This window comes from Enterobacter sp. IF2SW-B1 (genome assembly GCF_001743375.1).
Taxonomy (GTDB): Bacteria; Pseudomonadota; Gammaproteobacteria; order Enterobacterales; family Enterobacteriaceae; genus Enterobacter; species Enterobacter bugandensis.
Window position 1 is genome coordinate 57672 of record NZ_MJAA01000009.1, and the last position, 57671, is coordinate 115342.

The 57671-nt window shown below is 54.3% G+C and carries 49 protein-coding genes (2 of these 49 cut by a window edge); 28 read left to right on the forward strand and 21 right to left on the reverse strand.

Annotation, left to right across the window (positions count from 1 at the left end):
• From A6013_RS18205 to hrpB, 6 genes are all read right to left on the reverse strand, one after another.
• On the reverse strand, positions 1 to 660 hold the 5' portion of the coding sequence (locus A6013_RS18205; protein WP_083264101.1) for a fimbrial protein. It extends 345 nt beyond the left edge of the window; 660 of the gene's 1005 nt are visible here — the first part of the coding sequence; its start codon is at positions 658 to 660; the stop codon falls past the left edge of the window.
• An 8-nt stretch (positions 661 to 668) separates the two neighbouring features.
• Positions 669 to 3149: a fimbria/pilus outer membrane usher protein gene (locus A6013_RS18210; protein ID WP_069733533.1), complete on the reverse strand. Its 2481-nt coding sequence runs from the start codon at positions 3147 to 3149 to the stop codon at positions 669 to 671.
• A 19-nt stretch (positions 3150 to 3168) separates the two neighbouring features.
• The gene (locus A6013_RS18215) at positions 3169 to 3882 is read right to left on the reverse strand and encodes a molecular chaperone (protein ID WP_041911205.1); all 714 of its coding nucleotides are present in this window, start codon (positions 3880 to 3882) and stop codon (positions 3169 to 3171) included.
• A gap of 43 nt (positions 3883 to 3925) precedes the next feature.
• Entirely contained in the window at positions 3926 to 4498 is a 573-nt protein-coding gene (locus tag A6013_RS18220; RefSeq protein WP_063154787.1) for a fimbrial protein, read from the reverse strand.
• Positions 4499 to 4831: 333 nt separating this feature from the next.
• A complete protein-coding gene (mrcB, locus tag A6013_RS18225) occupies positions 4832 to 7357 on the reverse strand; it encodes a bifunctional glycosyl transferase/transpeptidase (protein WP_063943790.1) in 2526 nt (841 codons plus the stop codon).
• A gap of 145 nt (positions 7358 to 7502) precedes the next feature.
• Entirely contained in the window at positions 7503 to 9932 is a 2430-nt protein-coding gene (gene hrpB / locus A6013_RS18230; protein ID WP_069733534.1) for an ATP-dependent helicase HrpB, read from the reverse strand.
• Between the two features lie 73 nt (positions 9933 to 10005).
• Here hrpB and thpR point away from each other — a divergent pair, with 73 nt between their 5' ends.
• The 16 genes from thpR (at position 10006) to A6013_RS18310 (ending at position 24297) form a co-directional block, all read left to right on the forward strand.
• Complete coding sequence (gene thpR, locus A6013_RS18235) at positions 10006 to 10560, forward strand: RNA 2',3'-cyclic phosphodiesterase (protein ID WP_069733535.1); 555 nt, start codon at positions 10006 to 10008, stop codon at positions 10558 to 10560.
• A complete protein-coding gene (gene sfsA / locus A6013_RS18240; RefSeq protein WP_041911210.1) occupies positions 10550 to 11254 on the forward strand; it encodes a DNA/RNA nuclease SfsA in 705 nt (234 codons plus the stop codon). The genes thpR and sfsA overlap by 11 nt, the downstream gene beginning before the upstream one ends.
• 176 nt (positions 11255 to 11430) lie before the next feature.
• Positions 11431 to 11886 carry an RNA polymerase-binding protein DksA gene (gene dksA, locus A6013_RS18245; RefSeq protein ID WP_013095632.1) on the forward strand — a complete coding sequence of 152 codons (456 nt, stop codon included), beginning with the start codon at positions 11431 to 11433 and terminating at the stop codon, positions 11884 to 11886.
• 59 nt (positions 11887 to 11945) lie between these two features.
• A complete protein-coding gene (gluQRS, locus tag A6013_RS18250; protein ID WP_069733536.1) occupies positions 11946 to 12836 on the forward strand; it encodes a tRNA glutamyl-Q(34) synthetase GluQRS in 891 nt (296 codons plus the stop codon).
• A 42-nt stretch (positions 12837 to 12878) separates the two neighbouring features.
• The gene (gene pcnB, locus A6013_RS18255; protein WP_028015552.1) at positions 12879 to 14276 is read left to right on the forward strand and encodes a polynucleotide adenylyltransferase PcnB; all 1398 of its coding nucleotides are present in this window, start codon (positions 12879 to 12881) and stop codon (positions 14274 to 14276) included.
• On the forward strand, positions 14273 to 14752 hold the full coding sequence (gene folK, locus A6013_RS18260; RefSeq protein WP_047367349.1) for a 2-amino-4-hydroxy-6-hydroxymethyldihydropteridine diphosphokinase: 480 nt from the start codon (positions 14273 to 14275) through the stop codon (positions 14750 to 14752). The genes pcnB and folK overlap by 4 nt, the downstream gene beginning before the upstream one ends.
• Positions 14753 to 14875: 123 nt before the next feature.
• Entirely contained in the window at positions 14876 to 15667 is a 792-nt protein-coding gene (gene panB / locus A6013_RS18265) for a 3-methyl-2-oxobutanoate hydroxymethyltransferase (protein WP_069733537.1), read from the forward strand.
• Positions 15668 to 15678: 11 nt separating this feature from the next.
• Positions 15679 to 16530, forward strand: coding sequence for a pantoate--beta-alanine ligase (panC, locus tag A6013_RS18270; RefSeq protein ID WP_008501942.1), 852 nt, complete (start codon positions 15679 to 15681; stop codon positions 16528 to 16530).
• 32 nt (positions 16531 to 16562) lie between these two features.
• Positions 16563 to 16943 (forward strand): aspartate 1-decarboxylase, encoded by a 381-nt coding sequence (gene panD, locus A6013_RS18275; RefSeq protein WP_003856284.1) that lies wholly within the window; start codon positions 16563 to 16565, stop codon positions 16941 to 16943.
• 399 nt (positions 16944 to 17342) lie between these two features.
• A complete protein-coding gene (locus A6013_RS18280; protein WP_063450621.1) occupies positions 17343 to 17930 on the forward strand; it encodes a fimbrial protein in 588 nt (195 codons plus the stop codon).
• A 62-nt stretch (positions 17931 to 17992) separates the two neighbouring features.
• Positions 17993 to 18730 carry a fimbrial chaperone gene (locus A6013_RS18285; protein ID WP_069733538.1) on the forward strand — a complete coding sequence of 246 codons (738 nt, stop codon included), beginning with the start codon at positions 17993 to 17995 and terminating at the stop codon, positions 18728 to 18730.
• 65 nt (positions 18731 to 18795) lie between these two features.
• Positions 18796 to 21375 (forward strand): outer membrane usher protein, encoded by a 2580-nt coding sequence (locus A6013_RS18290; protein ID WP_048961414.1) that lies wholly within the window; start codon positions 18796 to 18798, stop codon positions 21373 to 21375.
• A gap of 13 nt (positions 21376 to 21388) precedes the next feature.
• Complete coding sequence (locus A6013_RS18295; RefSeq protein ID WP_047367345.1) at positions 21389 to 21967, forward strand: fimbrial protein; 579 nt, start codon at positions 21389 to 21391, stop codon at positions 21965 to 21967.
• 23 nt (positions 21968 to 21990) lie between these two features.
• Entirely contained in the window at positions 21991 to 22548 is a 558-nt protein-coding gene (locus A6013_RS18300; protein WP_047367344.1) for a fimbrial protein, read from the forward strand.
• A gap of 29 nt (positions 22549 to 22577) precedes the next feature.
• Positions 22578 to 23180 (forward strand): fimbrial-like protein, encoded by a 603-nt coding sequence (locus tag A6013_RS18305; RefSeq protein ID WP_083264104.1) that lies wholly within the window; start codon positions 22578 to 22580, stop codon positions 23178 to 23180.
• A gap of 34 nt (positions 23181 to 23214) precedes the next feature.
• The gene (locus A6013_RS18310) at positions 23215 to 24297 is read left to right on the forward strand and encodes a fimbrial protein StkG (protein WP_053086545.1); all 1083 of its coding nucleotides are present in this window, start codon (positions 23215 to 23217) and stop codon (positions 24295 to 24297) included.
• Position 24298: 1 nt separating this feature from the next.
• Here A6013_RS18310 and A6013_RS18315 read toward each other — a convergent pair whose 3' ends face one another.
• The 4 genes from A6013_RS18315 to A6013_RS18330 all read right to left on the reverse strand — a co-directional run bounded on the left by A6013_RS18315 (position 24299) and on the right by A6013_RS18330 (position 27848).
• Positions 24299 to 25546, reverse strand: coding sequence for a polysaccharide deacetylase family protein (locus tag A6013_RS18315; RefSeq protein WP_069733540.1), 1248 nt, complete (start codon positions 25544 to 25546; stop codon positions 24299 to 24301).
• 63 nt (positions 25547 to 25609) lie between these two features.
• On the reverse strand, positions 25610 to 26050 hold the full coding sequence (locus tag A6013_RS18320; RefSeq protein ID WP_028015541.1) for a PTS sugar transporter subunit IIA: 441 nt from the start codon (positions 26048 to 26050) through the stop codon (positions 25610 to 25612).
• A gap of 104 nt (positions 26051 to 26154) precedes the next feature.
• Positions 26155 to 26925 (reverse strand): ABC transporter permease, encoded by a 771-nt coding sequence (locus tag A6013_RS18325; RefSeq protein WP_023334536.1) that lies wholly within the window; start codon positions 26923 to 26925, stop codon positions 26155 to 26157.
• Positions 26922 to 27848: an ABC transporter ATP-binding protein gene (locus tag A6013_RS18330; RefSeq protein WP_028015540.1), complete on the reverse strand. Its 927-nt coding sequence runs from the start codon at positions 27846 to 27848 to the stop codon at positions 26922 to 26924. The genes A6013_RS18325 and A6013_RS18330 overlap by 4 nt, the downstream gene beginning before the upstream one ends.
• Before the next feature lie 107 nt (positions 27849 to 27955).
• On the opposite strand from A6013_RS18330, the gene can reads away from it, so the two are divergent.
• Positions 27956 to 28618, forward strand: coding sequence for a carbonate dehydratase (gene can / locus A6013_RS18335; protein WP_014882586.1), 663 nt, complete (start codon positions 27956 to 27958; stop codon positions 28616 to 28618).
• Positions 28619 to 28679: 61 nt separating this feature from the next.
• Here the strand turns inward: can and hpt are convergent, their stop codons facing one another.
• A complete protein-coding gene (gene hpt / locus A6013_RS18340; protein WP_032644976.1) occupies positions 28680 to 29216 on the reverse strand; it encodes a hypoxanthine phosphoribosyltransferase in 537 nt (178 codons plus the stop codon).
• Positions 29217 to 29424: 208 nt separating this feature from the next.
• Between hpt and A6013_RS18345 the strand changes: the two genes are divergently transcribed.
• Entirely contained in the window at positions 29425 to 31815 is a 2391-nt protein-coding gene (locus tag A6013_RS18345; RefSeq protein WP_049000524.1) for a glucose/quinate/shikimate family membrane-bound PQQ-dependent dehydrogenase, read from the forward strand.
• A 75-nt stretch (positions 31816 to 31890) separates the two neighbouring features.
• Here A6013_RS18345 and cueO read toward each other — a convergent pair whose 3' ends face one another.
• Positions 31891 to 33450 carry a multicopper oxidase CueO gene (cueO, locus tag A6013_RS18350; RefSeq protein ID WP_069733541.1) on the reverse strand — a complete coding sequence of 520 codons (1560 nt, stop codon included), beginning with the start codon at positions 33448 to 33450 and terminating at the stop codon, positions 31891 to 31893.
• Positions 33451 to 33595: 145 nt separating this feature from the next.
• On the opposite strand from cueO, the gene A6013_RS18355 reads away from it, so the two are divergent.
• The 3 genes from A6013_RS18355 (at position 33596) to speD (ending at position 35723) form a co-directional block, all read left to right on the forward strand.
• Positions 33596 to 33943: a YacC family pilotin-like protein gene (locus A6013_RS18355; RefSeq protein WP_014882582.1), complete on the forward strand. Its 348-nt coding sequence runs from the start codon at positions 33596 to 33598 to the stop codon at positions 33941 to 33943.
• A gap of 115 nt (positions 33944 to 34058) precedes the next feature.
• Complete coding sequence (gene speE / locus A6013_RS18360; protein WP_028015536.1) at positions 34059 to 34928, forward strand: polyamine aminopropyltransferase; 870 nt, start codon at positions 34059 to 34061, stop codon at positions 34926 to 34928.
• Entirely contained in the window at positions 34929 to 35723 is a 795-nt protein-coding gene (gene speD, locus A6013_RS18365; protein ID WP_028015535.1) for an adenosylmethionine decarboxylase, read from the forward strand. It abuts the gene before it with no gap.
• A 31-nt stretch (positions 35724 to 35754) separates the two neighbouring features.
• Here speD and yacL read toward each other — a convergent pair whose 3' ends face one another.
• Together yacL and acnB are read right to left on the reverse strand one after the other, a co-directional pair.
• Positions 35755 to 36117: a protein YacL gene (gene yacL, locus A6013_RS18370; protein ID WP_041911228.1), complete on the reverse strand. Its 363-nt coding sequence runs from the start codon at positions 36115 to 36117 to the stop codon at positions 35755 to 35757.
• 190 nt (positions 36118 to 36307) lie between these two features.
• Positions 36308 to 38905: a bifunctional aconitate hydratase 2/2-methylisocitrate dehydratase gene (gene acnB, locus A6013_RS18375; RefSeq protein WP_069733542.1), complete on the reverse strand. Its 2598-nt coding sequence runs from the start codon at positions 38903 to 38905 to the stop codon at positions 36308 to 36310.
• Between the two features lie 893 nt (positions 38906 to 39798).
• Between acnB and A6013_RS18385 the strand changes: the two genes are divergently transcribed.
• Both A6013_RS18385 and A6013_RS18390 read left to right on the forward strand, forming a co-directional pair.
• Positions 39799 to 41346 (forward strand): DUF3300 domain-containing protein, encoded by a 1548-nt coding sequence (locus tag A6013_RS18385; protein WP_069733544.1) that lies wholly within the window; start codon positions 39799 to 39801, stop codon positions 41344 to 41346.
• A 10-nt stretch (positions 41347 to 41356) separates the two neighbouring features.
• Positions 41357 to 42148, forward strand: a complete 792-nt coding sequence (locus tag A6013_RS18390; RefSeq protein ID WP_069733545.1) for a DUF2950 family protein — start codon at positions 41357 to 41359, stop codon at positions 42146 to 42148.
• Positions 42149 to 42196: 48 nt separating this feature from the next.
• On the opposite strand, the gene A6013_RS18395 is transcribed toward A6013_RS18390, so the two are convergent.
• From A6013_RS18395 to pdhR, 5 genes are all read right to left on the reverse strand, one after another.
• Positions 42197 to 43591: a hypothetical protein gene (locus A6013_RS18395; RefSeq protein ID WP_248035833.1), complete on the reverse strand. Its 1395-nt coding sequence runs from the start codon at positions 43589 to 43591 to the stop codon at positions 42197 to 42199.
• 265 nt (positions 43592 to 43856) lie between these two features.
• Positions 43857 to 45281, reverse strand: a complete 1425-nt coding sequence (gene lpdA / locus A6013_RS18400; protein ID WP_023332094.1) for a dihydrolipoyl dehydrogenase — start codon at positions 45279 to 45281, stop codon at positions 43857 to 43859.
• A gap of 175 nt (positions 45282 to 45456) precedes the next feature.
• Complete coding sequence (gene aceF, locus A6013_RS18405; RefSeq protein ID WP_045259471.1) at positions 45457 to 47355, reverse strand: pyruvate dehydrogenase complex dihydrolipoyllysine-residue acetyltransferase; 1899 nt, start codon at positions 47353 to 47355, stop codon at positions 45457 to 45459.
• Positions 47356 to 47369: 14 nt separating this feature from the next.
• Positions 47370 to 50033: a pyruvate dehydrogenase (acetyl-transferring), homodimeric type gene (gene aceE / locus A6013_RS18410; protein WP_013095597.1), complete on the reverse strand. Its 2664-nt coding sequence runs from the start codon at positions 50031 to 50033 to the stop codon at positions 47370 to 47372.
• Between the two features lie 123 nt (positions 50034 to 50156).
• Complete coding sequence (pdhR, locus tag A6013_RS18415) at positions 50157 to 50921, reverse strand: pyruvate dehydrogenase complex transcriptional repressor PdhR (protein WP_006173806.1); 765 nt, start codon at positions 50919 to 50921, stop codon at positions 50157 to 50159.
• Positions 50922 to 51184: 263 nt separating this feature from the next.
• Here pdhR and A6013_RS18420 point away from each other — a divergent pair, with 263 nt between their 5' ends.
• The 4 genes from A6013_RS18420 to A6013_RS18435 all read left to right on the forward strand — a co-directional run bounded on the left by A6013_RS18420 (position 51185) and on the right by A6013_RS18435 (position 55352).
• Positions 51185 to 51412, forward strand: coding sequence for a hypothetical protein (locus tag A6013_RS18420; RefSeq protein WP_082827687.1), 228 nt, complete (start codon positions 51185 to 51187; stop codon positions 51410 to 51412).
• 46 nt (positions 51413 to 51458) lie between these two features.
• A complete protein-coding gene (gene aroP / locus A6013_RS18425) occupies positions 51459 to 52829 on the forward strand; it encodes an aromatic amino acid transporter AroP (protein WP_028015528.1) in 1371 nt (456 codons plus the stop codon).
• A gap of 164 nt (positions 52830 to 52993) precedes the next feature.
• Positions 52994 to 54391, forward strand: coding sequence for a glycoside-pentoside-hexuronide (GPH):cation symporter (locus A6013_RS18430; RefSeq protein WP_045259469.1), 1398 nt, complete (start codon positions 52994 to 52996; stop codon positions 54389 to 54391).
• A 10-nt stretch (positions 54392 to 54401) separates the two neighbouring features.
• Positions 54402 to 55352, forward strand: a complete 951-nt coding sequence (locus A6013_RS18435) for a family 43 glycosylhydrolase (RefSeq protein ID WP_045259468.1) — start codon at positions 54402 to 54404, stop codon at positions 55350 to 55352.
• An 18-nt stretch (positions 55353 to 55370) separates the two neighbouring features.
• On the opposite strand, the gene ampE is transcribed toward A6013_RS18435, so the two are convergent.
• Together ampE and ampD are read right to left on the reverse strand one after the other, a co-directional pair.
• Positions 55371 to 56225 (reverse strand): beta-lactamase regulator AmpE, encoded by an 855-nt coding sequence (gene ampE / locus A6013_RS18440; protein ID WP_041911235.1) that lies wholly within the window; start codon positions 56223 to 56225, stop codon positions 55371 to 55373.
• Between the two features lie 9 nt (positions 56226 to 56234).
• A complete protein-coding gene (gene ampD, locus A6013_RS18445; protein ID WP_069733546.1) occupies positions 56235 to 56786 on the reverse strand; it encodes a 1,6-anhydro-N-acetylmuramyl-L-alanine amidase AmpD in 552 nt (183 codons plus the stop codon).
• Positions 56787 to 56873: 87 nt separating this feature from the next.
• Between ampD and nadC the strand changes: the two genes are divergently transcribed.
• Positions 56874 to 57671, forward strand: partial view of a carboxylating nicotinate-nucleotide diphosphorylase gene (nadC, locus tag A6013_RS18450; RefSeq protein ID WP_045259465.1) — the 5' portion only. 96 nt of this gene lie beyond the right edge of the window; only the first 798 of its 894 coding nucleotides appear in the window; the start codon lies at positions 56874 to 56876; its stop codon lies beyond the right edge, outside the window.

A 57671-nucleotide genomic window follows, 5' to 3' on the forward strand; every position in this document is an offset into this window, starting at 1 on the left:
GCCGCTAAAGTCCAGGGTATTGACCGTTTTCAGCGGCACATAGATGTTGCGATCGACCAGGTTACAGGTGTTTGTGGTGATGCGAATAGTGGTGGGAGAGAAGCGCATTTCACCGATCGGCGCGTTGCCCAGGATATCCATTGAGGTTAACCGTGAGGTATCAAGATCGCCCTCCTGGATAGCGCCCGTGACGACCAGCTGGGCAGCGGCGCGAAATACAGATGTACTTGTCGAAGAGCCGTGGATCGATCCCAGAAATTGCATGGGCCGGACTAAATCCTGTTCAGTGTAACCGGGAAGCCGTTCGGTCGACGACGCCGCGCGGATGCCAATACCAGGCACGTTGGTCTGATAAACCCCGCTCATCACACCTTCGCGCGCATCCGCATCCGTGAGGTACAAATACCCGCGTCGAATTTGCGCGTCACCGCTACAATCCACCGTTACCGCTTTACTCTCGACGCTGGCGTCATAAAGCACGGTGCCGACGGGCGTGTCGGGGGCGACAATAATGACCGGGGGAAGCTGAAACGTCACCACGGCATCCGCGTCAGCGCTGCCGTTGAAGGTACAATCTGCCCGGGCTGAATGGCAAAATGCCCCCGCCAGCACAAGCAGTACCGGTGGCAGAAATGTGTTAACGATACGTCGTAGGTTCATGAGATACCTCAGTTAAGGCAGTTGACCGTGGCTTTCACGATCCCTGCCGCGCTGTGCGAGGGAAGATCCAGTGCCCCGTGACACTGCCGATCGCGCTCTTCTCCCCACTGCACGCTAAACGTTGTTTTGCCGGACAGCCCTGTCAGGTAAACCTCCCCATCATCGCCCACGATGGCCGTGGTGTTGTCCAGCGCCACCAGGGCACCAAACGGCACGGGCTTACCCGCGTAGAGCAAGGTCACCAGCGCGCGTCGTCCCACGCGCGCGTCGAACGTGGCCGGCACTGCCGCCCCTTTCGTCGGCACGAGATCCAGCGTTGCCGCGTCGATATCAATATCTTCCCGATCCTGCGTATTCACGGTGATGATGTTGTGCCGATAGGCCGTCAGAGAAGGAACAATCGCGTTACCAAAACGGTCCGTCGTGATGCCGCGCCCGTTTTGCACTTTGACGTTATCACCATCTTTAATGTGCACAATGGCGAAGGCGTCGCGTACGGGTTGCCCCAGCGTCACGCCATGCTCGTGAGCAACGATTGACCCCTGAGCGCTGTAGTTCCACTGCCGATTGTTACCACCGTAGCTGTACCCCATCCCTACCTCACCGGAAGCCTCGCGATAACGCCCGGACAGGCTGCCGCCGTAACTCGTATCCTGGTTGGCATAGGTCTGCTGGAGGTTGTAGCTCAGCTTATTGTCCTCCAGCGCGGTACCGCCAAGCCCAACCTGATGCGAGACAAATCCGCCACTGGAGGTATTGGCACTGTAGGTTGCCCAGGAATTCGGCAGCCACTTTGATAACGGAATGTTGACCGTCAACGCCATTTGCCGGTCGGTATCGGCATCTGGCGTGCGGGTCAGGTTGTAACTTATCGACCAGGTGATGTCGCGCCAGCTGGAGCTGAACCCCGCGCTGACGCTACGCTCATGGCCGTCCATATCCCAGTAGTCCTGCTGATAGCCGTTGAGATAGGCCGAGCCCCAGTCAGAAACCCGCTGGGAAAGGTTGAGCTGCATGCGGCTACGGCGGTTATTAGTTCTGCGGTAGGTATAAATGCCGTCATCGATTTCGCTGTCACGCTGATCGATAGCTTCCTGAAAGGTATAGAACCCCGATGTGGAGTAGCGATAGCTGGCAAGCGTGATGGTGGTATCCGTATCGGGAATATCTTTTGAATACTGCGCCCGCCAGGATAAACCACTGGCATCGTCACGCCCGTCATCAAACGCGGTACGCGCGGCCGTGAGGTCGACAGAAGCGGAGCCGAAATGCCCCAGATCGGCACCGAGCCCCAGCAGCAGCGCGTGATACAGTGATGAACCCAGCGCGCCGGTATACGCCGTGACGCCGTAAGGCAGACCATAGATGGCTGTGCCTTGCGCAAAGGTGGGTTCGTCTTCACCTTCATTACCGCGATAGCGCCCTGCGGCCAGCGAATACTTAAAGCCGCCTTCCCGCTGTAACACCGGCACCGACGCGCTGGCCTGGATGAAGCTATGCTCGCTGCCGTCCGCCTCTTCGACAGTCACTTCCAGATCGGCTCCGGATGTTACCTGGCTTAAATCGCGGATCTCGAACGGCCCGGATGAGACGTTTGTCTGATAGATGGTGTAGCCGTTTTGCTTGATAGTGACTTTCGCATCGCTATTGGCAATACCGCGCACGACGGGCGCAAAGCCCTGCTGACTAACAGGCAGCATAGAAGTATCCGTTTCCAGCTTCACGCCGGTCATCTGGACGCTGTCAAAAAGTTCACCATTGGTATATGTCTGACCAATCTCAAGCTGGCTTTTCAGCGTTTTGATGTCGCGTTGTAACGTGCTGGCAATGCCCTCCCAGCCGGAAGCGTCGCTCCAGGTGCTGTTATTCCGCAGCCGCCACGCCCCAAGGTTAATCCCCGACTCCAGGCCAAGCCAGGTCGAAGAGGTTTTGCCCGAACTGTAGTGCTGCTGAGAACCGCTGAGTTGATAGCTTGTCCAGGCGGCAGGCGCGCCGTCATCCCAGAATTTTGGATGTATCGCGCCAGCGGCAGCATGGACACGATACGCCTGCGGGATGACCAGCTTCAGGGTCTGGTCATCCTGATTGTATTCGTAACGGGCATTTTCAATGAAATGGGAGATATCGCGGACGTAAGCGCCGTCATCCAGATCTTTTAAGTCCGGGATCGTGTCGACTTTCACGCCGTAATCGCGCAGATCCGCTTTCGTCAGCTCCGGCAGCAGGCGCTGTTTATCGTCAGACAGCACGAAAGCGATGGGACGTTTATCCACAACGTCCCGATCCCACATAACAGTCGTAAGGTAGCTTCCGGCAAGTAGCCCGTTATCGTTAATGAAGTTTTTTAATGTAGAGGTATTTTCGAGGGGCGTATCCAGCTCAAGGATCCGCAGGTTAAATTCGTCATCAGCACTTGCAGGCTGGATCGCGGCGAGCAGCGTCAGCGCGATCCCGTACAGTACCTGTTTGTGAAGCAGAGATGACGACATAAAATACCAACATGATAATTTAAAGAGCCTGCTTGCGCTGTGGGGTTTGCCCACCGAAATCATTGATTGCCGTCCAGGTCACCGCGCCCTTTGCTGAATTCGGTAACGCGAAACGCTGCTCGCTGAACGGAGCCACCATCATTGAAATGGCGCCTGGCGTGGTTTTGGTCTCTTTCACCGGAACACTTTTCCCACCAACGGCCAGCTCGCCAAACGAGACGTAAAACGGGGTCGGGTTGTTTGCAATTAGCGTGTCGCCCTGACGCTGGAATGTGATTTTTGCGTAGGCTTCCAGGGCATCGCTTTCCTTCAGCTGAGCCGGACGCCAGAAAAGCTTCAGGCGCGTTTTCATCGCAAATTGCAGCGTGTTTTTCTCTTTCAGCTCCGGCGAGAGTGCCGATACGGATTTAACGTTTGCCAGAAACAGAGATTCCCGGTCTGCGGGCAGGCTTTTTTTATCGCCGGTAAAAATAACGTGCAAAAGGGTTTGACGATTTTCCTGCAATTTGTAAACAGGAGGAGTAATAATAAATGGCGCTTTCGCATCATTGGGGTAACTGACCCAGCTTTGCACCAGATAACGTGTATGCGGATCTTTATTTTTAAGTGCTATCTGAACTTCTGATTTATTCGATGGATAAATAATTCGCGTACCACCGAGAACAACACTTGCCTGTACTGAACAGCAGGAAATAATTAAACAACCACATAACAATTTAAATAAAGTCTTCATACAATGTTCCAAAAAGGCAGCCGTTCAGGCTGCCCGTCATTGCTTAGCGATAGACAACCTCGAATGTTGCAGAGGAGGAGTAATGGCCCGCGGTTGGCGCGGTATCCCCCACCTGAATCACTTTCGCGGTGTAGTTAAAGACAGAAGCCGTTGCCCCGGTCGCGTCGTTATTCACATCGGTACCCGTATCCGGTACTGAACCGTCGAAAACAACATCGCCTTTAGCGCCGTTCTCATTGCTGACGATGATGCCAACGTTGGTCGCATTGCCTGCGCCAGACAGATCGTTCTTCAAGCGCTTGTTAGCGGCGTCTGTTGTCGTGCCGCTAAACTTGAGGTTCAGTTTAGCGACCAGCGGGTCACATTTTTTCACTTCAATCTTAAAGGCTTTTGAGGTGCCAACCGTACCGTCAGCACCAAAATCCGAAGGATAGGTATCTGCGAAAGTGACGGTGGAAGCGTTAGTCCCTGTGCCATCAACGTTAATTTCACAGGTATCGGCAACAATTTTTCCGGCGAAGTTCACCGTACCGGAATCGTTTGATGCAAATACAGGCAGAGACAGCGCGGCCATAACGCTTCCGGCTAAAAATGTAGAGACAATTTTTTTGTTCATGAAAAATATCCTTATATTTGACAATTGTGGCATCCATTCGCACTACAAATACTTTGAGTCGAAATGTTATCCAGCATGTTACACATGACTGACTAAATAGGAATATCCTATGAGCCAGTGAATTTCTTATGGCAATTACATCAGATTATTCTTCATTGTGTCCAGAGAGGATAAAGTTACGCAACATGTAGAAGATTTCAAATGCATGTTTTAGATGAAAAAAATGAGAACTTAAAAATTCTAAATTAGATATTTAATATTTTTAAAAATTGCAGAATGTAAAAAACAAAAAAGCCGCTTTATATTAAAGCGGCTTTTTATTCAGGGAATTAATTAATTCCCACCAAACATATCCTTGATCCAGCCGGCCACGCCATCACTGTCTTTCTTCTCGTTCTGCTGCTGGGCCGGTTGTTGCTGCGGCTGCTGCGGCTGAGAAGATTGATCGAACGGGTTGCCCGTTGGCTGTTCAGGCTGGCTCTGCTGGCACAGTGAGTCCGGGTTGGTCGTCCAGACCGGGAGGGTTCGCATCCCGCCGCCGCAGATAAAGTTCCCGGAACCATCCACGCCCATATCGACGATATCTTCCGGCGCGACCAGGTTCAGCGGCACAGGTGACTGGTTCGCCAAGTAGCGCTGGTAAATCGACATCGCCCCGCTCGCCCCGTAAAGTTTGGTCGGCTGGTTGTTGTCACGACCTACCCAGGTGATCACCACTTCACGGCCATCAATACCGGCAAACCAGGTATCGACGTTGTTGTTGGTGGTCCCGGTTTTACCCGCCAGATGCAGACCAGGATACTTCGCCCCCAACTGACGACCGGTACCGCGCTGCACAACCTGCTGCATCGTCCACAGCGTCATGTAGGCCGCCTGCGCAGGAACGGCACGTTCAGCCTGCGGGAAGCTCTGATACAGCACGGAGCCATCTTCGGCAATCACCGAACGCAGGGCAGAGAGCGGTGCGCGGTTACCCCCGCTGGCAATGGTCTGGAACGCCTGCGCCACTTCGATCGGCGTCAGGTTAAGCGCCCCCAGAATCATCGCCGGAACAGGGTGCAGCTGATCTTTCGGTACGCCCAGCTTCTGCCAGGTGTCGACAATGGCCGGCAGGCCCAGCGCCATACCGAGGTTAACCGTAGGTACGTTCATGGAGCGGGTTAACGCGTCCACCAGCATCACCTGGCCGCTGAACTGTTTATCATCGTTCTGCGGTGACCAGACCTGGCCGTTAGGCTGACGCAGGGAGATTGGCGCATCGGCGATCCAGGTGTTCAGGCGATACAAATTCGGCTGGCTCAGCGCGGTGAGATAGGTCGCTGGTTTAGCCAGAGAGCCAATCGAACGACGCGCCTGCATGGCACGGTTGTAGCCCGCATACTGCGGCTCTGCGCCGCCCACCATCGCGCGCACTTCGCCGGTGTTACGGTCAACCACCACCATCGCGGTTTCCAGATCGGAGAGCTTGCGCTGCTTCTTCAGCACCGGGATCCCTTCCACCGCCGCTTTTTCTGCCGCGTCCTGGGCCACGGAGTCAAAGGTGGTAAAGATCTTCACGCCGGAGAGATCTTTGACCTTATCACCGAGCTTGCTTTGCAGCTCCTGGCGCACCATCTGCATGAAAGCAGGCTGCGGAGAGATCACCCCACCGCGCGGCTGCACGCCCAGCGGACGTGCGCTAAGCATGTCGTATAATTCCTGGTCAATCACCTGCTGCTGTTGCAGCAGACGCAGTACCAGGTTACGACGCTCCAGCGCCAGTTTCGGGTTGCGCCACGGGTTATAAATGGACGCCCCTTTCACCATGCCCACCAGCAGCGCCTGCTGGTCAAGGCTGAGCTCTTCCACCGGACGGCCAAAGTAGTACAGGCTCGCCAGCGGGAAGCCGCGGATCTCGTTATCGCCGCTCTGGCCGAGGTACACCTCGTTCATGTACAGCTCAAGGATACGATCCTTGCTGTAGCGCGCATCCATCAGCACGGCCATGTAGGCTTCGTTGGCTTTACGCCAGTAAGAACGCTCGCTGGAGAGGAACAGGTTCTTCACCAGCTGCTGGGTAAGCGTACTCGCCCCCTGCACGGTACGACCCGCAGTCAGGTTCGCCAGCACCGCACGGCCGATGGAGTAGAGACTGATACCGTCGTGCTCGTAGAAATGGCGGTCTTCGGTTGCCAGCAGGGTATCCACCAGCAGATCCGGGAAGCCGTTACGCGCCACGAACAGGCGCTGTTCGCCATTGGCGGACGAGAGCATGGTGATCAGACGCGGATCAAGACGGAAGAAACCGAACTGGCGGTTATTGTCCATGTTCTCAATGGTTTCCAGCCGATCGCCGTCAAAAGTCAGACGCGCGCGCACCTGCCCCTCTTTGCTGTCCGGGAAGTCGAACGGGCGGCGGATCATCTCAATGCTTTTCGCCTGGACGGTAAATTCGCCCGGGCGGGTCATTTTCGTAACCTGACGATACTGCGTAGCTTGCAGCAGTTTCACCATCTCGTTCTTGCTGATGGACATGTCCGGCTCAAGGTTCACCATGCGACCATACACTGCCGCCGGCAATTGCCAGACTTTCCCGTCGATACGGCTGCGGATCTTCTGATCCAGATAAACGCCGTAAATCGCGATCAGCACAACAAAAACAATGAACAGCTTCAGCAGCAGCCAGAACCAGCCGCGCTTCCCACGAGGCTTACGCCCTTTGCCTTTTCCTTTACGCGGCATGGGTTCTTCATCCTCATAATCGTCTTCATAGTCATCGTCATACTCCTCATCTCTGAGGCGACGACGGCTTACCTTTTCTTTCGCCGGACGCGCGGGTTTTCCCTTACGTCCTATTGGCTCGCGGTCATTCCCCGCCATGCTTTTTCTCCGCAACTTTCAGGCGCAAAGGCCAGATTTTCTTTTCTTCCACAGGCCTGTGAAAGAAGAAATCTCTCAAAATTGGTTTTCTCCCTCTCTCCGTGGGAGAGGGCCGGGGTGAGGGCATCAGGCCGCACTTTCCCTACTACGAATATTTCTTCGTCCGCCGCGTCGGCGCCGTATTCGCCGGATCGTCCGGCCATACGTGTTTGGGGTAGCGCCCTTTCATCTCTTTCTGCACTTCACGGTAGCTTCCCGCCCAGAACGCCCCCAGATCGCGGGTGATCTGCAACGGACGATGCGCAGGCGAGAGCAGCTCAAGCACCAACGGCACCCGCCCTTCCGCAATAGACGGCGTGGTTGCCTCACCAAACATCTCCTGCATCCGAACCGCCAGCGCCGGAGGATTATCCTCATGATAACGAATGGCAATCCGGCTCCCGGTGGGCACAGTGTAATGCCCAGGAAGCTCACTATCCAGACGTTGACGTAATGACCAGTCCAGTAAATTCTGTAACGCGGTCTTAACATCAAGCGCCTTAAGGGCGCGCAGAGAGTGCACGCCGCTCATTTGCGGCAGCAGCCACTGCTCAAGCGTCGCGAGCAGCGTCTCATCATCCACCGCGGGCCAGCCGTATTCCGGTAGCCACTTCGCGGCGCAGTGCAGACGAATGCGATACTGTTCAGCTTCCGGCGTCCAGTTCAGGACGTTAAGGCCCTTTTCCCGAATACCGTTCAGCATTGCCTGGTGTAACTCTTCTTCCGACGGCTTCGCCAGCGGTTTCGTCCCGAGGATCAGTTTGCCAATCTGACTACGCCGAAACGCCTTTAGCGTCCCCTGAGCGTCATCCCATTCCACGATGTCCGATTGCTGGAGCAGCTGCGGGCAGGTACGCGTCAGGGCATCTATGTCCACGGCAATCGCCTGTAAAATACGGGCATCAGGAGACTGGCTGCCCTGAAGCAGGAGCGGCGCGATCAGCCATTCATGTCGCGTCAGGGCATCATCGCTGTCCAGCATCGCCCCCATGCCGTTTGCCAGCTGGTAGCGTCCATCCAGCCCGCGGCGGCGCGCAATCCGGTCCGGGAAGGCCAGCGCCAGAAGGGAGGCAATCTTATCGCCGTCAGGTGAACCGCCCCGGCAGTTCAGGCGTTTGCACAGCTGCTGCGTCCGCTGCTGCCAGTTTCCCTGATTGCGCGAAAACGCCTGCCCCAGATCGCTGCTGCCTCCGCGCGGCGGCTCCTCAAGAATAGCCGCCAGTTTCGCCGCTGTGGCAATTTCATCTTCGCCCTGCGCGGCCACCAGCATCGCCGCCAGACGCGGATCGTTGCCCAGCGCCGCCATTTTCTGACCGCGCGCCGTCAGACGTTCACCTTCCAGCGCGCCAAGCTGGGTGAGCAGGCTGCGCGCGGCGGCGAGATTCACGACAGGCGGCGGATTAAGCCAGGTGAGCTGTTCAGGATCCGGGCAGCCCCAAAGCAGGAGATCCATCACCAGCCCGGAGAGATCGCTTTGTAAAATCTCCGGCGTGCTTTGCTGTGCCGCGCGTTCAGCCTGCTCCGCGCTGGTCAAATGCAGGCTAATACCCGGCTCAAGACGCCCCGCACGGCCCGCGCGCTGCACCATTGACGCCTGGCTGATGCGTTGTGTCAGCAATTTAGTCAGCCCGGTGCGCGGATCAAAGCTCGCCACCCTCTCCTGCGCGCTATCCACCACCAGGCGAATGCCTTCGATGGTTAAACTGGTTTCGGCAATGTTGGTTGCCAGCACGACTTTACGCTGCCCCGCCGGGGCGGGAAGGATGGCTTTACGCTGCTCGGTCAACGACAGGGCGCCATAGAGCGGGCAAAGCAGTACGTCACTGCCCACCCTGGAGGCCAGCCGCTCCTGCACGCGCTGAATCTCCCCCACGCCGGGCAAAAACAGCAGCAGCGAGCCGGGCGCCTGGCGAAGCAGGTCAGCAGTGGCAATAGCTACCGCTTCGTCAAAGCGCTGATGGGCAGGAAGCGGCTGATAGCGACGCTCAACAGGAAATGCCCGTCCTTCTGAGCTGATGACCGGCGCATCGGGTAATGCCTGTCGTAGCCGCTCGTTATCCAGCGTCGCCGACATAATCAGCAGCCGCAGATCGTCGCGCAGCCCCTGCTGAACATCGAGCAACAGCGCGAGGGCCAGATCGGCCTGCAGGCTGCGCTCGTGGAATTCATCCAGGATCACCAGCCCGACGCCGTTCAACTCCGGGTCGTTTTGCAGCATGCGGGTAAGAATGCCCTCGGTGACCACCTCAAGCTGCGTGGACGGGCCGACGCAGGTTTCGGCGCGCATCCGGTAGCCTACCGTTTCACCCGGTTTTTCATTCAGCAGTTCCGCCAGGCGCTGCGCCACGTTGCGCGCGGCCAGCCTGCGCGGCTCCAGCAGGATAATTTTCCCGGCAATCTTCCCCTCTTTAAGGATCTGCAGCGGCAGCCAGGTAGATTTACCCGCCCCCGTAGGCGCGTTAAGCAAAACCTGCGGGGCATGTTGTAAGGCAGCGAGAAGCTCAGGAAGAACGACGGCGACCGGCAATGAGGACACTAACAGCTCCAGAGGGTTAACATTAGTCGGCGTACATTGTAGCATCGGCGCATATCATTACCGAGTCCCCCGTATGTCTGAGTCGAAACGGCTGTTTTTTGCCATTGAATTGCCCACCCCCCTTCAGCGGCAAATCGTTCGCTGGCGCGCGGAACATTTTCCACCGGAAGCGGGCCGACCCGTTGCGGCGGCAAACCTGCACCTGACGCTGGCCTTTTTGGGTGACGTGAGCGCCGAAAAACAGCGGGCATTAGCCGCCATGGCCGGGCGTATTGTCCAGCCGGCGTTTACGCTGCACCTTGACGATGCGGGTCAGTGGCTGCGTTCGCGCGTGGTCTGGCTGGGTACGCGCCAGCCGCCGCGCGGGTTGTTACAGCTCGCCAATATGTTGCGCGCGCAGGCAGCGCGCAGCGGCTGTTACCAGAGCCCGCAGCCGTTTCATCCGCACGTCACGCTGCTGCGCGATGCCGGTCAGGCCGTTGCCATTCCGCCGCCGGGTTTTCACTGGGCTTTTCCGGTTAATGAATTCGCGCTTTATGAATCCGTCTTTGCACGGGGACGCACCCGCTACAGGCCGCTACAGCGCTGGACGTTGGGCGACACCACAAGGAATTCCGATGAAGTTTAGTCCTGCACTCCAGTCCGCCACGCTGATCCAACGCTACAAACGCTTCCTCGCCGACGTGGTGACGCCAGAAGGCGAAGAGCTCACCCTGCACTGCCCCAACACCGGCGCCATGACCGGTTGCGCCGCACCGGGTGACACGGTCTGGTATTCCACTTCAGAAAATACTAAACGCAAATATCCCCATACCTGGGAAATAACCGAAACGCAAAACGGGGCGTTTATTTGTGTTAATACTCTGCGTGCAAATCAGCTGGTTAAGGAAGCGCTGACGAATGGAGCCATTCCCGAACTGGTGGGTTACGGTACGCATAAAACAGAAGTGAAATACGGCGATGAAGGCAGCAGAATTGACTTCATGTTACAGGCGGAAGGCCGTCCTGAGTGCTATATTGAAGTAAAATCAGTGACGTTAGCGGAACAGGAAAACGGCTTCTTTCCGGATGCGGTAACGCTACGCGGGCAGAAGCATCTGCGAGAGCTAATGAGTGTTGCGGCGGCGGGCAAACGCGCCGTATTGCTGTTTGCGGTGTTGCATACAGCGATTGAACGGTTTTCCCCTGCCCGCCATATCGATCCTAAATACGCACAACTGTTGAATGAGGCACAAAAGCAGGGGGTAGAGGTTTTAGCTTATAAAGCGGAACTTTCTGCCGATAATATGACTCTGAGATCGTCTCTTCCCATTGTCTTATAAGGGATTAGACGATTGATGAATAAGTGTTCTGGCCGCGTGCGCAAATACGCTTTTCCTCACAGGCTTGTCAAGTGTTACGTTTAGATAATTGCCATACGGAAAAGCATCTGCTATTTATAGCGACCTGATTTTTCCCCCAACACGGGGATCGATAGTGCGTGTTAAGGAGAAGCAACATGCAAGAAGGGCAAAACCGTAAAACATCGTCCCTGAGTATTCTCGCCATCGCTGGGGTGGAGCCGTATCAAGAGAAGCCGGGCGAAGAGTATATGAACGAAGCCCAGCTGTCGCACTTCAAGCGTATTCTTGAAGCATGGCGTAATCAACTCAGGGATGAAGTGGATCGCACCGTTTCGCATATGCAGGATGAAGCTGCTAACTTCCCGGATCCGGTAGACCGTGCCGCTCAGGAAGAAGAGTTCAGCCTCGAACTGCGTAACCGTGACCGCGAACGCAAGCTGATCAAAAAGATCGAGAAAACGCTGAAAAAAGTCGAAGACGAAGATTTTGGCTACTGCGAATCCTGCGGTGTTGAAATCGGTATTCGTCGCCTGGAAGCGCGTCCAACCGCCGATCTGTGCATCGACTGTAAAACGCTGGCCGAAATCCGCGAAAAACAGATGGCCGGCTAACGCCAGCGCTGTTTATACACTTCAAAGGCGGGAGTCTCTCCCGCCTTGTTACTGTTGATATGTCTGAATCACACTATATCGGGCGCTTTGCGCCATCTCCTTCCGGTGAATTACACTTCGGCTCATTAATTGCCGCGCTTGGCAGCTACCTGCAGGCTCGCGCCAGTCAGGGTAAATGGCTCGTCCGCATCGAAGATATTGACCCTCCGCGTGAAGTTCCCGGTGCTGCAGACACCATTCTGCGTCAGCTGGAACATTACGGTCTTCACTGGGACGGCGACGTTCTGTGGCAGTCACAACGTCATGAGGCTTATCGGGAACGTCTGGCCTGGCTCAGCGCTCAGGGGCTCTCCTATAACTGCACCTGCACCCGCGCGCGTATCCAGAGCGTGGGAGGTGTGTATGACGGCCACTGCCGCACGCTGAATCTTCCCGCGGAAAATGCCGCCGTACGCTTGCTACAGCGCGCGCCCGTCACCCGCTTCCACGATCGGCTCTCCGGTGAGATTAGGGCGGATGAACGTCTGGCATGTGAAGATTTTATTATTCACCGTCGTGATGGTCTGTTTGCGTATAACCTGGCGGTGGTCGTCGACGATCATTTCCAGGGCGTGACGGAAATTGTGCGCGGGGCGGACCTGGTCGAACCGACCGTACGGCAAATCTCGCTTTATCATCAGTTTGGCTGGACGGCGCCGGATTACATTCATCTGCCGCTGGCGGTCAATGCGCAGGGCGTTAAGCTCTCCAAGCAGAACCACGCCCCGGCCCTGCCAGACGGCGATCCGCGTCCTGTTTTGATCGACGCGCTGCGATTTCTCAACCAGAATGTAACCAACGAATGGCAGGATCTGCGCATTGACGAATTGCTGAAAATAGCCATTGCCAACTGGACGCTCGCGGCAGTGCCAAAAATCCAGCATTCTCAAATGCGTTGCGCTGAGCTATGATTAGCCGCTTTTTTCATAACAAAACACACTACGAGGTGTACCATTTTTACCCGAGTCGCTAATTTTTGCCGTAAAGTGCTAAGCCGCGAAGAGAGCATGGCGAACGACGCTATTGCACAGCCACACATGTCGGTTATTCCGCGTGAGCAGCACAATATTTCCCGCAAAGATATCAGTGAAAATGCCCTCAAGGTACTCTATCGTCTGAATAAAGCGGGCTACGAGGCCTATCTCGTTGGCGGTGGGGTGCGTGATTTACTGCTGGGCAAAAAACCGAAAGATTTCGACGTGACGACCAGCGCCACGCCCGAGCAGGTGCGTAAATTATTCCGCAACTGCCGTCTCGTTGGCCGCCGTTTCCGTCTGGCTCACGTGATGTTTGGGCCGGAAATCATCGAAGTGGCGACCTTCCGCGGCCACCACGAAGCGGGTGCATCCGACCGCACCACGTCACAGCGCGGCCAGAACGGTATGCTGCTGCGCGACAATATCTTCGGCTCTATCGAAGAAGATGCCCAGCGTCGCGACTTCACCATCAACAGCCTTTATTACAGCGTGGCGGATTTCACCGTGCGTGATTACGTCGGCGGCATGCAGGACCTGAAAGAGGGTCTGATCCGCCTGATCGGCACGCCGGAAACCCGCTATCGCGAAGATCCGGTTCGCATGCTGCGCGCCGTGCGTTTTGCCGCCAAGCTGAACATGCGCATCAGCCCGGAAACCGCAGAGCCGATCCCGCGTCTGGCGACGCTGATTAACGACGTGCCGCCTGCCCGCCTGTTTGAAGAGGCGCTGAAGCTGCTGCAGGCCGGCTACGGGTTCGAAACCTACAATCTGCTGCGCGAATACAACCTGTTCCAGCCACTGTTCCCGACCATTACCCGTTACTTCACCGAGAACGGCGACAGCCCAATGGAGCGGATGATTGCGCAGGTACTGAAAAATACCGACACCCGCATCCATAACGATATGCGCGTGAACCCGGCATTCCTGTTTGCGGCAATGTTCTGGTACCCGCTGCTGGAAACGGCTCAAAGAATCACCCAGGAGAGCGGCCTCGCCTATTACGATGCCTTCGCGCTGGCCGCGAACGATGTATTGGACGAAGGGTGCCGCACGCTGGCTATCCCAAAACGTATTACCACGCTGGTGCGCGACATCTGGCAGCTTCAGCTGCGCATGTCCCGCCGTCAGGGCAAACGTGCCTGGAAGCTGATGGAGCATCCAAAGTTCCGCGCCGCCTTCGACCTGCTGTCGCTGCGTGCGGAAACTGAACGCAATCAGGAGCTACAGCGCCTGGCGCAGTGGTGGGCCGAATTCCAGGTTTCCGCCCCGCCGGAGCAGAAAGATATGCTGACCGGGCTGGATGAAGAACCTGCCCCGCGTCGCCGTCATCGTCGTCCGCGCAAACGCGCACCGCGTCGTGAAGGGACAGCATGACCCTTGCGTATATCGCCATCGGCAGCAATTTAGCCTCTCCGCTGGAGCAGGTGAATGCTGCCGTACAGGCGCTGGGTGAGATCCCGCAAAGCCGTATCGTGGCGGTCTCCTCCTTTTACCGCACGCCGCCGCTAGGTCCGCAGGATCAGCCTGATTATCTGAACGCCGCCGTGGTGCTGGAAACATCCCTCGATGCCGAAACGCTGCTGGACAACACTCAGCGCATCGAACTGCAGCAGGGGCGCGTACGCAAAGCCGAACGCTGGGGGCCGCGCACGCTTGATCTCGATATTATGCTGTTCGGCCATGAGGTGATTAACACTGAACGCCTCACCGTACCGCATTACGACATGAAAAATCGTGGCTTTATGCTCTGGCCGCTCTTTGAAGTGGCGCCCGATCTCACCTTCCCGGAAGGCATCCCGCTCAAGGCCGTTCTGGACAACCTGAACGCGGAAAGACCCGCTCGCTGGTGATCCTCTTCCCTCACCGGTTGACCCCAGAATAATTGTGGTTAATCGGTTGCCTAAAATCATTGTTCCCTCGAATGTTACTGTTAGAATGCGCAAAGATTCGCTTTTGGGCTATCAGGAAACAGTATGAAACCAACCACCATCTCCTTACTGCAGAAATGCAAACAGGAAAAAAAACGCTTCGCCACCATCACCGCGTATGACTACAGCTTCGCCAAACTGTTTGCCGAAGAGGGTATCAACGTCATGCTGGTCGGAGATTCGTTAGGGATGACGGTACAAGGACATGATTCCACCCTGCCGGTCACGGTCGAAGATATTGCATATCACACCCGTGCGGTACGCCGCGGTGCGCCAGGCTGCCTTCTGCTTTCCGACCTGCCGTTTATGGCCTATGCCACGCCAGAGCAGGCATTTGAAAACGCGGCGGCAGTGATGCGCGCTGGCGCTAACATGGTCAAAATTGAAGGCGGCGCCTGGCTGGTGGAGACGGTGAAAATGCTCACCGAACGCGCCGTGCCGGTGTGTGGTCATTTGGGCCTGACCCCGCAGTCCGTCAACATCTTTGGCGGGTATAAGGTGCAGGGCCGCGGCGACGCAGCGCAGACGCTGTTTGAGGATGCCCTGACGCTGGAAGCCGCTGGCGCACAGCTGCTGGTGCTGGAGTGCGTGCCGGTTGAGCTGGCGAAACGCATCACCGACGCACTCTCCATTCCGGTGATTGGTATTGGTGCAGGCAACGTGACCGACGGTCAGATTCTGGTGATGCACGACGCCTTTGGTATTACTGGCGGGCATATCCCGAAATTTGCCAAAAATTTCCTCACTGAAGCGGGCGACATGCGCGCTGCGGTCAGGCAGTATATTGCCGACGTTGAATCCGGTGTTTACCCGGGTGAAGAACACAGTTTCCATTAAGGAGTCTCGTTGTGCTAATCATTGAAACCCTGCCGCTGCTTCGCCAGCATATCCGCCGCGCGCGTCAGGAAGGTAAACGTATCGCACTGGTCCCGACCATGGGCAATCTGCATGACGGCCACATGAAGCTCGTCGACGAAGCCCGTGCGCGAGCAGATATCGTGGTGGTCAGTATCTTCGTGAACCCCATGCAGTTCGACCGCGCCGACGATCTGGCACGCTATCCGCGCACTCTGCAGGAAGATTGCGAGAAGCTCAAAAAACGCCACGCGGATATCGTCTTCTCACCTGCACCTGCGGACGTTTACCCGCAGGGTACCGAAGAGGCGACCTACGTTGACGTCCCGGGCATTTCCACCATGCTGGAAGGAGCAAGCCGTCCGGGCCACTTCCGCGGCGTCTCCACCATCGTCAGCAAGCTATTTAACCTGGTGCAGCCGGACGTTGCCTGCTTCGGTGAGAAAGATTTCCAGCAGCTGGCGCTGATCCGCAAGATGGTTGCTGACATGGGTTACGATATTGAGATCGTCGGCGTACCGATTGTGCGTGCGAAAGACGGTCTGGCGCTCAGCTCGCGGAATGGTTACCTGACCGCCGAACAGCGTAAAATCGCGCCGGGCCTGAGCAAGGTTATGAACACCATGGCAGAGCAGATGCTGGCAAAAGAGTTAACAGCAGAAGAGATTATTGCTCTTGCCGAGCAGGCGCTTAACGATAAGGGCCTTCGTGCTGACGACGTACAAATTCGTGATGCTGATACGCTGCTGGAATTAACCCAGAACAGCAAGCGCGCAGTCATCCTGGTGGCGGCATGGCTCGGCCAGGCACGCCTGATTGACAATAAAGTGGTTGAGCTGGCGTAGTTCTTCACCCTTGATAATTAAAGGTAAACGTAATGATTCGCAAAATGCTGCAAGGTAAGCTTCACCGTGTGAAAGTCACGCAGGCCGACCTGCACTATGAAGGCTCCTGCGCCATTGACCAGGATTTTCTCGACGCGGCGGGTATCCTTGAAAACGAAGCGATTGATATCTGGAACGTGAACAACGGTAAACGCTTCTCTACTTATGCGATTGCCGCCGAGCGCGGTTCTAAAATCATCTCCGTTAACGGCGCTGCGGCGCACTGTGCGGACGTGGGCGACATTGTGATCATCGCCAGCTTCGTGATGATGTCTGACGAAGAGGCCCGCCGCTGGCAGCCTAAAGTGGCCTACTTCGAAGGCGACAATGAAATGAAGCGCACCGCAAAGGCAATTCCGGTTCAGGTTGCCTGATTCTAACAAGGAGCGGAACCCTCTGGATCCGCTCCTTAACAGGAAAAAACACATCATTCTGAATTATGTAAATAGCATCTCTTTACTCATTTCTCTTATTTTCACCTCTCTTTTCGCGTCTCCTTTCTCAAATAAACATTCCCCTCAGTTATATTCGAATGGGAAATGATCAATGCCATTAATAATCCAAGCCTGCCAATACCACATCAACGCAATAAAAAATAATCCCCAGTGTTTTTTTTGAGATCATTTTCAAGATCTTTTTCAATGACTTATCAATCTTTAATTTTTTCTAATTATAACTTTTAGTAATTCTAAATACCCAACGTATACAGAGATCCCTATCATCATTTTGCTTGTATTAAATCATTACAATGTTTTTTAAATGGAATTTCAATTATGTTAAAAAAAACGTTATTAGCTTCAGCTGTAGCTTTGTTTGCAGTAGGTTCTTTTTCAGCAATCGCAGATACGGATCTTGGTTTAATCACCTTTGATGGTGCGGTAACAGACACAACATGTAATATTTCCACCTCTAATGGTGAATCACAAAACAATATTACTATTACCTTACCCGTCGTTAAAAAATCTGAAGTTGAATCCACAACTATTGATACTGGCGTCGGTTCCAAAAACTTTGAACTGCTGCTCACCAATTGCCCTGAGACATTAAAGAATGCCTCTGCAAGCTTCATGTCAAAAAATATGGGCGCTATTGCGAACGGTACTATTGAACCCGATGCTAACGTACAAGGCTCTGCAACCAACGTTGCACTTGCCCTGTTTAACAATGCCCCAACCGTTTCATCTCGTATTATGGTAGGCCAGCCTGACAATAATACGCAGAAAACAGACCTGAAAGCCGGCTCCGGTAAACTGTTCTACCGTGTTGCTTATGTCCCTGGCTCCAACTGGGTGAAAGATACTAGCCCTGTGCAGTCAGGTAAAGTTAGCGCCAACGCTTACTTCACCATGAGCTACGAATAATTTTATTCGTCCTGTTAATGTGCCCAGCCGGGCACATTTTTTCGTATTATTTGAGAGTAGACATGTACTTACTGAATATTAAGAGCGGATTAAAAGCCCTGCTGCTGGCCTCGGTGAGCGTTTTTGCTCTTAACGCCAGTGCAGATATTGTGATTTCCGGCACCCGTGTCATTTATCCAGAATCGGCAAAAGACGTAACGGTGTCTATGGATAACCGTGGCACCAGACCTTTACTGGTACAAACCTGGCTCGATGACGGAAGAGATACCACTAATCCTCAAGAGCTGAAACTTCCCTTTATTGTCACGCCTCCTGTATCGCGTGTAGAACCGCAAAAAGGGCAAACGGTCAGAATCACCTGGCTTGGTCAGTCATTGCCAAAAGATAAAGAATCCATGTTCTGGTTTAACGTTCTGGAAGTTCCGCCAAAGGCAAAGGAAAGCGATACGCAAAGCATGCTTCAGCTGGCATTCCGTACCCGCATAAAACTCTTTTTCCGGCCTACAGGTTTGAAAGGAGAACCGACAGATGCGGCTAAAAATCTTAAATGGACTGAAACCCGTCAAGGTCAAAATATCGTTTTAAGTGCGAAGAATGATTCACCGTATTATGTATCACTGGCGGGGGCAACGCTTATTGCTGGTGCTAAAAGCTACGATATTGAAACGCATTATATTGAGCCATTCTCAAGCCAGACTATGAACGTAAAAAATCATAACACCTTGGGGTATAACAAAATCACCTGGCAAGCCATCAATGATTTCGGTGGAATTGATAAGTATGAATCCATACAGAATTGATTATTTATCCGCCTCGTATCATTCGGAATAACTATAATTAGCTTAACTCTGGGACAGAGTACATCATGCGGTTTAAACGTTCACTACTATGTTTATCGATAAGTGCGGTATTGCCGTTTTGTGCATTTGCTGCTGAAAATAATAAAGAAGAAGACGTGCAGTTTAACGATCAGTTTCTTTATAACACCGGTACATCAATTGATGTCAGCCGTTTTTCAAAAGGCAACCCTGTTCTTGCCGGGACGTATAAGGTGAAGGTGGTTATTAACGGGAAACCTTCCATTACCACGGATCTTGTGTTTAAGGAGAATGGTACACCGCGCGCCACGCCCTGCATCACGCGTAAACTGCTCACCCAGACAAATGTAGCAACCGAGCAACTTAAACCAGCAGGGGATGATTCCGAAGATACGTGCATCTCTGTGTCAGACGCCTATCCCGGCTCACGTGTGGCTTACGATCCTTCCACGCAGGAGTTGGACCTTTCTATTCCCCAGGCTTTCGTCATTCAGCGCCCGGCGGGATTTGTCGATCCTTCACTTTGGGAAGACGGGATCCCGGCGGCGATGCTCTCCTGGGATCTTAACGGCTGGCATGCGGACACGTCTGATTACAGCACCGATACGGCCTACGCAGGGTTGCGCTATGGAGCAAACCTGGGCCCGTGGCGGCTCCGGGCACGAGGTAATCTGAACTGGGATCGGGATTCCGGTACCCATTACGCCAGCCAGGACATTTATCTCCAGCGTGATATCACGCCGCTGAAAGCACAGTTTATCGCGGGAGACTCCTACACCCGTGGAGATGCTTTCGATTCCATTAGTCTGCGCGGGGCGCGTTTATATAACGATGATCGTATGCTTCCTAATGGCATATCGACTTATGCGCCGGTGATTCGGGGTGTGGCAAACAGCAACGCCAAAGTCACGATCGCCCAGAGCGGAAACACGATTTACGAAACCTCCGTCCCGCCGGGGCCCTTTGAAATCTCAGATCTCAGTACGACGGGTTATGGCAGCGATCTTATCGTCACTGTAGAAGAAGCGGATGGCAGCAAACGTTCCTTCTCGGTCGCGTATTCCTCGGTCGCGCAAATGCTGCGCCCGGGCTACTCCCGATGGGATGTCGGCGTGGGTGAACTGCGTGACGATAACTTACGTGACAAGCCAAAGGTAGGTTACGCCACGGGCTATTATGGATTAACCAATACCTTCACAGGTTATGCGGGTCTGGAGTACACCGATAGCGATTTTTACGCCGCATTGGTGGGTTTGGCTATGAACACCCGCATTGGCGCATTCGCCTTTGATGTCACGCATTCTGATGCCCGGATCGACGGCTTACGGCATCTTAAGGGTGAGAGTTATCGTATCTCCTACAGCAAACTCATGGAAGCCACGAATACCTCTTTCAACGTAGCAGCATACCGGTTTTCGACATCTGACTATCTCAGCCTGAGCGATGCAGCTTCCTTGACCAACGAGATCAAATACCGTGACAGGGAGCTTAACCCTGACCGTGATAACAGCGATGTGTACCAGACTTTCCAGCGCATGAAGAACCAGATCCAGGTGAACATCAGCCAGCCGTTGGCCTTTAACGGCCTTGATTTGGGATCGCTGTATGTCAACTCCACCTGGCAGGACTACTGGAATGAAAGCAGCTCATCAGCGCAGTACTCGGTTGGCCACAGTCAATCGTTAAGCTGGGGAAGTTACAGCCTCTCCGTGCAGCGCACCTACAACGAGTTCGGGGAAAAAGATGATAGTGTCTATCTGAGCCTCACAATTCCTTTCGACACGCTGATGGGTAACGGCAAGCGTGCAGGCGGGTTCTCATCCCTCACCACGGGCATCGGCAGCGATCTAAAAGGCGGTGGAAGTTTTAACGCCAGCGCCAACGGCAACACCGAAGATAACCGGTTCAGTTACAGCATCACCGAAAGCACCACGCGTAACGACGATACGTTAAATCAGCTAAGCGGTTACGGGAGTTATAACGGCCCGCATGGACCGGTGAGTCTTTCCGTCTCCGCATCCGATGATGATAGCCGACAATATTCCGCCAGCTATAGCGGCGGGATGATTCTGCACTCTGGTGGCATAACACTCGCCCCTGGCAGCATTAGCGAAAGCGATACGCTTGCGCTGATTAAAGCTGAGGGAGCAGAAGGTGCCCGAGTCTCCATCGGTAACGGTGAAATTGGCTCTTCAGGCTATGCCCTTATGCCCTATCTGTCTGCCTACCGTGAAAACAACGTCGGTCTTGATATCAGCGATATGCGCTCTGACGTTGAAGTGAAAAATACCCGTTCCACTACTGTCCCTCGTAGCGGTGCCGTTGTGCTGGTTAATTTTGAGACCGATCAAGGGCGTTCAGTGTTAATGGAACTGACGCGTGACGACGGTGGGTTTATTCCGCTTGGTGCCGATGTTCAAACTGAGCAAGGCGTATCCGTAGGTAGCGTAGGTCAGGCCGGGCAAGCCTGGATTCGCGGAATTGAAGATAAAGGGTTGTTAAAAATCGTCTGGGGAAGTGAGTCCGGCACATCCTGTACTGTCTCCTATCAGATTCCGCCCAATGCGAAAAAGATTGGACCAACAACGCTGCTGACAGGCCAGACCTGCCGCATCACAGTATTATAAAAGGAGTTAGAGCATGCTTTTTAAACCTGGGAAAAAAACAGGATTATGGGTATTAAGTTCGAGTCTGATGGCGCTGTCGCTCGGAACATACGCCGATAATCTCGATATTACCTTTACCGCTAATATCCGTGACACCACCTGCGATATGAAAATTGAAGGTGGCAGCGGTGATGGCTCCAGCAACGTTATTCCCATTGGCACCGACGGCAAGGTACGCCTGGATTACATCATCCTCAAAAATGCCAAAGCAACAACAAATTTTAAACTCAAAATGGTCTCATGCCCTTCGAGTCTGACAAAGCTGAACACGACCATTAGTGGTAGTGCCAGCCCACTGAATACGGCAATTAAAAATTCACTCTCCGGTGAGGGCAGCGCAGAAAATATTGGCGTGGCGATTTCCCGCACCGCCACTCCGGATGCCCCTTTTGTCATTAATTCATCCACTGATACTCAGCGCCTCGTCTGGTCGAGCGGAGAAATAAGTGCTGGCGAAGTTCAACTCCTGGCGACGCTGGTGGAAACTGCAAGCGGGCAAGGCATGACCGGCAACTTTAGCGGTATCGCTACGTTTAATTTCACCTATGAATAACTGGCGCAATACGGAGCGTTAATATGAAAAAGAAAATGACATCACTGGTGTTTGCGATGACTGCCATCCTGCCTTCCGTTTGTTTGAGCGCCATTACGGGTACGACGAGCGTTCAGGCCACCTTTACGTCCACCATTGAAGCCGGAACCTGTAATGCCGAGATTCAGGATGCGAGCGGGGCTCCTATTAGCATTTTGCCGTTTGGCGATGTATTTAAGTCCGATCTGGTGAGCCAGAACCGAACAGGGGCATTCAAAATCGCGTTCACTAACTGTGCCGGGGTCAAAAATGCCTCCGTTCAAGCCACGCCGGGTGCTGGCGGGTCCTGTACTGGCAATGCCAAAAATGGGAACTCATATGCAGCTGGGCATAACGTTGGTTTTGAAATCTGGAAAGGTTCTGTCGACTCAGGTTCCCTGCTGAACTGCGCCACGGCCCCAACTTCTATCGTCAACCTGTCTAACGGGGCGGGAAAATTTGAAATGGATGCGCGCATCGTTATTGCTAAAGATAAAACCATTTCTGACGTGACCACTGGTTCGGTCAGCGCCCCTGTGACTTTTATCGTGACCTATCAATAATGTTTATTAAGACTGATAGCTTAAACAGGATGTTCCACTCCCGCTTAAACTTTAGAAGTGCGATGTTATGGCTCGCCTGCTGTCTGGGGTTTCCCGCAGCAGGTTTTGCCTCGAGCCTGGAGATGGATTTGACGGCAAACATCATCAACAATACGTGTCAGGTAAGTATTCCGAATGATGGCAAAGTTATTTTACCGATCGTTGGCAAAGGTTGGTTTTATAACTCCGACGGCAGCCCACGGCTACAACCCGGTGACGCAGCTGGGGGAACTCGCTTCGAAATTCAGCTGAAAAGCTGTGCGGAAAGTGAATCTGGACTGGCAAAAACCCTGCATTTTGAGTTTAAACCTCAAAGTGGGATAGTTATCGGAAGCTCTCAACAGGTGTTCGCCAATGAAATTCCCGCCTCTGGGGGAGGAGCAGAGAACGTCGGCGTTGTTATTTTCTCAGAAAAAGACAATACCAATGTGGTCAATGCGTCAGGAACGTCAGATGTTATTTTTGATGTATCTAACCAAACCGAAAGCCAGTATTTAACAAATTATAATTTCTATGCCCGTTATCAAGACACAGGGATTGTCAGCGCGGGGAAAGTTACCACAAGCGTGCTGGTCAGCGTTACTTACAATTAAAATATACCAAGCATCGGATATAAGGAATTTTTGAATGTGTTATATAGCAGGAGCCGGAACAAGTCATTTCTTCATAAAAGGTGCAGGCCTTGCTTTGTCAATTCTTGCAATAAGTTTCTCTGCATCGGCCGATTTGTATGAATGCAAATTTAATGGTTACAGTGTTCAGCCTATTTCGGATGTCAAAGGTGCAAAGCCCAAGATCGTTCCCCTGGAGAGCGTCAGCGCGCCAACAAAAATAAGCGGCCTTATTGATTTGCAGGTGACTCCGGGCCTCTACTCCTGGTGCTCAATGGGTAAAGATGGCGAGCGCGTCTATCAGAAAACGGACAGTACACTGGTCGTCGGTGGCGTGGACGGTAAAGCACTCTTTAAAACTAACGTAACGGGGATCGCCTATACGCTGGCCATGTACCCGACCAACAACGCTTTTAATGCCTTTTTCCCTTCGACTACAGGAAGTTACGTAGAAACGGCCAATCAGGGGGATAATTCGGATCTGGTTAAAGCAGTATGGTGGTATGCCCGTATGGAATTTTATCAATTACCCTCATATGCTGGCGTGCCCGCAAGCGTCACACAGATTGGTCCAGTGGCCGGGAATATTGGCAATATTGTCGTAGGTAACCCCTGGAGCTCAGATGAAAGTGACCATCCACGTCCGTTAATCACGATACCCGATATGGCCTTCAATGTTCCTGTTGAAAAACCGACCTGCACTCTTACGGCTCCTAAAAGCGTAGATCTGGGGGAGTATGATGTTTCCGATGTCGAGAACGATAACACGCAAAAAGTCTCTGCTACCGTGTCAGGGAATTGCACCAACACACGCAAAATTACGATGAAGTTGACCACCAGCAAGACAACCGGGACTGATGGCTCTTTACTCGCGAACACCGCATCGTCGAATGCGGCAAAAGGCGTGGGCGTGTTGCTGAAGTGGCCGGACAACAGCCTGGCGGTGCCTAATTCAACTAACAACTATGCGACAAAAGGGAACACCATCATCCCGTCATTTAGCGAGTCTCTCACGGCTCAGTTAGTTAAATCTGGTACAGAAAAAGTCACTTCAGGAACGTTCAGCGCCATCGGCACGTTGCAGATCACCTACGAATAGCTTATCCCTGCGGCTGATTGCTGATCAGCCGCGACATCGTCTCCAGCGAATCCGTTCTTAAGATATAGAGTCGTTTCAGTAAGAACGGATTATCCCCCGGCTTCACCTTCCCCTTCACCGTGGTCACGGCCAGATGGAAACCGGCATCATTCGCCGCCTTGATCGCCTTATTGTCATAGCCGCCAAAGGGATAAGAAAGGTAGAGCACACGCGGGTTGAACTGTGACAGCGCGCGACGAGAACGCTCAAAATCAAACAGGATCACGTGATAGCTGCGGCTCAGTAAGATCGGGTGTTTATACCCGTCCACGCGGTGCAGGAAGTGAGTGTGCGACTGAATGTCGAACACATCCTGAATGCCCTTAATTTCCTGAACACTCATAAACTGCAGCGATTTCGGATCCCACTTCTGCGGATGGCCTTTAATACGTGACGAAATGATAAACGCCGTCGCGTTGAAGCCATACTCTTTCAGCACAGGATACGCGTAACGGCTCACCGACTTCAGGCCGTCGTCAAAGGTAATCACCACCGCCTTCGCGGGCAGGTTCATCTTGTTGCGCACGTAGCCTTCCAGCTGATACATCGTCAGCGTGGTGTACCCCTGGTCGCGAAGCCAGGTCATCTGGTTGCTGAACGCGCGCACGCTGGTGGTGGTGGAGGTATGACGAAAACGGGTGTTCTCCTCATCGCGCAGGATATGGTGATAGGTCAGAACCGGAATGCCGTTATCTTCCTGCGCGTCCAGGCTGCTTATCCACGCCAGGCGGTTGCCGATGCGGATCTGATACCAGGTCTGATTCAGACGGTCTTTAAGTTTGTTCAGAATGGGATAACGCAGGTTGGCGCTCAGAGTACCAAAGGGCGCGCTTCCGTTGCTGGGCGCGTTATAGACGGGCGTATCTTTCCAGGTGATGAGGTTCTGGTTACTGAGCGGCTTGTTCAGGTCGCCCAGGCTGTCCTCAACGCGTTGCTTACCCTGCACTTTCTCAAGGTGGTCTTTATCAATAAAGCCGGTACCGAACCCGAAGCGAAATTCGTAATAATCCGCCGCCGCGGGAAAGACCGCGATGATCTGCCCTGCGCGAATATTGCCCACATTAACCACAGAGTTACCTACCTGAGCCCAGATGGCAGCATCCTCAGTGGTTTGCATATATTGAGCAGGAAGCCCTTGCTGACTTATCAGGCTGGCAGACGCCCCGCCGGAAACCAGCAGCAAAAGGAGAAAGAACACGCGCATGAACATAGGATATAAATCGACACGGGAAATCAGTCGCCATTGTAGCAAAAGCGACATCAATACCAATGTTTAATGCTTATACAGATCGTGAAGCAGAACGAAAGGCGGGTTTTTCTGCTGCTGGTGCCACAGGCTGCTCACCTCCGGCTGGCCCTCCGCCACGATAGCGTGCCGAAACTCTGCGCTGCTCAATGAGGCGCGAAGCGGATAGAGGGCTTCGAGTAAAGGCAGGCTGATACCGGAGATCACTTCACAATTATCATGCTTGTGGCTCAGCAAAGCGGCCGCGCGGTAAGGCGCCGCGCCGGATTTATCGGTAAGAAAAATCACCCCATCACCGGTATCCGTTTCATGCAGGGCATCGCACATCATCCGGCTGAGCATGTTGGTGCTCAACCCGCGCCAGTAGTTAACCACCCGGCATTGCGCCAGCGGGCCAAATTTGGCCTCAAGCGTATCCAGCATGTCCTGCGCTCGTTCATCGTGGCAGGTGATCACCCATCCCAGCATAACTCTCTCCTTAGCAGGCAAGTAGTTTAGCGGAGTGAAGGTTTGCTTACGGTGATAACCGTCAAAGAAAGTGCCCGGCAACCAGAGCGTCGCCGGGCAGAGGGTTAACTACGCAGACCGCGCCCGCGCTGGATCAGATACCAGCACAGCAGGTAGAAGGCGATGATGAATACCACCAGCACCGCCACCGTGGTAAACAGCGGAACATCGGTAATGCCGAGGAAGCCAAAGCGGAAGCCGCTGATCATGTAGACGATCGGGTTCAGATGCGACAGTGCCTGCCAGAACGGCGGCAGCAGCGTCAGGGAGTAGAACACCCCGCCGAGATAGGTCAGCGGCGTCAGCACAAAGGTCGGGATCAGGCTGATGTCGTCAAACGTTTTAGCGAACACCGCGTTCAGCAGACCGGCCAGCGAGAACAGAATTGCCGTCAGCAGCAGAGTCAGCGCCACGAACAGCCACGAGTGCACCTGGAACGGCACGAAGAACAGCGAAATCGCCGTCACCAGGATGCCCACGCACAGCCCGCGCGCCACGCCGCCGCCCACGTAACCGGCTATGATGACGTGCGTTGGCACCGGCGCCACCAGCAACTCTTCAATATTGCGTTGGAACTTAGCGCTGAAGAACGACGAGGCCACGTTTGCGTAGGCGTTGGTGATCACCGCCATCATAATCAGGCCCGGCACGATAAACTGCATATAGGTAAAACCGTGCATCTCACCAATGCGGGAACCAATCAGGTTGCCGAAGATGATGAAATAGAGCGTCATGGTGATGACCGGCGGTACCAGGGTTTGCACCCAGATACGCATAAAGCGGTTAATCTCTTTCGCCCAGATACTTTTCAGCGCGACCCAATAAAGATGCGTCATGCCTTGTCTCCTTGTTTATCCTGCACCAGAGAGACAAACAGCTCTTCCAGTCGGTTCGCTTTGTTACGCATGCTTAAAACCTGAATCCCCTGCGCGCTCAGCTGGGAGAACACGCTGTTGATCCCCTGCTCGCGCAGCACTTCCACTTCCAGCGTTGAGGTATCAACCAGGCGATACTGGTATCCTTCAAGCTTCGGTAGCGGGCTTTTTGCCGCCAGATCGAGAATAAACGTTTCGGATTTCAGCTTGGAGAGCAGATCCTTCATCGAGGTGTTCTCCACCAGCTCGCCGTGCTGAATGATGCCGATGTTGCGGCACAGCATCTCTGCTTCTTCAAGGTAGTGGGTGGTCAAAATGATGGTGGTGCCTTTGTCGTTAAGATCCTTTAGGAAACCCCACATAGAACGACGCAGTTCGATATCCACGCCTGCGGTGGGTTCATCAAGGATCAGCAGCTTCGGCTCGTGCATCAGCGCGCGGGCAATCATCAGGCGGCGCTTCATCCCCCCGGACAACATCCGCGCACGTTCATTACGCTTTTCCCACAGATCGAGCTGTTTCAGGTACTTTTCGCTACGCTCAAGCGCCTCTTTACGCTCAACGCCGTAATAACCCGCCTGGTTAACGACAATCTGCTGCACCGTCTCAAACGGGTTGAAGTTGAACTCCTGCGGTACCAGCCCCAGCTGGCGCTTGGCGTTTACCACATCTTTTTGCAGGTCGTAACCAAAGACGCTCACCCGTCCGGACGTTTTATTCACCAGCGAGCTGATGATCCCGATGGTGGTGGATTTCCCCGCCCCGTTCGGCCCCAGAAGCGCGTAAAAATCCCCGGCCTCTACTTTTAGGTCTATCCCGCGTAGCGCCTGAACGCCACCCGGATAGGTTTTTTTAAGCTGCTCAAGCTCCAGTGCAATTGCCATGAATTTAACTTACCTTCAGTTCTTACACACGTTGTGTGGTTTCATTAAAAGTCGGGTTACCCTATAGTAGCGCAACGCAATTACTTGGTTACAGGTCGCTAACCTCCATGAACGACATAGATACACTCATTAGCAACAATGCACTATGGTCAAAAATGCTGGTGGAGGAAGACCCCGGATTTTTTGGAAAACTCGCACAAGCCCAGAACCCGCGCTTTCTCTGGATTGGCTGTTCAGACAGCCGCGTACCTGCCGAGCGCCTGACCGGCCTTGAGCCCGGCGAACTGTTTGTTCACCGCAACGTCGCCAACCTGGTGATTCATACCGATCTCAACTGCCTTTCCGTGGTTCAATATGCCGTTGACGTCCTGGAAGTCGAGCACATCATTATTTGCGGCCACTACGGCTGCGGCGGCGTGCAGGCGGCGGTTGAAAACCCGGAACTGGGTTTAATTGATAACTGGCTGCTGCACATCCGCGATATCTGGTTCAAACATAGTTCACTGCTCGGCGAAATGCCGCAGGAGCGACGCATGGACACGCTGTGCGAGCTGAACGTGATGGAGCAGGTATATAACCTTGGGCATTCGACCATCATGCAGTCGGCGTGGAAACGCGGGCAGAAGGTATCAATCCACGGCTGGGCGTACGGTATTCACGATGGCCTGCTGCGCAATCTGGAAGTCACCGCCACCAACCGCGAAACGCTGGAGCAGCGTTACCGTTCGGGGATTGCCAACCTCAAGCTTAAGCATGTGAACCATAAATAAAGCCGGGGGTTTTCGCCCTCTCCCCGTGGGAGAGGGTCGGAGTGAGGGCATCAGCCCGCAATTACTCGTCCAGCAATACCACTTTCCCAACATACGGCAGATGACGATAACGCTGCGCGTAATCAATGCCGTAACCCACCACGAACTCGTCCGGGATGGAGAAACCGACAAACTCTACCGGCACCTGCACTTCACGACGCTCCGGTTTATCCAGCAGCGTACAAATCGCCAGCGATTTCGGCTCGCGCAGGCTCAGGATCTCGCGCACCTTTGAAAGGGTGTTGCCGGAGTCGATAATGTCCTCAACGATCAACACATCTTTGCCACGAATATCTTCATCCAGATCTTTCAGGATTTTCACATCACGGGTTGTGGACATGCCGCTGCCGTAGCTGGAAGCGGTCATAAAATCGACCTCGTGCGGTACCTGCACTTCACGGCACAGGTCTGCCATGAACATGAAAGAACCGCGCAGCAGACCAACCAGCACCATTTCGCTGCCGCTGTCCTTGTAATGCTCGGTGATTTGACGACCCAGTTCGGCGATACGCGCTTTGATCTCGGCTTCCGGGATCATCACTTCAACAGTATGTTTCATATTACTAACCAAATGATTTTGATGAAAATCTTTCAATGCGGATGAATCTTGCTCCGGCATCGATACGCAAGCCAGCCATTATATCAGTAAATGGATAAGCCTGGCGTATGAGTTATAAAAAGCAAATATTGTGATTCCGATCACACTTGTTAACACCTATAATTAGTTGCTAGCAAATTATTAACAAAAACTGACGAGTACACTTTCTATGGCTGAAACAAACACTAAACAGCCGCGTCTACTGGTGACACTAACAGCGCTATTCGCCGCCTTCTGCGGCCTGTACCTGTTAATCGGTGGCGTCTGGCTGGTCGCGATCGGCGGCTCCTGGTACTACCCGATTGCGGGCCTGGTTATGCTTGGCGTAACCGTCCTGCTCTGGCGTAGAAAACAATCCGCACTGTGGCTGTATGCCGCCCTCCTTCTTGCCACCATGATCTGGGGCGTCTGGGAAGTCGGTTTCGATTTCTGGGCCCTGACGCCGCGCAGCGACATCCTGGTCTTCTTCGGTATCTGGCTGATCCTGCCGTTTGTCTGGCGCCGCCTGATTGTCCCTTCCAGCGGTGCCGTTGCAGCCCTGCTGGTGGCTCTGTTAATCAGCGGCGGCATTCTCACCTGGGCTGGCTTTAACGACCCGCAGGAGATCAACGGTACGCTGAACGCGGAGTCCACGCCTGCGGCAGCTATCTCGCAGGTCGCTGACGGTGACTGGCCTGCTTATGGCCGTAACCAGGAAGGTCAACGTTACTCCCCGCTGAAGCAGATCAACGCGGACAACGTTAAGAACCTGAAGGAAGCCTGGGTATTCCGTACCGGCGACCTGAAAATGCCGAACGATCCGGGCGAGCTGACCAACGAAGTGACCCCGATTAAAGTGGGCAACATGCTCTACCTGTGTACGGCGCACCAGCGTCTGTTCGCGCTTGACGCGGCCACCGGTAAAGAGAAATGGCACTTTGATCCACAGCTGAACTCCAATCCGTCGTTCCAGCACGTGACCTGTCGCGGCGTCTCTTACCACGAAGCGCGCGCCGATAATGCCAGCCCGGAAGTCATTGCCGACTGTCCTCGCCGCATTATGCTGCCGGTGAACGATGGCCGTCTGTTTGCCATCAACGCTGAGACCGGCAAGCTGTGCGAAACCTTCGCCAACAAAGGCATTCTGAACCTGCAGACCAACATGCCGGACACCACGCCGGGTCTGTATGAGCCAACCTCCCCGCCAATCATCACCGATAAAACCATCGTGATTGCCGGTTCGGTAACGGATAACTTCTCTACGCGTGAAACCTCCGGCGTTATCCGTGGTTTCGACGTGAACACCGGTAAACTGCTGTGGGCTTTCGACCCGGGCGCGAAAGATCCAAACGCGATCCCGTCTGACGAGCACACCTTTACCTTCAACTCGCCGAACTCCTGGGCACCAGCCGCGTATGACGCGAAGCTGGACCTGGTCTACCTGCCGATGGGCGTATCCACGCCGGATATCTGGGGCGGTAACCGCACGCCGGAGCAGGAACGTTATGCGAGCGCTATCCTGGCGCTGAACGCAACCACCGGTAAGCTGGCGTGGAGCTACCAGACCGTTCACCACGATCTGTGGGATATGGATATGCCGTCCCAGCCGACGCTGGCGGACATTACCGTTAACGGTAAAACCGTACCGGTCATTTACGCTCCGGCTAAAACCGGCAACATCTTCGTGCTGGATCGCAGCAACGGTAAGCTGGTTGTGCCTGCCCCGGAAAAACCGGTTCCGCAGGGTGCGGCCAAAGGCGACTACGTCAGCAAAACCCAGCCGTTCTCTGACCTGAGCTTCCGTCCGAAGAAAGACCTCAGCGGTGCAGACATGTGGGGTGCCACCATGTTTGACCAGCTGGTGTGCCGCGTGATGTTCCATCAGCTGCGCTATGAAGGCATCTTCACGCCGCCGTCTGAGCAAGGTACGCTGGTCTTCCCGGGCAACCTGGGAATGTTTGAGTGGGGCGGTATTTCCGTCGACCCTAACCGTCAGGTGGCGATTGCCAACCCAATGGCGCTGCCGTTCGTTTCCCGTCTGATCCCACGCGGTCCGGGTAACCCGATGGAGCAGCCGAAAGACGCGAAAGGCAGCGGGACCGAAGCCGGTATCCAGCCGCAGTATGGCGTACCGTTTGGCGTTACCCTGAACCCGTTCCTGTCTCCGTTTGGTCTGCCGTGTAAACAGCCTGCCTGGGGTTACATCTCCGGTCTGGATCTGAAAACCAACCAGATCGTCTGGAAAAAACGTATTGGTACCCCACAGGACAGCATGCCGTTCCCGATGCCGGTTCCGGTGCCGTTCAATATGGGTATGCCAATGCTGGGTGGTCCAATCTCCACCGCTGGTAACGTGCTGTTCATCGCGGCAACCGCAGATAACTACCTGCGCGCGTATAACATGACCAACGGTGAAAAACTGTGGCAAGGCCGTCTGCCGGCCGGTGGACAGGCAACGCCGATGACCTATGAAGTGAATGGCAAGCAGTACGTTGTCATTTCTGCGGGTGGTCACGGTTCGTTTGGTACGAAGATGGGCGACTATATTGTCGCGTATGCATTGCCGGACGAAGGCAAATAAAAGCAAAACGGCAACGAAAGTTGCCGTTTTTAGCAATGCAGGCCGGGTAAGGCGAAGCCGCCACCCGGCTTTTTTTTATACGGTAAAACCGAGCATCATCCCCGTATCTTCATGCTCCAGCAGATGACAGTGCGCCATATAGGCAAACTCTTCAGGCGCTTCGTGGTCGAACTTCACCAGCACCTCGCTGACGCCGCCTTCCACTCTCACCGTATCTTTCCAGCCTGCTCGATGCGCTTCCGGCGCTTTGCCGTTCTCAGACAGAATGCGGAACTGCGTGCCGTGGATATGGAACGGGTGCAGCATCATGTCCCCTTCCCCTGAAACCACCCAGCGCTCAAACTGCCCCTTCGTGGCGGCAAACATCGGTGTGTTCATATCGAACGCTTTGCCGTTGATCTTGTTGGCGTTGTGGAAATCGAACCCGTGACCGCCGTGATCCATACCGCCCATTTTGCCGTGGTCCATATTCATGTGGCCCATCATCTGGCCGTGGTGCATTCCCGCCATGGCCTGATTGCCATACTTTTTCATCAGCGCCTGCATGCCCATCATGTCAAGCATCGGGTCCATGGAGAGCTGAAGCTTACGCTGCGTGAGCCCATCCAGCGACGGGAGAGCTGGCAGCGTGGCTAAGGTGTCCGGCAGCATACCGGAGGCCGTGACCTGTAGCGGCTGAATGCGCAGCACCGGATGCGGTTTATCAAACGGCGCCACTGCCATCCCCATCTGGCTGACAGGCAGCGTTACCAGGTCAAACGGCTTGCCGTCGCTGATGTCCACCAGCACTTCGAAGCGTTCGCCCATCAGCATCGGCAGCTCGCTCACTTTTACCGGTTCCGGCAGCAGGCCGCCATCGCTTGCCACCACGTAAAGCGGGCGCTTATCGCTGGTGGCGAAGTTCAACGAGCGGGCGTTACAGCCGTTAAGCAAGCGCAGGCGCAGCCAGCCTTTCGGGGCGGCGTGCTGCGGATAGATCGCACCGTTGGCCAGCAGCGTATCGCCAAACCAGCCGACCGCCGCGCTCATCACGTCCAGCTGGTAGTCAATCTGCCCGTCAGCGCTGAATTTTTTGTCCTGCACAATCACCGGCACATCGTCGATACCCCACTGTTTCGGCAGGCGCAGGAGACGGCTTTCGTCATCCTCAATCAACACCAGTCCGGCCAGCCCCATTGCCACCTGATGGCCCGTTTTGCCGTGCTGATGCGGGTGGAACCAGCAGGTTGCCGCCCGCTGGTCAGGGGTAAAGGTTACGCTGCGTTTCCCCCCAGGCTTGATAACACCCTGGGGACCACCATCCACTTCGCCCGGGACTTCCAGCCCGTGCCAGTGCAGCGTGGTCTCCTCGGCAAGCGTATTGTGGATATCCACCGTCACCGCTTTCCCTTTGCGTAACTGAAGTGCCGGGCCGAGCAGATTGCCGTTGTAGCCCCAGGTTGTGGCGCTGTGCCCACCGAAGGAGGTTTTACCGGCCTGAACAACGAGCTGAATACGGCTACGGGCGTCTGCGGTCAGTAAGTCAGGAATGGGTAAGGCAGGCCTTTCAGTCGCAAAAACCGCGCGGCTCCAGAGTGGTAATGCGCTGGCAACCCCCAGCACAGCGGAATATTTTAAAAAATCACGACGTTGCATGTTCATTTCCTTATTTCCAGCAGGCGATCTTTTGAGCATAAACCCTCCCCTTACCGGAAGGTCAAGTAAAGCGGCAATAATAAAGATCGTCGCACTGGCATCAAGTGTGCTAACGTTAATTTTCCGTGAAGAAGTGGTAGAAGCAATGAAGACGTTTTTCAGGACAATTTTGTTCGGAAGCCTGATGGCAATGTGTGCGAACAGCTATGCGCTCAGTGAAAATGAAGCGGAAGATATGGCCGATTTAACGGCGGTTTTTGTATTCCTGAAAAATGATTGTGGCTACCAGAATTTACCCAACGGGCAAATTCGCCGCGCGCTGGTCTTTTTCGCCCAGCAGAACCAGTGGGATCTCAGCAATTACGACAGCTTTGACATGAAGGCGCTCGGTGAAGACAGCTACCGTGACTTGAGCGGTATTGGCATTCCCACGGCTAAAAAATGCAAAGCGCTGGCCCGCGATTCGCTCAGCCTGCTCGCCTACGTGAAATAACCTTCCCGACGCCCCCTGTTCAACCTATACCCGTGCAACCACGGTTATAGTTAGCTATCATGTTTCGCTCATTTTTTGTGAGCGTTACGGATGTTAACAAAGGAGGAGTCCGCGTATGGCCGACCACACGTTGTGGCATGAAACACTGCATGACCAGTTTGGTCAGTACTTTGCCGTTGATAACGTGCTCTATCATGAGAAAACGGATCACCAGGATCTGATCATCTTCGAAAACGCCGCCTTTGGCCGCGTGATGGCCCTGGATGGCGTAGTGCAAACGACCGAGCGCGACGAGTTTATCTATCATGAGATGATGACCCACGTTCCGCTGCTGGCCCACGGACACGCGAAGCATGTTCTGATTATCGGCGGCGGCGACGGCGCAATGCTGCGCGAGGTTTCACGTCATCGTTCCATTGAAACCATCACCATGGTTGAGATCGATGCGGGCGTGGTCTCTTTCTGCCGCCAGTACCTGCCCAACCATAATGCCGGCAGCTATGACGATCCGCGCTTTAATCTGGTTATCGACGACGGCGTTAACTTTGTTAACCAGACCACGCAGACCTTCGACGTGATTATCTCTGACTGCACCGACCCCATCGGCCCCGGCGCGTCGCTGTTTACCTCCTCGTTCTACGAAGGCTGCAAGCGCTGCCTGAACCCGGGCGGGATCTTCGTCGCACAAAACGGTGTCTGCTTCCTGCAGCAGGACGAAGCCCTCGACAGCCATCGCAAGCTCAGCACCTATTTCGGTGACGTCAGCTTCTATCAGGCGGCAATTCCGACGTACTACGGCGGGATCATGACCTTTGCATGGGCAACGGATAACGACGTGCTGCGTCATCTCTCTACCGAAATTATCCAGGCCCGCTTCCATCAGGCCGGGCTCACGTGCCGCTACTACAATCCGGCTATTCATACCGCAGCGTTTGCTCTGCCGCAGTACCTGCAAGACGCATTATCCACTAAGGGGGTGAGCTAATTGAAAAAGCTTAAACTACATGGCTTTAACAACCTGACTAAAAGCCTGAGTTTTTGTATTTACGATATCTGCTATGCCAAAACAGCGGAAGAACGCGATGGTTACATCGCCTATATCGATGAACTCTACAACGCCAACCGTCTGACCGAGATCCTGTCAGAAACCTGCTCGATCATCGGTGCCAATATTCTGAACATCGCCCGACAGGATTATGAGCCCCAGGGTGCCAGCGTCACCATTCTGGTCAGCGAAGAGCCGGTCGACCCGCAGCTTATCGACAAAACTGAACACCCGGGTCCGCTGCCGGAAGTGGTCGTCGCCCACCTCGACAAAAGCCATATCTGCGTTCACACCTACCCGGAAAGCCACCCGGAAGGCGGGCTGTGCACGTTCCGCGCCGATATTGAAGTGTCGACCTGCGGCGTGATTTCCCCGCTGAACGCGCTGAACTATTTAATCCACCAGCTGGAATCGGACATCGTCACGATTGATTATCGCGTGCGCGGTTTTACCCGTGATATCAACGGTATGAAGCACTTCATCGACCACGAGATCAACTCCATTCAGAACTTTATGTCCGAGGACATGAAATCGCTGTATGACATGATGGACGTGAACGTGTACCAGGAAAACATCTTCCATACCAAGATGATGCTTAAGGAGTTCGACCTTAAGCACTACATGTTCCACACGAAGCCGGAAGATTTAAGTGAAGAAGAGCGCAAGGTCATCACCGACCTGCTCTGGAAAGAGATGCGCGAAATCTACTACGGCCGCAATATTCCGGCCGTGTAAGTGTTGCCCGGAGCAAGGATGCTTCGGTGAGTTACTTCTGTTTCATAAACTCACGGTAGGCATTCACTACCTGCAGGAAGTCTTCCACGCCGCACAGCGACAGGCTCTCTTCGTCGTAGTAGCTCATCCCCTCTTCCATCTCATCCCCTGAAAACTCAAGCTGGTTGGCGCGCACCATCACCTCTTCGCCGTCCATCCACAGGGTGTACTCATGCCCGGCGCGTTGCCAGGAGCGCTCGCTGCCTTTCACCGTATTTGCCGCCTGTTCGACTTCATCAAGAAGGGCGAGATTTTCTTTCACCTCTTCGTTAAACCAGTGTCCAACGGCTTCGTGCCCCATCGACATGCGCACTTTCACCACGCCGGTGATGTCGCGCAAAAATTCGTAATCCATAGCGTTTTCCTCTGCAAAGCCATTAGGGTAATTATCGCAGCAGAGGGAAAGAAAAAAAGCGGGAGAGGTGGGAGGAATGAAAATAAAAAGGTGAGAGCAAGACCCTGCGGCCTGATGCCCTCACCCCGTCCCTCTCCCACGGGAGAGGGTGCAAACACTAAAAACCGTCTCGTAGAGACGGTTTTGCTGTTTATACCGCCGTCTGGAAGATAACCCCGTCAGCCTTCTCGGTGTACTGAGAAAGCTGGTCGAAGTTCAGATAGCGATAGGTATCCACCGCCGTCTTATCCACCTGCGCCACGAAGGTCTGGTACTCTTCCGGCGTTGGCAGTTTGCCAATCAGCGCCGCAACCGCCGCCAGCTCCGCAGAGGCCAGGTAGACGTTCGCACCAGTACCTAAACGGTTCGGGAAGTTACGGGTAGAGGTGGAAACCACCGTCGCACCGTCGGCCACGCGCGCCTGGTTACCCATACACAGGGAGCAGCCAGGGATTTCGATACGCGCCCCGCTCTTACCGAACACGCTGTAGTAACCCTCTTCGGTCAACTGAGCCGCGTCCATACGGGTTGGCGGAGCCACCCACAGGCGGGTCGGCAGCTGGCCTTTGTGGGTATCCAGCAGCTTACCGGCAGCACGGAAGTGGCCGATGTTGGTCATGCAGGAGCCGATAAACACTTCGTCGATCTTATCGCCCTGCACGTCAGAGAGCAGACGCGCATCGTCCGGATCGTTCGGTGCACAGAGGATTGGCTCTTTGATATCCGCCAGATCGATGTCGATCACCGCCGCGTACTCTGCGTCTGCGTCAGCTTCCAGCAGCTGCGGATCCGCCAGCCATTTCTCCATGCCCTGAATACGACGCTCCAGCGTACGACGATCGCCGTAGCCTTCTGCAATCATCCACTTCAGCAGCACGATGTTGGAAGTCAGATACTCAATGATCGGCTCTTTGTTCAGCTTGATGGTACAGCCAGCCGCAGAACGCTCGGCGGAGGCGTCGGTCAGCTCGAACGCCTGCTCCACTTTCAGATCCGGCAGACCTTCAATTTCCAGGATACGGCCAGAGAAGATGTTTTTCTTGCCTTTCTTCTCAACGGTCAGCAGGCCCTGTTTGATGGCATACAGCGGGATCGCGTGAACCAGGTCGCGCAGAGTGATGCCCGGCTGCATTTTGCCCTTGAAGCGCACCAGCACGGATTCAGGCATGTCCAGCGGCATTACGCCGGTCGCTGCAGCAAACGCCACCAGGCCGGAGCCCGCCGGGAAGGAGATACCGATTGGGAAACGGGTATGGGAGTCACCGCCGGTACCCACGGTATCCGGCAGCAGCATACGGTTCAGCCAGGAGTGGATGACGCCGTCACCCGGACGCAGAGAAACACCGCCGCGGTTCATGATGAAGTCTGGCAGCGTGTGGTGCGTGGTCACGTCAACCGGCTTCGGATAGGCCGCCGTGTGGCAGAAGGACTGCATCACCAGGTCAGAAGAGAAGCCCAGGCACGCCAGGTCTTTCAGTTCGTCACGGGTCATTGGGCCAGTGGTGTCCTGAGAGCCCACGGAGGTCATCTTCGGCTCGCAGTATGCGCCAGGGCGAATACCGGCGACGCCGCAGGCACGACCCACCATTTTCTGTGCCAGCGAGAAGCCGCGGTTGCTTTCTGCCACGTCTTTCGCGTGACGGAAAACGTCGGAGTGCGGCAGACCCAGCGCTTCACGCGCTTTGGTGGTCAGGCCACGCCCGATGATCAGCGGAATACGGCCACCGGCACGCACTTCGTCAATCAGCACGTCGGTTTTCAGTTCGAAGCTTGCCAGCAGCTCGTTGGTTTCATGGTTGCGCACTTCGCCTTTATACGGGTAGACGTCAATCACGTCGCCCATGTTCAGGTTAGAAACATCCACTTCAATTGGCAGCGCGCCCGCATCTTCCATGGTGTTGAAGAAGATTGGCGCAATTTTGCCGCCGAGGCACAGGCCGCCGCCGCACTTGTTAGGCACGTGCGGAATGTCGTCGCCCATGAACCACAGTACGGAGTTGGTGGCGGATTTACGGGAAGAACCGGTACCCACAACATCACCGACGTAGGCCAGCGGGAAACCTTTTTGTTGCAGCGCTTCGATCTGTTTGATCGGGCCCACCACGCCCGGCTGATCTGGCTCAATGCCTTCACGGGCGTTTTTCAGCATCGCCAGAGCGTGCAGCGGGATATCAGGACGAGACCACGCGTCCGGTGCCGGAGACAGGTCATCGGTGTTGGTTTCACCGGTCACCTTAAAGACGGTCACGGTAATTTTTTCCGCCAGCGCAGGGCGGTTCAGGAACCATTCGGCATCGGCCCAGGACTGCATCACCTGCTTCGCATAGACGTTGCCCGCTTTGGCTTTTTCTTCTACGTCGTAGAAGTTATCGAACATCAGCAGCGTGGAAGAGAGCGCTTTAGCGGCAATCGGTGCCAGCTTGTCGTTATCCAGCGCGTCAATCAGCGGATGAATGTTGTAACCACCCTGCATGGTGCCGAGCAGTTCAATGGCTTTTTCAGGAGTAACCAGTGGGGAGGTGGCTTCGCCTTTGGCGATAGCAGCAAGGAATCCGGCTTTTACGTAGGCAGCTTCATCTACGCCAGGCGGTACGCGGTTGATCAACAGATCTAACAGGAATTCTTCTTCGCCCTTAGGCGGGTTCTTCAGCAGCTCGACGAGCGCGGCCATTTGGGTTGCATCTAAAGGTTTGGGTACAATTCCCTCGGCGGCACGTTCTGCTACGTGCTTACGGTATTCTTCTAGCACGACGGTTCTCCTCGCTCTCATTGTCATATGCGGCGGGCGTTCTCTTCACGCTCCTGTGAGACAGCAGTTTGTAGGGTAAATGCCCGATACCGCGTCGGGCAGCATAGCAGGATTTCTGCACAGTGTTAATCCGTTTACAAAAAAGCAACATTAAAAAGTTTGCTGAATCGTTAAGCATGGTGTAGCGGGGAGGAGAGGTGAATTTTGGGGACAAAAAAACCGCCTGATAGCGGTTATTTTGTTGCCTTGCGGTGGTAGCACACCGGGTTGGCAGATTTGCGGCAATGCACTCGGCATGAATAATGCTCCTGAGTATGCAGATCCGCAAGCACATGTTTTGTGTTTACGAGCCGCCATCCAGTTTCGAATGTAAAAGGATGAAACTGCATTTCACCTCTTTTCAGTCCATTTCGGCTGTAATACTGTTGCCCCCGGCCTGCTTCGCTGGTGTAGCAACCAGTCACCGGGCCCGGAAGCAGTTCCGTAACCTACGCGGCAATGTACTCATTTGCCTGGTTCTGCCTTTTCCGGTGAAGAAGGAACCCGCGTAGCTTGTACAGGAACGTACGCAATGGAGATGCGAATCACTGCGCTGATCGTTGCGATTGGTTTACTGCTTACCGCGCTGCACGGTGGCTGGAACATATCCGACATCACGGTGCTGTTTGTCGTCAACCTCGGCAACTAGCTGCTGACCGCTCGCAAGAGCGGCCTTCTGAATTCCCGGCGCCTTTTCCCGCATCGCATATAATTGTGTAATAAATACTCACACTCTTTATCCGGACGTACCGGACGCTTCCCAATAAAAGTCAAAACAGTAAAAGACGGGTGAATAATACTCACGCCAACCGTAACGCCTCACGGCACAGCGCCTGTCTCGTTGGAGTCATTTTATGAAGTTGCCCTTTAAGCCACATCTGCTTGTCCTTCTGTGCAGTGCCGGGCTGTTTGCCGCCTCAGGCGTCATGTTTGTCAAAAGTCGTGCAACGGAACCCGTTGCGCCAGCCCCCGTCGCGCAACCACCGTCAGCGCCTACCGCAGCCCAGCCGGCCCCTGTCGTCGCGCCAACCTACACTGCCGCGCAAATCGATCAGTGGGTTGCCCCCATCGCGCTCTACCCGGATGCCCTGCTGTCACAAATCTTGATGGCCTCGACCTACCCGGCCAACGTGATTCAAGCGGCGCAGTGGTCCAAAGACAACCCCAAAATGGAAGGGGACGCCGCGATTCAGGCCGTTGCCAGCCAGCCCTGGGATCCCAGCGTAAAATCCCTGGTCGCGTTTCCTCAGCTTATGTCGCTGATGGGAGAGAATCCGCCGTGGGTACAAAATCTGGGCGATGCGTTTCTCGCGCAGCCGAAAGATGTAATGGATTCCGTTCAACGCCTGCGTGCGCTGGCGCAGAAGACCGGCGCCTTGCAATCTACGCCTCAGCAGACGGTCACCACGGTGACGAAACCCGCACCGGCAAAAACCAGCACCACCGAGTCAACGTCAACCACCACGTCCGCACCGGCCCCGACGGTGATCAAAATTGAATCTGCCGACCCGCAGGTGGTTTACGTCCCCACCTATAATCCCAATACGGTTTACGGGACCTGGCCTAATACCGCCTATCCGCCAACCTATCTCCCGCCGTCACCCGGGGAGCAGTTTGGCAATAGCTTCGTCAACGGCTTAGGTTTCAGCCTGGGTGTCGCCACAACTTATGCTATCTTCAGCAACATCGACTGGGATGATGACGATGACTGGGACCATCATCATGACGGTGACTGGGATAATCACGGCGGCTACAACCGCAACGGTGATAACAACATCAATATTAACGTTGAGAACTTCAATAAAATCAGCGGACAACGTCTGACGGACGCCAACCGTACCTGGCAGCACAACCCGGCCTATCGGGAAGGTGTCCCCTACCCGACAAACCAGCTCAACACGCGTTTCCACTCCACCAACACGGCCACGGGGCTTAGTGCAACGCAACAACCGGTTAATCGCGATAGCCAGCGTCAGGCGGCGCTGAGCCAGATGGAGAAATCGACAGGTAAAACCTTCCCACAGACTGCTCGCCCGGGCACGAAAGCGGCGCAGCGACAGGCCTCAAGTGAACAGCTGAAACAGATTTCTCAGCGCAATAACTACCGTGGCTATGACACCAAACCGCAGACGGCGAAGCGGGCCACCACGCAGCAGCGAGAAAACCGCCAGACCACCGCGCAGAGACAAGAGCAACGGGTTCAGCCTTCTCAGCAACGTCCCTTCCAGCAGCGAAACAGTCAGCTCCGGGCTAATGCACTGAGCGGCAACGACAGCCGTTCCGCCAACTGGCAGGCGCAGCAGCAGCGTGGCGCGCAAAGCAGACACCTCGCCGCTCGTCAGCAGCAGCTACGCCCGGCAGCGGCTGGACGTGCTGAACACCGTGAATCCCGTCATCGCTAAGGGAGCCGACATGAAACGTAAATTACTCAGTGGAATGGTGTTGTTCATGGTCTCGGCGACCGTCATGGCGCAGCAATCCTTCAGCTCACCAGAACAGGCTACCAATGCGCTGGAAAGCGCCATCCGCGATCAAAACGAAAGCGCGATGAGCAACCTGCTCGGTAAGAACTGGCGCGACTTCCTGCCCCCTGAAGGCGTTGATCCTGACGCAGTCGATCGCTTTCTGCGCGACTGGAAAGTCAGTCATAACACCATTGTCGAAGGCGATAAAGCGCATCTGGTTGTCGGAGACAGCGGCTGGCAACTTCCCATTCCGGTGATCAAAACCGCCTCCGGCTGGCAGTTTGACATCAAAGAAGGCGCCGAGGAGATCCTGACCCGCGAAATTGGGCGCAACGAACTCGCCGCCATTGAAGCTCTGCATGCCTACGTGGATGCGCAGCAAAGCTATTTTGCGATGAACCAGAAATACGCGGAGAAGATTGTCAGCTCTGAAGGGAAGAAGGACGGTCTGTACTGGCCCGTCTCGCCCGGCGAAGCGCCAAGCCCGCTTGGTCCGGCGTTCAGTCCGAAAGAGCCGGGTGCGGGTTACCATGGCTATCGCTTCCGCATCCTGCCGGATAAAAATGGCTTTGCCATGGTTGCCTGGCCTGTGAGCTACGGTCAGACGGGGATAATGAGCTTTGTAATTAACCAAGACGATCGAGTCTATCAGCGAGATCTTGGAAAGGAAACGGAAGATGCAGTGCAGGCAATCGGGCAGTTTACATCAGAAAATCCTTGGCAAAAGGTAACGCCTTAATCACTGCCCGGCGAAAGTGCTGGGCAGCGGTCACTTTTAATTCAAATTTTATTTAACGAAGCTATAGGTGATATTGCCTTGTAAGTTTGCCGGCATTTTTGAAATGTCGGTTCTTGCCTCTTCGCCCCACTCAAAGACTTGATCATCATCACGCAACGCGATAAAGCGATAGCCACACGAATAGATAGCGCGAATATTGTATAATTCATGAGCTATCGAGGTAGTATCTCCGCCTTCGTATTTATCTCCCCAGGCTAATACAGTGCCATCACGACGAAGCGCCGCAAATGCATTCCAGGCACCACCTGTCAGAGAAACTACATTTGTTACATTTTGGGGCATACGATTAGCGACATGCCCCCAGCAGTATACGTCTCCATCTGATGTTAAAAATGCATAGCTGCCATTAATAGCAGCCTGAACATCGATAATATTAGTCAGACACGCAATTTCTTGTGGCAGCTCGCTTAAGTAATACGATTGTCCCCAAAAAACCACACTACCATTTTTTCTCAAAGCAATGAAAGTTGTATCAGTGCTATGTATAGAAACAATGTCCGACAGGTTTGCTATATTGTCTGGTATATCAGCACCGTATTTAGCACTTCCCCATGCAAAAATATTGCCTGTAGCCCTGAGCGCCACAAATGTACCAGTATTACTGTGTAATGCGATAACATCGTTAACTTCTTTTAAATGAATCGGCAACTCGCCTCCGTATGCACCATCCCCCCATGCGATCACGTGACCATTTTGGGTGATTCCTGCAAAGGCATATTCCGTAGTCTGGATAGCGACGAAATCCTTGCGTTCAGCAATATCTTTCGGAAAATCGTCACGAGGCGCACCGTCTGTCCACTGCACTACCTGATTGTTAGCCCGCAACGCAAGATAAGAATTGCTTCCGCTATCAAACCCATATTCAGCTACTTTAATAGCTACTATGTCGGTCAGTGCTGCAATGTGATCCGGCAGAGGATTATTACCATCAACAGACCAGGTAAAAACCTGTCCATTAGAGTTAATGGCGGCAGAAATTTCTCGCCCACCGTAAATAGCCCTAACATTATGATTACGATCGCTGGTCGGAGAAGTACCACCGCTTTCTGGCATACCCCACGCTTCAACAACACCATCATTTTTAATAGCGGCCAATGCGCCACCTGAACCACCAATATTGCTGATATTAATAACGTCACCCAGACGATAGATATCAGAGTTTGCCAGCAGTCGCACGTCGGGACGTGTATCGGTAAAAATGGGGCCAGTATGGCGAGGTGTGGATTCATCCTCATACCACCAGTCAACGCTCACGGGCAGTAGAGTCTCTTTATCAAGCGCAATCAGTTTGTGTGTTGAACTTGCCCAGGCATTTCCTAATTGCGTTCTGGCTCCCATAACTTTTAAATCACGAATATCAGATATTGAAACATAACTATTCATAATACATCCTTTTATTGAAAATATACCTCCGAAATAGTTATATACCCTTTAAATATTATGTCAAACCGGCAAATCAATTTTTAGAATATTTTCCCAAACGATATTGATATGAATTTTATATAATAATAATCAATGGAGAACTCTAAAATATTTACCTAATAAATAACCGTTTAAGGAAGGCTGAATATTTAATTATATATTAATAACTAAGAATAGAATTAAAAAAAACGCCTCCGAAGGAGGCGCTTAGCAATCACAACAAAACTTATTTCTTCTTCGCTTTCGCGTTTGGCAGGTCAGTGATGCTACCTTCAAACACTTCTGCCGCCAGGCCCACGGACTCGTGCAGAGTCGGGTGCGCGTGGATGGTCAGCGCGATGTCTTCCGCGTCACAGCCCATTTCGATAGCCAGACCGATTTCACCCAGCAGCTCACCGCCGTTGGTGCCGACAATTGCACCACCGATAACGCGGTGAGTCTCTTTGTCGAAGATCAGTTTGGTCATACCGTCTGCGCAGTCGGACGCGATAGCACGGCCAGAAGCAGCCCACGGGAAGGTGGCGGTTTCGTAGCTGATGCCTTTCTCTTTCGCTTCTTTCTCGGTCAGACCGACCCATGCAACTTCTGGCTCGGTGTACGCGATAGATGGGATCACTTTCGGATCGAAGTAGTGCTTCATGCCGGCGATAACTTCAGCGGCAACGTGACCTTCGTGAACGCCTTTGTGCGCCAGCATAGGCTGACCGACGATGTCGCCGATAGCAAAGATGTGCGGCACGTTGGTGCGCAGCTGTTTGTCAACGCGGATGAAGCCACGGTCGTCCACTTCCACGCCAGCTTTGCCCGCGTCGAGGTTTTTACCGTTCGGTACACGACCGATAGCCACCAGCACGGCGTCGTAACGCTGTGGTTCGGATGGGGCTTTTTTGCCTTCCATGGAAACGTAAATACCGTCTTCTTTCGCTTCAACGGCAGTCACTTTGGTTTCCAGCATCAGGTTGAATTTCTTGCTGATGCGCTTGGTGAAGACTTTAACGATGTCTTTGTCAGCTGCCGGGATAACCTGGTCGAACATTTCAACCACGTCAATGTCTGAACCCAGCGCATGGTACACGGTCCCCATTTCCAGACCGATGATACCGCCGCCCATAACCAGCAGACGCTTAGGAACGGTTTTCAGCTCCAGGGCATCAGTGGAATCCCACACGCGTGGATCTTCATGTGGAATGAATGGCAGTTCGATTGGGCGAGAGCCTGCCGCGATGATCGCGTTGTCGAAGTTGATAACGGTTTTGCCGTTTTCGCCTTCCACTTCCAGGGTGTTCGCACCGGTGAATTTACCCAGACCGTTAACCACTTTGACCTTACGGCCTTTGGCCATACCCGCCAGACCGCCGGTCAGCTGAGTGATAACTTTCTCTTTCCAGGTACGGATTTTGTCGATATCGGTTTTTGGCTCGCCGAAGACGATACCGTGTTCAGCCAGCGCTTTGGCTTCTTCGATAACTTTCGCTACGTGCAGCAGCGCTTTAGAAGGGATACAGCCGACGTTCAGACAAACACCGCCGAGGGTGCTGTAACGTTCTACGATGACGGTTTCCAGACCTAAATCCGCTGCACGAAATGCTGCGGAGTAACCTGCCGGGCCTGCCCCAAGTACTACGACCTGAGTTTTGATTTCTGTGCTCATCATGACCTCTTAGTTTATACCCGTCGTCCACCGGGTCGTTCTATCCGCCCGCAGTTTACAAAATTGTTAACAATTTTGAAACAACAAACGGCTCACGAATTGTCGCTTTCACCAATAACCTCATAAACACCATGAGATTATCAGAAAAAAGCCGGCCGACTGGCCGGCTTTTCGATTACATCACCAGGCGGCGAATGTCGCTCAGCATGTTGTTGATGATGGTGATGAAACGCGCACCATCAGCCCCGTCGATCACGCGGTGGTCGAAGGACAGAGAGATTGGCATCATCAGACGCGGCACGAACTCTTTGCCATTCCACACCGGCTCCATCGCGGACTTGGACACACCGAGGATAGCCACTTCCGGCGCGTTAACAATCGGCGCGAAGTGGGTGGTACCCAGGCCGCCGATGCTGGAGATAGTGAAGCAGCCGCCCTGCATTTCGCCGGCAGTCAGCTTACCATCACGCGCTTTCTTGGAGATGGTGGTCAGTTCACGAGACAGCTCGGTAATGCTCTTCTTGTTCACGTCCTTGAAGACCGGAACAACCAGACCATTTGGCGTATCTACCGCAACACCGATATTGATGTATTTCTTCAGCGTCAGCTTCTGGCCGTCTTCAGACAGGGAGCTGTTGAAGCGTGGCATCTGCTCCAGAGCAGCGGCAACGGCTTTCATGATGAAGACCACTGGGGTGAATTTCACGTCCAGCTTACGCTTCTCGGCTTCGGCGTTCTGCTGTTTACGGAACGCTTCCAGATCGGTGATATCGGTTTTGTCGAAGTGGGTAACGTGCGGGATCATCACCCAGTTACGGCTCAGGTTCGCACCAGAGATTTTCTGGATACGGCCCAGTTCCACTTCTTCGATTTCGCCGAACTTGCTGAAGTCCACTTTCGGCCATGGCAGCATGCCCGGGATACCGCCGCCAGCGGCTGCCGCAGGTGCAGCTTCGGCGCGTTTCACCGCGTCTTTCACGTAAGCCTGAACGTCTTCGCGCAGGATACGACCCTTACGGCCGGTCCCTTTCACTTTCGCCAGGTTCACACCGAATTCGCGCGCCAGGCGACGAATCAGCGGAGTCGCGTGGACGTAAGCGTCGTTTTCAGCGAACTCTGATTTTTCTGCTTTTGCAGCAGGGGCAGCGGCTGGTTTAGCAGCCTGAGCCGGTGCAGCAGCCGGTGCTGGAGCAGCCGCGGCAGCCGGAGCTGCGGCAGGCGCAGCGCCTTCCACTTCGAAGACCATGATCAGGGAGCCGGTAGACACTTTGTCGCCAGTGCTGATTTTGATCTCTTTAACGGTACCCGCGAACGGCGCAGGCACTTCCATGGAAGCCTTGTCGCCTTCAACGGTGATCAGTGACTGTTCAGCGGCAACTTTGTCGCCCACTTTTACCATCACTTCGGTGACTTCAACTTCGTCACCGCCGATGTCCGGTACGTTAACATCTTTCGCGCCGCCAGCAGCGGCTGGTGCTGCGGCCGGAGCCGGAGCAGCGGCCTGTGCAGGCGCGGCAGCAGGTGCAGCACCCGCCACTTCGAAGATCATGATAAGCGACCCGGTAGACACTTTATCGCCGGTGTTGATCTTGATCTCTTTTACGGTACCGGCGAATGGCGCTGGTACTTCCATAGAGGCTTTGTCGCCTTCTACGGTGATCAGTGACTGCTCGGCCGCAACGGTATCGCCCACTTTCACCAGGATTTCAGTGACTTCAACTTCGTCACCGCCGATGTCAGGCACGTTCACTTCTTTCGCTGCTGCGGCAGCTGCTGGAGCAGCGGCGGCCGGAGCGGCTTCTTTCTTCTCTTCCTGCGCAGGTGCAGCTGCTGCTGCACCGTCGGCGGAATCGAAAATCATGATCAGTTTGCCAGTCTCGGTTTTATCGCCAACGGAGACTTTGATCTCCTTAACGATGCCAGCCTGAGGAGACGGGACTTCCATAGAGGCTTTGTCGCCTTCTACGGTGATCAGCGACTGTTCAGCTTCAACTTTGTCGCCCACTTTGACCAGGATCTCGGTGATTTCAACTTCATCAGCCCCGATGTCCGGTACATTGATTTCGATAGCCATTATTCTTTTACCTCTTACGCCAGACGCGGGTTAACTTTTTCTGCATCGATGTTGAATTTGGTAATTGCGTCCGCAACCACTTTCTTATCGATTTCGCCACGTTTAGCCAGTTCGCCCAGTGCTGCTACAACCACGTAAGAAGCATCAACTTCGAAGTGGTGACGCAGGTTTTCGCGGCTGTCAGAACGACCGAAGCCGTCAGTACCCAGAACGCGATAATCATCAGCTGGAACGTAAGTACGAACCTGCTCAGCGAACAGTTTCATATAGTCAGTAGACGCCACCGCTGGCGCGTCGTTCATCACCTGAGCGATGTACGGTACGCGTGGGGTTTCCATTGGGTGCAGCATGTTCCAGCGCTCACAATCCTGGCCATCACGCGCCAGTTCGGTGAAGGAAGTCACAGAGTAAACGTCGGAACCGACACCGTAGTCTTTCGCCAGGATCTGCGCTGCTTCACGAACGTGACGCAGGATAGAACCGGAGCCCAGCAGCTGAACTTTACCTTTGCTACCTTCAATGGTTTCGAGTTTGTAGATACCTTTACGGATACCTTCCTCGGCACCTGCTGGCATTGCCGGCATGTGGTAGTTTTCGTTCAGGGTGGTGATGTAGTAGTAAATGTTCTCTTGCGCTTCACCGTACATGCGCTGCAGACCGTCATGCATGATGACAGCAACTTCGTACGCGTAAGACGGGTCGTAAGAGATACAGTTAGGAATAGTCAGAGACTGAATGTGGCTGTGGCCATCTTCGTGCTGCAGACCTTCACCGTTCAGGGTCGTACGACCGGAAGTACCACCGATCAGGAAGCCGCGAGCCTGCTGGTCGCCTGCCTGCCAGCACAGGTCACCGATACGCTGGAACCCGAACATGGAGTAGTAGATGTAGAACGGAATCATCGGCAGGTTGTTGGTGCTGTAAGAGGTCGCAGCAGCCAGCCAGGATGCGCCTGCGCCCAGCTCGTTGATACCTTCCTGCAGAATCTGACCTTTCTCGTCTTCTTTGTAGTATGCAACCTGCTCACGGTCCTGCGGGGTGTACTGCTGGCCGTTCGGGCTGTAAATACCGATCTGACGGAACAGACCTTCCATACCGAAAGTACGCGCTTCGTCGGCGATGATTGGCACCAGGCGATCTTTGATCGACTTGTTCTTCAGCATCACGTTCAGGGCACGAACGAAAGCGATGGTGGTAGAGATCTCTTTGTTCTGCTCTTCCAGCAGCTGAGAGAAGTCTTCCAGCGCCGGCAGTTCCAGCTTCTCGGTGAAGTTAGGCTGACGAGCTGGCAGGTAGCCTTTCAGCGCCTGACGACGTTCGTGCAGGTACTTGTACTCTTCAGAGCCTTCCGGGAAGGTGATGTAAGACAGGTTTTCTACCTGCTCATCGGTCACTGGAACGTTGAAACGGTCGCGGATATAGCGCACGCCGTCCATGTTCATTTTCTTAACCTGGTGAGCGATGTTTTTACCTTCTGCGGTATCACCCATGCCGTAACCTTTGATGGTGTGGGCCAGGATTACAGTCGCTTTACCTTTGGTTTCACGCGCTTTTTTCAGTGCAGCGTAGATTTTCTTCGGATCGTGACCACCGCGGTTCAGGGCCCAGATCTGCTCATCAGTCCAGTCGGCAACCAGCGCTGCGGTTTCAGGGTATTTACCGAAGAAGTGCTCACGCACGTAGGCACCGTCTTTGGATTTGAAGGTCTGATAATCGCCGTCAACGGTTTCGTTCATCAGCTGGATCAGTTTACCGCTGGTGTCTTTACGCAGCAGTTCGTCCCAACGGGAACCCCACATGACTTTGATCACGTTCCAGCCAGCACCTGCGAAGATGCCTTCCAGTTCGTTGATGATCTTGCCGTTACCGGTTACCGGACCATCCAGACGCTGCAGGTTACAGTTGATGATGAAGCACAGGTTGTCCAGCTTCTCACGGGTTGCGATGGTGATCGCACCTTTAGATTCTGGCTCATCCATTTCGCCGTCGCCCAGGAAGGCGTAAACGGTCTGCTCAGAGGTATCTTTCAGACCACGGTGTTCCAGATACTTCAGGAATTTAGCCTGGTAGATCGCACCGATTGGGCCCAGACCCATAGATACGGTCGGGAACTGCCAGAATTCAGGCATCAGTTTAGGGTGCGGATAAGAAGACAGACCTTTACCGTGAACTTCCTGACGGAAGTTGTTCATCTGTTCTTCAGTCAGACGACCTTCCAGGAATGCACGTGCATAGATGCCCGGAGAGATGTGGCCCTGGAAGTACACCAGATCGCCGCCGTCTTTCTCGTTCGCTGCACGGAAGAAGTGGTTGAAGCACACTTCGTAAACGGTCGCAGAAGACTGGAAGGACGCCATGTGGCCACCCAGTTCCAGGTCTTTCTTGGACGCGCGCAGAACGGTCATGATGGCGTTCCAGCGGATTGCAGAACGGATACGACGTTCCAGATCCAGATTGCCCGGGTATTCCGGTTCGTCTTCAACGGCAATCGTGTTTACGTAGTTGCTAGCCCCTGCACCTGAAGCAACCTTCACGCCGCCTTTGCGAGCTTCAGAAAGCAGCTGATCAATCAGATACTGAGCGCGCTCAACACCTTCTTCACGGATGACCGATTCGATCGCCTGTAGCCAGTCGCGAGTTTCGATCGGATCCACGTCATTTTGGAGACGTTCTGACATGGGGGTATTCCTTATCTATCTAATACGTTGATTTGTCTGGAACCTGTCCCATTGTGCTCTTGGGCAAGAACACAATAAGACAGGTTCTGCGTTTAGTTGCCGCGCTCTAAAAGTACCTGGCGCTTAATCCTTTCGTTGCTGTATGCGGCGTAATGAACGTTCGCGACGCGATTGTTCACGGCTGCGGTCCAGCAAGATTTCCTCAATGAAAGCCAGGTGACGGTGCGACGCTTCGCGCGCCTGCTCCGGCTCCCCGGCCATTATCGCCTCGAATACTCGGGTGCGATGGTTGCTTACCAGCGGGAGCATCTCCCGACGGGCATACAACAATTCAAAATTCTGACGAACGTTCTGGGCCAGCATCGGCTCCATGCAGCGTAGCAGATGGAGGAGCACCACGTTGTGTGCCGCTTCGGTGACGGCGATTTGATACTGGACAACGGCGCTGGACTCGGCGTCTAAATCGCCGGACTGCTGTGCCCGTTCAATGGCCTGATGCAGTTCGCGGATACGCACGCGATCTTCATCAGTGCTGCGAAGGGCGGCGTAATAGGCCGCAATACCTTCAAGCGCGTGACGGGTCTCAAGCAGGTCAAACTGGGATTCTGGGTGGTCAGAGAGAAGTTCTACCAGCGGATCGCTGAAGCTCTGCCACAGGCTGTTTTGCACAAAGGTTCCGCCGCCCTGGCGACGAAGCAGCAAGCCCTTTGCTTCGAGGCGTTGAATCGCCTCACGCAGAGAGGGACGTGAAACGTCGAACTGTTTTGCCAGCTCGCGTTCTGGCGGAAGTTTTTCACCCGGGCGCAGGGTCCCTTCGAGGATTAAAAACTCCAGCTGCTGCTCAATCACATCAGATAGTTTTGGTTGGCGAATTTTGCTGTAGGCCATATTCCCTGTCTTACGCCTTTTTGCCCGGAGTCAATTGGTCTTACCAATTTCTAGTTCGTATCGCTAAAGTAACAAAGTATTCACCTTCTGTCCATATTGGTTTTGATTGAAATCAGTAAACCCTGCACATTTTAACAACCTTACAGAAATAACGTTTCAGAAATGTAACTTTGCACAAATGAGTTGATTACTCCCAAAGAGGGAGTTTTAACCATAATGAAACGAGGGGTTTTGCAATCTGAAGCGATTCAACATGGCAAATAATGAAAATTCGCCCACTTAAGAAGCATTTCTATTCTATAGGTTGGGTTAGGAAGAATAAGCGGGCCGATTTACAAATGCTTTCTTTTTATTCAAGTCGTCAGCATCCCTTCATAAAGCAGGTGCATTCGCAGGCGCTTACCACTATTCTGGCGCTTACGGAAGTCATCTCCGCTTTTTTCGGTTTGTTTAACCGTAAAGAAATAAATACAGAATATGGACTTTCATAATTACACACGCACAGCGTGAACATAACAACCACACACGAGGTTTCAAATGGAAGCTCAACAGCACGGCGATCAGCTAAAGCGCGGACTTAAAAACCGCCATATACAGCTCATCGCACTGGGCGGTGCGATTGGTACCGGCCTGTTTCTGGGCAGCGCATCCGTTATCCAGTCAGCCGGTCCGGGTATTATTTTGGGTTACGCGATTGCGGGTTTCATTGCTTTTTTGATCATGCGCCAGCTTGGCGAAATGGTCGTTGAAGAGCCGGTCGCAGGCTCGTTCAGCCACTTTGCCTATAAATACTGGGGCAGCTTTGCGGGCTTCGCCTCCGGCTGGAACTACTGGGTGCTGTACGTTCTGGTTGCTATGGCCGAGCTGACCGCCGTCGGGAAGTACATTCAGTTCTGGTATCCGGAGATCCCCACATGGGCGTCTGCTGCAGCCTTCTTCGTGATTATCAACGCCATTAACCTGACCAACGTAAAAGTGTTCGGCGAGATGGAGTTCTGGTTTGCCATTATCAAAGTCATTGCCGTTGTGGCGATGATCATCTTCGGTGGCTGGCTGCTGTTCAGCGGCAACGGCGGCCCGCAGGCTACCGTGCGTAACCTCTGGGAACAGGGCGGCTTCCTGCCTCACGGCATGACCGGTCTGGTGATGATGATGGCAATCATTATGTTCTCCTTCGGCGGCCTGGAGCTGGTGGGTATTACCGCTGCCGAAGCCGATAACCCGGAGCAAAGCATCCCGAAAGCCACAAATCAGGTTATCTACCGTATTCTGATCTTCTATGTGGGCTCACTGGCCGTGCTGCTCTCCCTGCTGCCGTGGACGCGCGTGACCGCTGACACCAGCCCGTTTGTTCTCATCTTCCACGAGCTGGGCGATACCTTTGTCGCCAACGCCCTGAACATCGTGGTGCTGACCGCAGCGCTCTCCGTTTACAACAGCTGCGTATACTGCAACAGCCGTATGCTGTTCGGCCTGGCCCAGCAGGGCAACGCGCCGAAGATGCTGCTCAACGTGGATAAACGCGGCGTGCCGGTGAATACCATCATTGTTTCAGCCATCGTGACCGCGCTGTGCGTGCTGATTAACTACATGGCACCGGAATCGGCGTTTGGCCTGCTGATGGCGCTGGTAGTCTCTGCTCTGGTTATCAACTGGGCGATGATCAGCCTGGCGCACATGAAGTTCCGCCGCGCGAAACAGCAGCAGGGCGTCACCACGCGCTTCCCTGCCCTGCTCTATCCGCTGGGTAACTGGATTTGCCTGCTGTTTATGGCGGCCGTGCTGGTGATCATGCTGATCACGCCGGGCATGGCGATTTCCGTCTACCTGATCCCGGTCTGGATTGCGATCCTTGGCGTTGGCTATCTCTTCAGCCAGAAAAGCCGTAATGCCATGAAGGCGCACTAAACCTCTCGCCGCGGCACCTGCTTTTGCGGGTGCCGCGCGTTGTTACCTCCTTCACACTTTCACGCCAACAGCACATTTATCCATATCACCGCCCTGATACTGCAACGCATATATTCCTTTGCCAGCGAATAATTCTCCCCATACCGTAAACCGGAGAGCTGTCGATGGATAACAACAAACTGTCAGTAAAAGAAAAGATCGGCTATGGGATGGGCGACGCGGGATGCAACATCATCTTCGGCGCCATCATGCTGTTTGTTAACTATTTCTATACGGATATTTTTGGCCTGGCGCCTGCGCTGGTCGGCGTGCTGCTGCTGTCCGTCCGCGTGATTGACGCCGTAACGGACCCGATCATGGGGGCGATTGCCGACCGTACCCGCAGTAAATATGGTCGGTTTCGTCCATGGCTGCTGTGGATTGCGTTCCCCTACGCGCTGTTCAGCATTCTGATGTTCACCACCCCGGAGTGGAGCTATAACAGCAAAGTTATCTATGCGTTTGTCACCTACTTCCTGCTCTCGTTAACCTATACGGCCATCAACATCCCTTACTGCTCGTTAGGTGGAGTGATCACCAACGATCCAAAAGAGCGCGTGGCCTGCCAGTCGTATCGCTTTGTGCTGGTCGGCATCGCCACGCTGCTGCTCTCCTTAACGCTGCTGCCGATGGCCGACTGGTTTGGCGGGGATAACAAAGCCAAAGGCTACCAGATGGCGATGACCGTCCTGGCGCTGATTGGTACCTGTATGTTCCTGTTCTGCTTCGCCACCGTGCGCGAGCGCGTGCGTCCGGCAGTGCAGACCAACGACGAGCTGAAAAACGACCTGAAAGACGTGTGGAAAAACGACCAGTGGGTGCGCATTTTGCTGCTCACGCTGTGCAACGTCTGCCCGGGCTTTATCCGCATGGCGGCGACCATGTATTACGTCACCTGGGTGATGGGCCAGAGCACCCACTTCGCCACGCTGTTTATCAGCCTGGGCGTTGTCGGCATGATGCTTGGCAGCGTGCTGGCGAAAGTGCTGACCGACCGCTGGTGTAAGCTGAAGGTCTTCTTCTGGACCAATATCGTGCTGGCGGCATTCTCCTGCGCCTTCTATTTCTTCGACCCGAAAGCCACCGTTACCATCGTGGTGCTCTATTTCCTGCTTAACATCCTGCACCAGATCCCGTCTCCGCTGCACTGGTCGCTGATGGCTGACGTGGACGACTACGGCGAATGGAAAACCGGGAAGCGCATCACCGGGATCAGCTTCTCGGGTAACATCTTCTTCCTGAAACTTGGCCTGGCGATTGCCGGGGCGATGGTCGGCTTCCTGCTCTCCTGGTACGGTTATGACGCGGGCGCAAAAGCGCAAAGCGCGGACGCCATCAACGGGATCGTGCTGCTCTTTACCGTCATTCCGGGCATTGGATACTTAATTACCGCTGGGGTGGTACGTCTGCTGAAGGTGGACCGCGAAACCATGAAGCAGATCCAGGCCGATCTGGAAAAGCGTCGCACCAACTACCGCGAACTGAACGACTATCAGGAACTCAAAGCCGCTGAGACTAAATAAGGAAAGCCGCATGCATAACTGGCCAAACCCGTTTATCGAACAACGCGCCGACCCGTACATTTTACGCCATGAGGGACAGTACTATTTTATTGCCTCCGTGCCGCAGTACGACAGGCTGGCGATCCGCCGCGCGGACTCGCTGGAAGGACTACGCGGCGCTGAAGAAGTGGTGGTCTGGCGTAAACCCGAGACCGGCCCGATGAGCCAGCTAATCTGGGCGCCAGAACTGCACCACATTGACGGAAAGTGGTACATCTATTTTGCCGCGACGCACACCCAGGCGCTCGACGCGCTCGGGATGTTCCAGCACCGCATGTTTGCGATTGAGTGTGCGGACCGCGATCCGCTCAGCGGTACCTGGATCGAGAAAGGGCAAATCAACACCCCGTTCGACACCTTCGCCCTGGACGCCACCACCTTTGTTCATCAGGGCAAACGCTGGTACCTGTGGGCGCAAAAAGCCCCGGATATTTCCGGTAACTCTAACCTCTATCTGTGTGAAATGGAGAACCCGTGGACGCTGAAAGGCGAGCCGGTAATGCTCAGCAAGCCAGAATACGACTGGGAATGCCGTGGTTTCTGGGTCAACGAAGGTCCGGCGGTGCTGGTTCACGGCGATAAGCTGTTTATCAGCTACTCCGCCAGCGCCACCGATGAGAACTACTGCATGGGGTTACTGTGGATAGACCTGAACGCCGATCCGCAAAACCCGGCAAACTGGCACAAATCCCCTCGCCCGGTTTTCGTCACCAGCTACGAGAACCGCCAGTACGGGCCAGGCCACAACAGCTTTACGCAAACGCCGGAAGGGGAAGATGTATTGGTGTACCACGCAAGAAATTACACCGAAATTGAAGGCGATCCGCTTTACGATCCGAACCGTCATACTCGCCTGAAGCTTGTCCGCTGGGACGAAAACGGGATGCCTGATTTCGGCATCCCGCCTGCGGATACGTTATAGCGTCTGCGGCGCGCTGGGTTACACCAGCGTGCCGTAAATCGTCAGCAGCGCCACAATCACCACCACCACAAACGAGGTTTTCTTCGCCATGGAGACGGCGGCTTTTGGCGTTTCGATCTTGTCGGTATGCGGTTCGCGCGCCAGCGAGAACTGCGCCAGGCGCGTCAACACCTGGTACTGGGACGTATGGCGGTCCCCAAGAGAAGCGAACCATGCGGGCAGCGCTTTTTCACCGTGCCCAATTAAGGCGTACACCACGCCCACCAGACGCACCGGGAGCCAGTCGAGCACGTGCAGGATGGCATCAATGCCGGACAGCAAACGCTCATGCGGCGTCAGATAACGGGCAAGCCAGGTCTGCCAGGCGCGCAGGAACGAATAGCCCATCAGCAGTACCGGCCCCCACGGGCCGCCCACCACAAACCAGAACAGCGGAGCAAGGTAGTAGCGGAAGTTAATCCACAGCAGCGCGTTTTGCAGCTCGCGCAGGAACTCGCGCTCGTCGCAGTCCGGCGGCACGCCGTGGATCATCGTCAGCTCGCTCGCCATCGCGCCGCGCGCGTGGGCATCGTCACGGGAGGCGGCTTTCAGGTAGGCGTGATAGTGCAAACGCACCTTGCCCGCACCAATGCACAGCACGCCGAGCAGGATCCACACCACCAGCAGCGGCACGTTGAAAAAGAGTCCGTACAGCGAGCGCAGCAGCAGGAAGGTAATAAGCATGACGCCCGCCATCATCAGCAGCGTGCGCAGCATGGAAAAGTGCTTGATGCGGCGGAATAACACCTCCAGCCGGTGATCCAGTTGCCAGTGCTCGCCGAGCTTGAACAGGCGTTCAGCGATGATAACCAGCAGCATGGTAAACAACGTCATGGTATCTCCTTATTCTGACGACGCGGCAAGCATGGCGCGAAACCGCGACCAGTCAAATGCCGGGCCGGGATCGGTTTTTCTCGCCGGAGCGATATCGCTGTGCCCGGTAATATTGTCGGCGATTGCCGGGTAGAGTCCGATAAGCGTGTGGGTAATAGCAACCAGCTGATGATACTGGGCATCGGTGTAGGGGGTAATGTCCGTGCCTTCCAGCTCAATCCCAATCGAGAAATCGTTGCACCGTTCGCGCCCGTGATACATCGATACCCCAGCATGCCAGGCGCGCTTATCAAAAGGAACATACTGAACCACCTCACCATCACGGCGAATCAGGCAGTGAGCCGACACGCGCAGATGCGCAATCTCAGCGAAGAAGGGATGAGCATTGGGATCTATCGTTCCCGTGAATAACGCATCGATCCACGGGCCGCCAAACTCACCCGGCGGGAGGCTAATATTATGAACCACCAGCAGTGTGGGCTTTTCATCCTCCGGGCGGCAATCGTGGTGCGGCGAGGGCACATGCCGCGCATCCACCAGCCATCCGTTTTCTAACAACATGCTGGAACTCCTTCTGTATGGTGCAATGACTCGGTTCAGAGTAGCATGTTTCAATATTATGATTCGTTACCAATTTGGAGTTTTATCATGCCGCCTCGCCGCTACAACCCCGACCACCGACGTGAAGCGCTTCTGGAACGTATTAATATGGATATTCCGGCAAGCGTCGCCCATGCGTTGAAAGAAGACCTGGGGGGTGACGTTAACGCCGATAAAGATATTACCGCACAATTGTTGCCAAAAGAGACACGCTCGCACGCGGTCATTATCACCCGTGAGGAGGGCGTTTTCTGCGGCAAGCGTTGGGTTGAAGAGGTCTTTACTCAGCTGGCGGGTGACGATGTACAGGTGACATGGCACGTTGATGATGGTGATGCAGTGACCGCCAATCAGCCGCTGTTCGAGCTGGACGGTCCTTCCCGCGTATTACTGACCGGCGAGCGTACCGCGCTCAATTTTGTCCAAACGCTCTCTGGCGTCGCCAGTGAAGTGCGCCGCTACGTTGACCTGCTGGCCGGCACCCGTACCCAGCTGCTTGATACCCGCAAAACGCTGCCGGGCCTGCGCACTGCGCTGAAGTACGCGGTGCTCTGCGGCGGCGGCGCAAACCATCGTCTGGGCTTATCCGATGCTTTCCTGATTAAAGAGAACCACATTATCGCTTCTGGCTCCGTGCGTCAGGCGGTGGAAAAGGCCTTCTGGCTGCATCCGGATGTGCCGGTTGAGGTGGAAGTTGAAAGCCTGGAAGAGCTGGAGCAGGCGATCAAGGCCGGGGCCGATATCATCATGCTCGATAACTTCGAGACGGAGCAGATGCGCGAGGCGGTGAAACTGACCAACGGCCGGGCCCAGCTTGAAGTGTCCGGAAACGTCACTTTCGAGACG

Bases quoted from the DNA above. Each gene is read 5' to 3' on its own strand.
- A6013_RS18210 (WP_069733533.1), bottom strand. From the start codon at position 3,149: ATGTCGTCATCTCTGCTTCACAAACAGGTACTGTACGGGATCGCGCTG.
- A6013_RS18215 (WP_041911205.1), bottom strand. From the start codon at position 3,882: ATGAAGACTTTATTTAAATTGTTATGTGGTTGTTTAATTATTTCCTGC.
- A6013_RS18220 (WP_063154787.1), bottom strand. From the start codon at position 4,498: ATGAACAAAAAAATTGTCTCTACATTTTTAGCCGGAAGCGTTATGGCC.
- mrcB (WP_063943790.1), bottom strand. From the start codon at position 7,357: ATGGCGGGGAATGACCGCGAGCCAATAGGACGTAAGGGAAAACCCGCG.
- thpR (WP_069733535.1), top strand. From the start codon at position 10,006: ATGTCTGAGTCGAAACGGCTGTTTTTTGCCATTGAATTGCCCACCCCC.
- sfsA (WP_041911210.1), top strand. From the start codon at position 10,550: ATGAAGTTTAGTCCTGCACTCCAGTCCGCCACGCTGATCCAACGCTAC.
- dksA (WP_013095632.1), top strand. From the start codon at position 11,431: ATGCAAGAAGGGCAAAACCGTAAAACATCGTCCCTGAGTATTCTCGCC.
- gluQRS (WP_069733536.1), top strand. From the start codon at position 11,946: ATGTCTGAATCACACTATATCGGGCGCTTTGCGCCATCTCCTTCCGGT.
- folK (WP_047367349.1), top strand. From the start codon at position 14,273: ATGACCCTTGCGTATATCGCCATCGGCAGCAATTTAGCCTCTCCGCTG.
- panB (WP_069733537.1), top strand. From the start codon at position 14,876: ATGAAACCAACCACCATCTCCTTACTGCAGAAATGCAAACAGGAAAAA.
- panD (WP_003856284.1), top strand. From the start codon at position 16,563: ATGATTCGCAAAATGCTGCAAGGTAAGCTTCACCGTGTGAAAGTCACG.
- A6013_RS18280 (WP_063450621.1), top strand. From the start codon at position 17,343: ATGTTAAAAAAAACGTTATTAGCTTCAGCTGTAGCTTTGTTTGCAGTA.
- A6013_RS18285 (WP_069733538.1), top strand. From the start codon at position 17,993: ATGTACTTACTGAATATTAAGAGCGGATTAAAAGCCCTGCTGCTGGCC.
- A6013_RS18290 (WP_048961414.1), top strand. From the start codon at position 18,796: ATGCGGTTTAAACGTTCACTACTATGTTTATCGATAAGTGCGGTATTG.
- A6013_RS18295 (WP_047367345.1), top strand. From the start codon at position 21,389: ATGCTTTTTAAACCTGGGAAAAAAACAGGATTATGGGTATTAAGTTCG.
- A6013_RS18300 (WP_047367344.1), top strand. From the start codon at position 21,991: ATGAAAAAGAAAATGACATCACTGGTGTTTGCGATGACTGCCATCCTG.
- A6013_RS18305 (WP_083264104.1), top strand. From the start codon at position 22,578: ATGTTCCACTCCCGCTTAAACTTTAGAAGTGCGATGTTATGGCTCGCC.
- A6013_RS18310 (WP_053086545.1), top strand. From the start codon at position 23,215: ATGTGTTATATAGCAGGAGCCGGAACAAGTCATTTCTTCATAAAAGGT.
- A6013_RS18315 (WP_069733540.1), bottom strand. From the start codon at position 25,546: ATGTTCATGCGCGTGTTCTTTCTCCTTTTGCTGCTGGTTTCCGGCGGG.
- A6013_RS18320 (WP_028015541.1), bottom strand. From the start codon at position 26,050: ATGCTGGGATGGGTGATCACCTGCCACGATGAACGAGCGCAGGACATG.
- A6013_RS18325 (WP_023334536.1), bottom strand. From the start codon at position 26,925: ATGACGCATCTTTATTGGGTCGCGCTGAAAAGTATCTGGGCGAAAGAG.
- A6013_RS18330 (WP_028015540.1), bottom strand. From the start codon at position 27,848: ATGGCAATTGCACTGGAGCTTGAGCAGCTTAAAAAAACCTATCCGGGT.
- can (WP_014882586.1), top strand. From the start codon at position 27,956: ATGAACGACATAGATACACTCATTAGCAACAATGCACTATGGTCAAAA.
- hpt (WP_032644976.1), bottom strand. From the start codon at position 29,216: ATGAAACATACTGTTGAAGTGATGATCCCGGAAGCCGAGATCAAAGCG.
- A6013_RS18345 (WP_049000524.1), top strand. From the start codon at position 29,425: ATGGCTGAAACAAACACTAAACAGCCGCGTCTACTGGTGACACTAACA.
- cueO (WP_069733541.1), bottom strand. From the start codon at position 33,450: ATGCAACGTCGTGATTTTTTAAAATATTCCGCTGTGCTGGGGGTTGCC.
- A6013_RS18355 (WP_014882582.1), top strand. From the start codon at position 33,596: ATGAAGACGTTTTTCAGGACAATTTTGTTCGGAAGCCTGATGGCAATG.
- speE (WP_028015536.1), top strand. From the start codon at position 34,059: ATGGCCGACCACACGTTGTGGCATGAAACACTGCATGACCAGTTTGGT.
- yacL (WP_041911228.1), bottom strand. From the start codon at position 36,117: ATGGATTACGAATTTTTGCGCGACATCACCGGCGTGGTGAAAGTGCGC.
- A6013_RS18385 (WP_069733544.1), top strand. From the start codon at position 39,799: ATGAAGTTGCCCTTTAAGCCACATCTGCTTGTCCTTCTGTGCAGTGCC.
- A6013_RS18390 (WP_069733545.1), top strand. From the start codon at position 41,357: ATGAAACGTAAATTACTCAGTGGAATGGTGTTGTTCATGGTCTCGGCG.
- A6013_RS18395 (WP_248035833.1), bottom strand. From the start codon at position 43,591: ATGAATAGTTATGTTTCAATATCTGATATTCGTGATTTAAAAGTTATG.
- lpdA (WP_023332094.1), bottom strand. From the start codon at position 45,281: ATGAGCACAGAAATCAAAACTCAGGTCGTAGTACTTGGGGCAGGCCCG.
- aceF (WP_045259471.1), bottom strand. From the start codon at position 47,355: ATGGCTATCGAAATCAATGTACCGGACATCGGGGCTGATGAAGTTGAA.
- aceE (WP_013095597.1), bottom strand. From the start codon at position 50,033: ATGTCAGAACGTCTCCAAAATGACGTGGATCCGATCGAAACTCGCGAC.
- pdhR (WP_006173806.1), bottom strand. From the start codon at position 50,921: ATGGCCTACAGCAAAATTCGCCAACCAAAACTATCTGATGTGATTGAG.
- A6013_RS18420 (WP_082827687.1), top strand. From the start codon at position 51,185: ATGAAAATTCGCCCACTTAAGAAGCATTTCTATTCTATAGGTTGGGTT.
- aroP (WP_028015528.1), top strand. From the start codon at position 51,459: ATGGAAGCTCAACAGCACGGCGATCAGCTAAAGCGCGGACTTAAAAAC.
- A6013_RS18430 (WP_045259469.1), top strand. From the start codon at position 52,994: ATGGATAACAACAAACTGTCAGTAAAAGAAAAGATCGGCTATGGGATG.
- A6013_RS18435 (WP_045259468.1), top strand. From the start codon at position 54,402: ATGCATAACTGGCCAAACCCGTTTATCGAACAACGCGCCGACCCGTAC.
- ampE (WP_041911235.1), bottom strand. From the start codon at position 56,225: ATGACGTTGTTTACCATGCTGCTGGTTATCATCGCTGAACGCCTGTTC.
- ampD (WP_069733546.1), bottom strand. From the start codon at position 56,786: ATGTTGTTAGAAAACGGATGGCTGGTGGATGCGCGGCATGTGCCCTCG.